This is a genomic window from Desulfobacter sp. (genome assembly GCA_028768545.1).
Lineage (GTDB): Bacteria > Desulfobacterota > Desulfobacteria > Desulfobacterales > Desulfobacteraceae > Desulfobacter.
In genome coordinates, this window is record CP054838.1 from 2,179,289 (window position 1) to 2,236,959 (window position 57,671).

The window sequence follows — 57,671 nt, forward strand, 5'->3', positions numbered from 1 at the left end:
AATGCTGATGGCATCGGGTGTGGTCACGGGATTGTCAATGGTTTTATTGTTGTATCTGATATTTACCGTGCCGATCACCCCGGTATTCAATTGGCAGGTTTTGAAAATGCTTTCCAGAAGCCAGGAGGTGGTGGTTTTACCGTTGGTGCCGGTGATGCCCACCAGAACCATGGTTTGGGAAGGGTGTCCGTAAAATTCAGCGGCAATTGCGGCGGTTGCTTTTCGGCTGTCGTTGACCAGGATGATCCGGGCGGTCTGGTCTGGATTTAAATTTTCAGGGATGCGCTGGGCAATGACAGCAGCCGCTTTGTTTTCAAAGGCCTGGGCAATATAGTCATGCCCGTCTGCAACATTGCCGTCAACGGCAATAAATAGACTATTGGGGGTAACCTTCCTTGAATCGCAGGTCAGTGCATCAATCTCAAGATTGCCAAGTGTGGATTGCAGAGGAACGCTCTTTTCTGCCGGAAGGCATCCTTTGATCAGGTGTAAAAGCTTCATTGGCTGACCTCCGGGTTGACCCCGGCCACCATCACGCTTGTGGTTTCCGGGGGGATATCCAGGTAGCTAAAGGATTTGCTCATAATGGTTTTGAATGCCGGGGCAGCAACAATGCCTCCGTAATGCTCTTTTTGGGGTTCATCCACCACCACCAGTATGGCCAGCTTGGGATCTTGCTGGGGGGCAAATCCCCCAAAGGCGGCAATGTATTTGTTTTTTGCATATCCTTTTTTGTCCTTGGCGGCTTTCTGGGCCGTGCTGGTTTTGCCGCAGACCTTGTATCCGGTCATTGCGGCCCGGGTGCCGGTGCCCTCTTCGCGAACCACCTGGTTCATCATTGTTTTCAACCGGTTTGCAGTGGCAGAAGAGACCACCTGCCGGACCACCTGGGGTTCAAAAATTTCAAGTTCTTTGCCCCTGGGCGAGATGATTTTTTTTACCAGCATGGGCTTCATGAGTTTGCCGTTGTTGGCAATGGCAGCGATCCCGGATATGAGCTGTACTGCGGTAACCGACATTCCCTGGCCAAAGGATATGGCGCTGGCGTCAATCTTGGACCATTTTTTGGCGGATAACAGGGTGCCGCTGCTTTCTCCTGGCGTTTCCACCCTTGTTTTTTTTCCAAACCCAAAGGCGGAAAGATAATGGTGCAGCGCTTTATCTCCAATGGTTTCCGAAATTTTGGCCGCGCCGATGTTTGAAGAAAATTTAATGATCTGTCCAAGGGAGAGCCACTCGTGGGGGTGGGTATCGTGGACCGTATATCTACCGATTTTGTATTTTCCGTTTTCACAAAAAAAGATGGATTTTGGAGAGAGTCCCTTTTCAATGGCCGCGGCAACGGTAAAGATTTTCATTATGGATCCAGGCTCAAAGGCATCGGTCACTGAACGGTTCCTGTACCGGTCCTGGTCAAAATCAGAATAATTATTGGGATTAAACTCAGGATAGTGGGCCACGGCCAGCAATTCCCCGGTGTCAGGCCGCATGACCAAGGCCATGCCGGATTTGGCCTGGTGAGTGAGTACGGCATGCTCAAGGGCCTGTTCAGAGAGAAACTGGATTTTTTTGTCAATGGTCAGCACAATGGCGTTGCCTTTAAGTTCGTCTCTTTTGCCCCTGTCAATGTCCAGGATTCTGCCTGCCCCGTCCCGCCTGACTATTGTTTTTACCCGGCTGCCTTCGAGAACGGCGTTGAATTTAAACTCTAACCCTTCCAGCCCCCTGTCTTCTTTTCCGGTGAATCCAATAACCTGGGCGGCAAGGCTTCGGTTTGGATAAAACCGTTTGGTATCGTTTTTCAGGTAGATGCCGCGCAGGTTTAATCGTTTAATTGCTTTGGCCTGGTCAGGAGATACCCGTCTTGCGAGGATGACAAACCGCCGGTCTTGGGAAAGTTTGGCCTTAAGACCTGTTTTTTTAAGACCCAAAATTTTGGCCAGCTGCCCGGCAACATTGGCCGGATGTTTGATCTGGGCCGGATCGGCTGTGATGTTGGGGGCGTCAATGCTGGTGCCCAGTTTGTTCAGGTCCCGGTCCAGGATTTGTCCCCGGTCTCCTTGAACGGTCATTTGTTTTGAATAGGATTGTTCGGCCTTAAGGGTCAGGTCATCGGATTTGAAAATCTGAATTTCAATGGACTTTGCCCCAAGGAGTATCAGGCTTGACACCAGGACAAACCTGAGGAAAAGAATCCGGTTTCCAAGTTTTTGTCTGGAATCTTTCAGTTAAGTTCTCCTGATAAATAAATGGTGCGGTTGAATATATCCGAGGTCAGCCCCAGGCGGGTCCGGGCGATCATGGTGATTCTGTCGTCTGTTTTGAGGCGTTCCCGCTCCAGCACAAGGGCTTTTCTGTAGGACAGATCTTTTTGAATTTTTGCCTGGCCCTTTGAAATTCTCAACATGGTCTGGGTGGATTCGGTTCTGATCCAGGCATGGGCCAAGAGTTCACAGACCAGGATCAGGATCAGGGCGAACCATCTTAATCCTTTTCTCTGTTGTCCAAAAATCTCTTGTCTCTTTACCATCTTGTCGGATCCTTTCCTAAAGTCTCTGGGCAACTCTGAGTTTGGCGCTTCTGGCCATGGGGTTGGCTGCTGTTTCTTTGGGCGATGCAATCAGAGGCTTTCTGGTAATGGATTTCATGGTCGGCACAAATCCACATACGCATCTGGGCAATTCTTTGGGGCAGGTACATCCGTTTTCAAAAGATTTTAAGCGTTGTTTTACAATTCTATCCTCCAGTGAATGAAAGGAAATGATGCAGATCCGTCCGTCTTTGACCAGCATGGACGGTACCTGGGACATAAAGGCTTCCAGCCTTTCCAGTTCACGGTTGACCGCAATTCTAAGGGCCTGGAAAACCCGGGTTGCCGGATGAATTTTCTGTTTGGCTGCCACCTTGCCAGGAATGGCGCCGGCCACAAGCTTGGCCAGTTCCATGCTGGTTTTGACCGGAGCCGTGGTCCTTGCCCGGGTAATGGCCCTGGCCACTCTGCGGGAAAGCCGTTCTTCCCCATATTTGTAGAAAATATCTGCCAATTGTTTTTCCGTGTATGTGTTGATGATCTCTTCTGCGGTTAAGGCGTTGCGGGTATCCATACGCATGTCCAGGGGTTCGTTTTTCTGAAAGCTGAATCCCCTTTTGCTTTGGGTCAGCTGGTTAAGTGAAAACCCAAGATCAAGCAGTATGGAGTTGACTCCTTTTATTCCGGCCTTGGCCAGGATATCGGGAAGGTCGCTGAAGTTGTTGTGATACAGCTTGATATTGGCTTTATAGGAGTAAAGGCTTTTTTCTGCATGGGCGATGGCATCTTTATCCTGGTCGATGCCGATGAGGGTTCCGCCCGGGATAATTGCACCGACCGTTGCCAGAGCATGGCCTGATCCGCCCAGGGTGCAGTCCACACAAATATCCCCGGGTTTTAAATTTTGGTAGTCATGCACCTCTTGCGGCATGACAGAAGTATGTTCAAATCCCATACTTACAGCCCCAGGGAAGCAATTTCCTCTCGTACTTCCTCTTTTTTAAGTTCTTGCTCCATTTTCAGGTTCTCCTGGTCCCATTTTTCCCTGGACCAGATTTCAAATCGGTCCAGCACACCAACAAGGACAATATCCTTTTCTATGTCTGCATATGTTCTCAAACTTTGGGGAATGAGCACTCTGTCCTGTTTGTCGCATTTCAACGGGCAGGCATTCCCTAAAAAAAAGCGTTTGAACTTCTCCATGGCAGCACTCTTGGCCGCCCGGATCCGTTGTTCAAGGCTTTTCCATTCACTGTGTGCAAAGGCATAGATACAGCCGTCCTTGATCGAGACCACGACCCCGTACTCATCATCGGCCTGCAGGACCTTCCGGAACCTTGCCGGTATAATGATTCTGCCTTTTGGGTCGATTGTATGAAAGGAGCTTGATCGAAACACTTATTGTAGCCTTATGTAAAAGTTACATCCACTTTCCACCACCATACGACACACTTTTACGAAAAATCACAGCTAAGTCAAGAAGAAAATGTCATTTCTTTATAAAATATTTGGTAAAAGTATTGTTAAATAAGCTTTAACGAATGTGTATGTATTGGGGAGCAAAGTGGATTTAAAATCGAATTTTTATGGGAGAAGGGATGTTCTTTTGAGAATAAGACATAAAATCAAGGACTTGGTCTTTGGGCGATAAATAAATTTTGCCCTGTTAAAAAAAATGGATGGGAACCGTGGGGTAAAGTGGACGGTATGGGTGGGGTAAAGTGGAAGACGCCGGCAGGGCATCCCCGAAAAGGAGGGATACCCCGGAGTGAACCTTACCCCCGGTGGGGGGATCAGGAGATTAAGCTGTGGATGGTTTTTTTGAGTGTTGCCAGTCGATAGGGCTTGGCAATAATGCCTTTAAGACCGTAAGATTTATATTCTGCCATGATGGGATCCTCAGAATATCCTGAAGAAACCACGATACAGGCAGACGGATCCATATCCAAAATGAGCTGTGAGGCCTCTTTGCCTCCCATGCCGCCGGGTACGGTCAGATCCATGATGACCAGGTTGTAAGCCCTGTTTTGGTCTAAGGCCTTGCGGTATTCTTCTACGGCGCTTTGACCGTCAGCCGAAAGGGTTACGACATAACCGAATTTTTCAAGCATTTTTTGGGTAACAGTTCTGATTTGCTCCTCATCGTCCATGACCAGGATTCTGGCGTTTGAATCAGAGTTGGAAAGATCTGTTTGCATGGCACCCCCTTGGTAATTTTGTCTGGCTCAGCGGGCAGGTATAGGGTTCGTATGGTCCCGGCACCCAGTTGAGAGGATGCTGAGATATGGCCCTTGTGTTTGTCAATAATGGAATGGCAGATGGACAGTCCCATGCCGCCTCCGTTGGGCTTTGTGGTATAGCAGAGCAAACAATTACTTGAACAAGGATTTATACAACTTATATTTTCCCCATGAGATATTCATCAGATTTACGCAAACGCGTTATAGATTTTGTAGAAAATGGAGGAAGCAAGACGGAAGCTGCCAGTCAGTTTAATGTATCCCGTGGAAGTGTTCACAACTGGACGTCTGCCGAAGATGGTTTGTCATACAAGAAACCCGGTCCAAAAGGACCACGAAGTTTGGATCTGGAAGCTTTGCGCCTCCATGTGGAGACAAATGATGACATGACACAATCGGAAAGGGCGCAGCATTTCGGAGTATCCCGTGCCTGTATCTGGTATAATATGAAACAACTCGGAATCACTCGAAAAAAAAGATGACGGGATACAGGGAGCGAAGCGACAGCAAAAGAAAGGCATATCTTCGTCTTCGTGAACGTTATGTACGTCGTTGCAAAACGTTTGTTTATGTTGATGAAAAGAGGGCGTTCAAAATTCTGTGTCAGTTGAATCAAAGCTGATATACTCAGCTAAATAAGGAGAACTGACATGACCGAAGAAAACACCGAATTTGATTTTCAAAAAGCCCTTAAAGGCATCCAGGAAGGTAAACCCTTCACAGGTAAGGGCGGCGTCCTTACATCATTAATCAAAAATCTTGCTGAAGCTGCTCTTGAAGGAGAGTTGGAGTCCCATCTCGGGCAGGAAGTTTCTGCCAACCGCCGTAATGGAAAAAGCAAAAAGACCATTAAATCCCTGGATGGTAAATTTGAGCTGGAAACCCCGCGTGACAGGGTCGGAACCTTCTCTCCACAGATCGTCAAAAAACATCAGACAACGCTCAGCGATGAAATTGAAAGAAAGATAATAGCCCTTTACGGCCTGGGCATGAGTTATAATGATATGGCTTCCCATTTACAGGAAATCTATGGACTTGAGATTTCAAATGCCACTCTGAGCACCATTACCGATAAAATCATCCATACCGTCAAAGAATGGCAGGCCAGGCCGTTGGAAAATGTGTACCCAATCATATGGCTTGATGCCATACATTATAAAGTACGAGAAAACGGAAAGGTCGGCAGCAAAGCCGTTTACACAATTCTTGGGGTGAATATCGAGGGCCGCAAAGAGGTTCTTGGGCTGTACATATCCGAGAATGAGGGTGCGAACTTCTGGCTGCAGGTGTTAACAGACCTTTCAAACCGAGGGGTAAAAGATATCCTGATTGCCTGTGTTGATGGTCTAAAAGGTTTTCCCGAGGCCATTGAGACCATATTCCCGGACACAGAAGTTCAACTCTGCGTAGTCCACCAGATCCGAAATTCATTGAAATACGTTGGTTCCAAAAATAAAAAGGAATTTATGGCAGATCTAAAACGTGTTTATAAAGCGGTCAATAAGGATCTGGCCGAAGAAGAACTGGATATCTTGGAAAATAAATGGAATGACAAATACCCGATTGTGATAAAATCCTGGCGGAACAACTGGGAACGCCTCAGTCATTTCTTTAAATATCCAGAAGAGATCCGACGGATAATATACACCACAAATACCATTGAGGCTGTGCATCGACAGTTTCGAAAACTGACCAAAACAAAGGGATCGTTTCCTAACCAGGACAGCCTGTTAAAGCTGCTTTACATGGGGATCCAGAACGCCAGTAAGAAATGGACAATGCCGGTTCAAAACTGGTCACTGACAATTTCCCAGTTGGCAATTTTCTTTGAAGGCCGGCTGGATAAAGAGCTGGGAATTTGATAGGGATTTATTTACAGATGGAAAAGATGGTTCCAGGAACTCCGCTCCAGCAAAAGCCAACTCCTCCGACGTGGCAGATTGAAGGCCCATTCTCGGACCTGGCTTTTACTTCCGCTGGCGCCGAGACAGATCCGGGAACCGAAACCGTGACACAGAATTCTGAACATTCCCGATGAAAGCGGCTTTTCGCCTTATACAACCCGTCGCTATGGATATGCTCTCAAAGGGCAGCGTGTTCATGGTTTGATTGCAGGAACAAAGCACCCTCGAACGTCTTTGATTGCTGCCCGCATCGAATATAGTTTTGAAGAACCATTTTTGTTTCAGGGAACATGTAATGCGGATATCTTTAATGCTTGGATCGAACACCAGTTGAGTCCACATCTGAACGATAATCATGTCGTTGTGATGGATAACGCATCCTTCCACAAGGGCGAAGAAACCAAATATTTGATAGAAAGAACTGGTGCAGCTCTTTTGTTTTTGCCCCCGTATTCACCGGATCTCAATCCGATTGAACACGATTTTGCGGCCCTAAAAACCATCCGTGAATACAATGAAAACGAAACGATTGATGAAATTATCAGGATGTATAAATAATTATCGGCATTGCTATAAAGTAGGGATCAAATATACGTGCCAGATTTTTTTCAGGGATCCCTTTGCCCTGGTCCCGGCAGGTGATTTTGATATATGCGCCCTTGGCGATGGTTAAAAGATTGTCTTTGAGCAGGGTAGTGTTTTTCATGCCTAAAAAAAAAGTCCCCCCTGTTGTCATGGCCTGCCGGGCATTTATGGTTATATTGTCAATCACCTGGCCGATCTGATTTTTGTCCGCCCGGATCGGCCAGAGGGTGTGGGGCAGGGCAAGGTTCAGGCGGACATTTGACCCGGACAGGTTAAAAAGAACCGTGTCCCGGATCATGGGGCCCGGGTTGAATTTTTCTTTTACAGGAGAGCCCCCCTTGGCAAAGGTCAGCAGCTGCCGGGTCAGTTTAACCGCCTGGTTCATTGAATTTTCGGCTTTTTCAAGATAGGGGATGGCGTTTGACTTCACGGGGAGTTCCATTCGGGCCAGGGTGATATTTCCATAGAGGGCCGTCATGATATTGTTGAAGTTGTGGGCAATTCCGCCGGCAAGGTCGCCAATGGACCTGAGCCGGTCCATTTTCAGTGTGTCTTCAGTGTTTACATGGGGAAGACAAGGTTCTACCAATGCCTGGAAAACCGGGTCTGCTTTTTGGGAGGCGGCCAGGGGGGAAATGGTTATCCTGACATGACGCTTGTTCTTGTCCTTTGTTTGCATCAGGGTTTTTATGGTGAACAAAGGAGACTCTTGGGTCATCTGCCCCTGGGGTAAAGGGGGGGTATAATCCATCTTCTTTGGGAACAGGGCATTAAAGGGCATTGATATCAGTTCGCAGGCCGGGTATTGGCTCATCCTGGCAAATTCAGGGTTGGCATCTAAAAAGGTCTTTTTACAGGAGAGCAGGGAAAGGGCATGTTCGGAATTGTCAAATGCAAACTTGAACCTGTCGCCCGCCGGAGTGCACCGGATGCATTCTTCCTGGAATATGGTTTGGTGATTGCTCATTTTATCTGTATAGCCCTTGATCGGTTGGCGCTTACGAAAAAAACTTTTTTTAAAGATAAAAAAGCCGATTAAAATGTATACCAGAATATAAAGATAAAAAAAACTTAAAATATCTTTGTTCGGGTGGTGCAGACCGTTGGCACAAGGATAAATCCAGAGGGGGCAGTCTCAGACGGCCCTCTGGCTTAACCCGAATATTTCACGAATCGATTTTGCTTTAGCTGCAAGGCGCCAGGCCGTGAAGCCGTAGTGAGTCTACTGCGAACGGTCTGCAACGCCGCAGATGAGGTAAAATCGGTTCGCCTGAAGGGTGACAATTTGTAGTCTTGGAATTGGTTTGGTAAGTAATTATAACTTGCTGTATTTAAAAAAATTAATATCCAGTTTTCTCAAATTGTCAGTTTCTGACCTTCAGGTTATGAAATATTCGGTCTAACCCGGTCTTGGGGTCAGTCTTTTGCCAGGACGGCATCCCCAATGGTCTTTTGGACCTGGGCCATCAGCTGGTCCAGGTTTTCCTTGTGATAGGGGCTGATATGGACCGGGCGATGGACAATGATCTCCACGGTGCCCGGGGTCAGGTCCATGGTGTCCGGGGGCAAAAGGTCCATGGAATTTTTGATTGTTACCGGCAGGATCGGCACCCCTGTTTCCATGGCAAAAACAAAGGCCCCTTTTTTAAGGGGCATGACCTTGCCGTCCCGGCTTCTTGTGCCTTCGGCGAAAAAGAGGACCGAGGCTTTTTGGGATAATTTTTTTTTGGCGGCTTCAATGGATTGAACAGCGGCATCATGGTTGGACCGGTCAACAAAAATACAGCCCAGCTGATTGCAGGCTGAACCAAAGACCGGGATATTTCTTAATTCCTGTTTCATGACCCATTTGATTTTAAGGCCGAGGAATCCGTGAATGACCGGGATATCCACCATGCTCTGGTGATTGGAGACCACCACGTAGGATTTAAACCGGGTGTAATTTTTTTTCCCGGTGATTTTCACCCTCACAGGTCCGATGGCGCAGGAGAGGCGGGACCAGAATACAGCCAGGATGTCAGCGGCATCCTGGCTGAAAAAAAAACCCACAATGATGCAGATCATCCCCATGATCATGGTATTTAAGATCATAAAGGGGATGACAATGAACCATTTATAGGGCTGGTATACTATTTTGACTAGGGTATTCAATCCGTATCAGGTGTTTTTTCTTTAGGGGGTTCAATTCCAAGAAGTGTATCCACGTATGATACAATATCTTTTGCCTTATAAGGGGCCAGGGAAAATGCATAGGGAGAAAAGGTGGACTTTCCCCCCGCCATGGTTTTTTTATCCGGCAGCTCGAACAGGTTCAGACTTAAGCTCTCCTTGTTTTCAAGAACTATTTTGCACACACGCTCTGTTTTTTCAAGGGCAAGGGCATCTGTGGGGTCTAAAAAGTTGTCGCAGGACAGATGGGACAAAGAGGACAAAAGATCATTGGCTGCGGTATTATCCGCCTGGCTGCCGTCTTCAAGCTGCCAGACCGGTTTTAAATCCTGTTCAGCGGCCTTTGTTGTGTCTTGGGGCTGGTTGAGAACAAAAACCTTTGTGAGCCCCTGTTTTTCTATGGTGATTTTTTGGATCTTTTTGGCCGTAAACTCAAGGACCAGCTTGTTTCTCAGCTCATCAACGGATTTGTCAAATTTATTCCGAAAGTTCTTATCCGCCTGAAATATCTGTTTTTCTTTTTGGATCATCACAAAGGTGTGGTTCAGGCTCGGGGCGGTTTTTCCGATGAAAAAACGGCGTTTAAGACTGCTGCCTTCAAAGGCGCTAACCTCAATGGCATTGGGGGGGTCCAGCTCATACCTGACCCGGTCACCGGCCTCGGAAACCAGGGCCGAAAGCTTCAGGTTTGTGATGGCATCAAGAATCTGCCTTACCCCCTGGGGATCTGCGGGAAAATTGTCCTTGGTCACGGTCCAGGTCTTGTCCTTTTTTAAAAGGAGTTTGGTGTTTTCTGCCCGGGTTATTTTAACCTTGTCTATTGACCCTGGGTCCATGGCTTCCAGGACAGGCAGGCTGTAGTGGACCTGATCGTCCTTTTTAAGGAAAAGATAGGCGGTCAGTGCGATAATCAGTGCAAGAAGGATGTAATATTCTTTTTTCATGTCTATTTTCCTAAGGTATACATCTGGGCAATTTTTTTCTTTCTTAGGTTTCTGCGAACCAGCACCCCAAGTCCGAACAGGACAACCAGAACAGGCAGTCCTGCAATGTTAAAAGCTTTGATGACACCTTTGGTCAACGCACTCGTCTCGGTTAGGGGATTTAAGGTCTGCTGCTTGCTTCTCATCTGGGCGATTTTATCTTCTCCGTTGAGGTGATCCACCACGTTGAGCAGGAATGTGGCATTGGTGGTTCGTCCCTCGGCATCCAGCATATTATCATGGAGCATCTGGGCACAGCCGAGGACAAATATTTTTGCCGGAGCAGAGGATTCAATCACCCGGTTCTGGGTTTTTATTTCCTTTAACGCTGTTGAGCTCTGATTTTTTTCTGGGCTTTTCTCATTATCGTCCTGTTCAGGAAGAATCTCTTTTTCGCCGCTTTCTTTTTCAGGCACAGGCTTTCCCTTGAAATAAGAGGTGAACTTTCCTTCCAAAAGATAGGCCAGGTCATAGGCTGAAAAATCCTCTTTGGCCTCGGGCGGGGTAATAAATATGGGGTTGAGGTTGATATTCTCTTTCATGAGCCATGATTGGTCTGAGGATTGAAGCAGGGAAACAGCCTTTACCCTTTCTTTGTCCGTAAATTCGTCCACAAGTGACAAAGGCGATATCTGCATGGCCACAAGGCCCTTGATGTTTTTCATAAACACAGGGTCATTGTTGATGCCTGCGTCTTTGAGCATGGGCGCAAAGTATATGGGCTGTTCCCCCCCGCCCTGGGATTGGGGTACCTGGTGGGTGTAAGCGCTTTTGTCCATCACATAGGCGGGGTCTATTTTAAGTCCGTAATGGGCCAGAAGTTTTTCAAGTCCCGTATCAATGGGGATAAATCCCGGGGGCATGCCCATACCCCGGGCAGGGGCCTGTTCCTTAAAGGCATCGGAAAAAATGGCCAGATTGGTCCCTTTCATCAAGGCCTGGTCGATCTGGAACAATTCATAGGCGGAAAAGGGCTGGGTGGGTTTGGCAATTACCAGGCAGTTGAGCCCCTCGGGAATCGTGTCTTTTTCAAGGCTGACCTGTTTTACATTGTAACGGGTTTCCAAAAGCTGATTAAATACATTCAAACCGTTTCCCTGTCGCCCCTGCATCATGGCCATGCGGTCCGGCCCGAGGGTGGGGGTGCCATGGTCGGAAAGGTACCCGACATCCTTATTAATGCCGATCATCTTTTCCATGACAGCAAACAATTCTTCTTCCAGGCCTTGGGGGTCTGCCATCTGGTAGGTGGTCCCGATGATGGGAAGTTCCATGGCCGAGATCAGCGGCAGGTCTTTGGCTTCGCCCTTGTATTCAACCACCAGTCCTGCAATGCCGGTGCCGGCTGAAATCGATTTTTCCGGGATGGCTGGCCAGCTCATGGCCATGAGGTCATATTTTTTAGCTGTTTTTTCAAGTTCCTGGCTATCTTTTGGATCCAGACGGGTGAAGTCAAAGATGCCCAGGCTTTTTTTGTTCATCTGCTCTATGGTCCGGGTCACGGCACTGCCAAGCCCGGGAAGCTCGGGCAGACCGATCAGGGGGGCAATGGGATTCAGGTCCGAGGAAAGATACATGGTAACCTTGATCTTTTCAGTCTGGCGGACCAGGGCGGAAACCTTATTGTTGAGTTTTTGAATGGCTGTGGTGAGCTGGTATTCCAGTCCGTTGCTCGAGGTAATGGCCGGGATCTTTTCAATGAGGTCACCGTGGAGGATGACAAGGCCCATGTAAGCATTTTTGAATTTAAGCTCATCATTTTCCATGACCCTGATCTGGACGGGCTGGATCCCGTAATCTCGAGCCATGTCCCGGTTCTGGTCAGCCTTGTGGGCGATATCCCCTTCCTGGGATACATTGTAAAAGGTAAAGTTGAAAAAACGACCGGCCTGGGCAGCGTACTCCGAGAGCAGGTCTTTGAGATACCGTTCGGTGTTATTGTGGGGGGCAGGCAGGTTTTTGGAGAAAAAAACCTTGATATTCAGTGGTTCGGACAGGGTGGATACGGCCTGAATGCTTGCATCGGACAGGGAGTACATTCTGTTCTGGGTCAGGTCGGCCCTGAAAAACAGGGTCAGGCCTGCCAGATTGACCAGAACGATCACTGCCAGGTATAAGATAAATTTAATATAATAGTCTTTAAGGAAAGGCTTACCCATGGTTACTCCTTAGTTCTTTTTTTTCATGGCAATATAGGTTGAGAAAATAAAAACAAAGCTCACACTGGCAAAGTAGAGGATATCCCTTGAGTCGATAATCCCCTTGGAAATATTGGCAAAGTGGGTATTGGCCCCGAGATATTCCAGAACCGGCACCAGTCTTTCGGGAACAAAAAAGAGGATCCGGTCAAAAATGCTGATCGTAAAGCAGAGGGCGCAGCCAATGATAAAGGCGATGATCTGGTTCCGGGTCAAGGCTGAGGCAAACAGCCCCATGCTGCAATAGGCGGCGGCCAGAAGAATGGCCCCAAGATATCCGCCCAGGACCGGGCCTGGATCCACATTGCCGATGCTTGAAATAAACAAGGGGTAAAACAGGGTGGGAACCAGCATGGCCGCGGTAAATGCCGTGGCTGCCAGGAATTTGCCCAAAGCGATCTGGGTAAAGGATACCGGCATGGTCAACAGGGTCTCATAGGATCCTACATTTTTTTCCTCGGCAAAAAGCCGCATGGTGATGGCAGGGATAAAAAAGGAAAAAATCATGGGCAAAAGGGCGAAAAAGTCCCGGAGATCGGCCCGGCCGTATATAAAAAAGGTGGAAAAGAAAAACCACCCGCTGACAATTAAAAAGAGGGCAATCACAATATAGGCAATGGGAGAGATAAAATAATCCTTAAACTCTTTGACGGCAATGGTGTTGATCTGTTTCATGCTGAGGCGCCCTCCTGTGTCAGTTCCTGAAAGATTTGTTCAAGGGCCTGGGTATTTTGGAAAAGTTCGGTGATGATCCAGTCGGTCTCTTTGATATTCAGGTATAACGCGGACCGGATATCCTCGTTGTCAGAACTTAAAATTTCAAAGGAGACATCTTCATTGTTTTGGTCTGCCAGGAATTTGATATTCCAGTTTTTGTCCATGGACACCAACCGTTCCATGGCCTGGGTTTTATCCGTGCCTTTAAGACTCAGCCTGACACATCCGGCTTTCCGGGCATTGTGTTTGAGGTTTTCAGTACTGTCATCTGCAACTTTTCGGCCTTTGTTGATAATGGCAATCCTGTTGCAGGTGGCCTCTGCTTCGGAAAGGATATGGGTGGAAAAGATAATGGTCTTTTCCTTGCCGATGCCCCGGATGATATCCCGGATTTCGGCAATCTGGTTGGGGTCCAGGCCGGAGGTGGGTTCATCCAGAATAAGAATTTCAGGATTCGTCATCATGGCATGGGCAATTCCCACCCGCTGTTTCAGTCCCTTGGACAGGGTTGCAATGGGCTTGTGCATGATGGATGAAAGCCCGCAGATACGGGCCAGTTGCCTGAACCGTTCCTGTTTTTGGCTCTGGTCTGTCAGCCCTTTGAGCTTTGCCACATAGTTGAGATAGTCATAGACCAGCATATTATGATACAGCGGGGCTGATTCGGGCAGATACCCGATCAGGGATTTGATTTTTAAGGTATCTTTGGGCATTTGCAGCCCCTTGATTCGGATGCTGCCTGAACTTGGGGGGTAATAGCCTGTGAGCATTCTCAATGTTGTGGTTTTACCTGCACCATTGGGGCCAAGCAGGCCAAGTATTTCTCCGGGCTGGATGGTCAGGCTGATTCCGTCAACAGCACAAAAGTCATTATAATACTTGGTCAGATTTTGAACATCAATCAATGTCTCCTCCTAAAAATCTTCGAGTACTTTGCTTTTTTCCAGGAAATCTTGGACTTCCTGCTGGGTTTTTTCCATGGTTTCCACCACTTTTTCAAGGCGCCGGCAAAAGGGGTCGTCTGCACCCAGAATCTTTACAGATTCCAAATAAAGGGCTGCAGATTCTTTAAACCGGCTGCCCATGAGGCGGGCCAGGGTTTTTCTTTCTTTGTGTCTGATTTTTTCGGACTGGATAACGGATTCCAGCTTTTTAATGGAGTACTCCACCAGAGCATCCCGGGGCATATTATAGGTTTCCGAGATGGCCGTCAACGCCTCAATGGTTTTACGGCTCAGCACAAAGGTTTTTTGTCTTCTGGGTATTTTTTTAAACTGCCTTACATGGATGGTCCGGGCCAGCTGGTCCAGGGCTGAATAGTCCTCAATAATATGATCGAACAAAGATTTTTGTTTGATCCCCATGTGGATGGCCACAAGTCCGATGGCGTCAATGGCTTTTTGGGAGAGCTTAAAGGTTGCCCTGACCGACTGCTTTCCCCGAAGGTCGAACATGGACGGTCCTGACATGGGATCGTTTTGTTTTGGCATGTCTCCTCCTTTGCGGGGTGGCTGTATTATTGGCAACATTATGGTGCAATTTAGTAATGAAAATATATTATGTTCAAAATTTTACCCCAAAACATAGGCAGGATCAACCTCAAATTTAAGGATGACCAAAATATAATTTTAACGGCGTTGTAAAACGTCTCCACCGACTGCGTTATGGCGCTTGACCAGACACTTGGCATACTTGGTGTATGTCTTCTTCCCCGGCCAGGCAACATGCCTTGCCCGCGAAGATTTTTACCTGTCCATCGGTTGAATTTTTTACGAGTTCATCAATTTTTAAGGGGCTAAAAGAATAAAAGCAGGAGGAAAAATCCTGATCCCAGTAATAGGGCTAAGGGTTCGTCTCCTGAGGGACAAAACTCAGGATCGGTTCGGTTCTCAGTATAGCTGCGGGCTTCCATGGCCATGGCCAGGCCGTCTGCGGATTTAAAGGTTTTTCCCAGCAGGGCCAGGCAAAAGACCTGGATCCGCTTGAGCGGATTTTTTTGTTTTTTGCCGCACCTGGCCTGGATGGTCTGGCCTGTCTCTTGGGCCTGGGCAAGGATCAGCGGGAAAAATCTCAAGGCCAGGCTGATGATCATGCCGGCCTGCTTTTCCGGGACCATGGGGACAGGCTTAAGAACCCATTGCACTGCCGCCTTAAGCTCTGAAGGTCGGGTGGTGGATGAAAATATAATTCCGATTTCCATGATCAAAAAAAAGCGCGTGGCCACAAGTCCGCCCTGGTTCAGCCCCTGGCGGGTAATGGGATGGCCCCATACCCAAAAAAGGGCCTGGCCCGGGACAATGGTTCCCCTGACAAGGATGATGATGGCCAGCAGAAGAAAAAAATATTTTAATTGTCCAAACTGCGGACCCATGGGAATTCGGGCATGGAGAATAAAACAAAAGACCAGAGCCAGGGTGATCAGGCAGCCGGCCCATTGGGCAGAGATGATTCCCATGCTCATATAGGCAAGCACAAAAAGCTTGGATCTTGGATCCAGGGTGTGGAAAAGGCTCGTCCCTGATTTGAATTCAAAAAGGTGCGGCATCTCTTATTTGCCTTTTGCAGGTACATTGGGGCTTTAGCCCGAAACGGCCAAGGTCGGCGGCCAAGGTCTGTGCCGGACCCTGGGCTGAAATTTGCCCTTTTTCCATGATCAGCATTTGGTCGGCATGGTCAATGACCAGGTCCAGGTCATGGGTGGCCATGAGAATGGTTTTTCCCGACTGGTGAAGCGTGGTGATCCTTTGGACAAGATCACAGGTCCCAGGATAGTCCAGGTTGGCAAAGGGCTCGTCAAATAGAATGATTTGAGGATCCATGACCAGGATACCGGCAATGGTCAGCCGTTTTTTTTCCCCCCCGGACAGGGTGGCAGGATGCCTGTGACTGAAGTCCAAAAGGTTGAAGGTTTCAAGCGCCCGGTTTACTTTCTGGGTGATGGCCTTTCGGTCCAGCCCTAAATTTTCAGGTCCAAATGCCACCTCATCAAACACAGTCTCCCCTACAATCTGGGTCTCTGCATCCTGAAAGACCATGCCGATGGTCTTCCGGGTGAATTCAATGTCTTTGTAAATGTTTTTTCCATGGAGCAAAACCTTTCCCCTGTCCGGTTTTAAAAGGCCGTTAAGATGCCGTATCAAGGTGGTTTTTCCCGAACCATTGCCCCCTGCCAGAAGCATAAACTCTCCTTTGGCAATGGAAAAGGAGATATCTTTTATCCCCTGTTTTTCCGGTCCGTAAAGATGGGTCAGCCCCTGTATTTCAAGAAGAGGAGCGGACATGATGTTCCTCACGGATCAAGGGTCTGATTTTTCGGGCAATCAAGGCTGCGGCAACCACCTTGAGGCCGTCTCCGATAAGAAAGGGGAACATGCCTGCGGCCAGGGCTTTGGACCAGGATATGGCAAAGACCAGTTTCAGCCAGGGCACGCCTGTGGCGTAAATGATCAAAGAGCCTGCGGCCAAGGCAAACATATCTTTTGCCAATGTTTTGTTCCCTTTTGCAGACAACAGTCCTGTGACACAGACCGCCGGGAGATACCCCAGAAGATACCCGCATGTGGGGCCGAACAATTTACCCATGCCGGCCGTGGCCCCGGCAAACACGGGAAGGCCTGCAAGACCGATGACAAGATAGATTCCCACACAGCCCACTCCCCATTTAGGACCGAGGATCAATCCAGCCAAAAGTACGAACATATTCTGGAGCACAATGGGGACAGGTCCGATGGGGACGGATATAAATGCGCCGCAGGCAATCAGAGCGACAAAAAGGGCCGTGTAAACGATGAGGCGGATTTGGGTCATATGGTGGTATCCTTTGCTGTGTGGAAACAGTCTCCGTAGATGATGGTTTCACGTTTTTTACCTTTGCTCTTTTCATCCAGGCTCCCTTTGTCCTGGGTCTCAATGGTCAGTCCGCCCTGGTCATCCACACCAACGGCTTTTCCCTCAAGGGTCTGGTTTAAGGTTTCCACCCTGACCCTTGTGCCTATGGTGGAGGTCCTTTCCCGCCAGAGGGCCATGATCTTAGGGACGTCTACATTTTGGGTCAGCGCTTTAAAATCAATCAGGAATTGGGAGAGGATCAGCCGTCTTGAAACAGGTCTTCCCATGGCCTGTTTCAAGGATGTGGCCTCAAAATTTTCTTTGGAGACATCGTTGTTGACATTGATGCCCATGCCAATGACCAGAAATTGGATCATGTCTGCCTGGGTTTCCATTTCAGACAAAATTCCTGTCAGTTTCTTTCCTTCAAGCAAAAGGTCATTGGGCCATTTTACCGTGGTGTTAAGACCTGATAATCGGTTGATGGTTCTGGACAGGCTTAAAGAGGCGGCAAAATTATAAATATAGGCCATGGGCGGGGGCAGGTCAGGTTTGAGAATCAGGGTAAACCATAATCCCCCTTTGGCCGAGACCCATTCCCGGTTGAGCCGTCCCCGTCCCCGGGTCTGAATCTCTGCCACGCAGCAGCTGTGATGGGCTGCACCTTGTCTGGCAAGTGTTTTAGCCGTGTCCATGGTGGATTTGACTTCTGGGTAATAAAAGAGGGTCTTGCGCAGATCCGGTTCAAAACAAAAAGGGGCAAGCAGATCCTCGGGGGTGGTGAGAACATATCCATTGAAATGACTCTCTATGGGAATGCCAGATAATTTCATGGCCTTGATATGTTTCCAAACCCCGACCCGGGAGATGCCTGTTTTTTCTGAAATCCTGACGCCTGAAAGGGTCTTGCCTTTTGCCCTGAACAAGAGTTCAAGGATTTTTGACTGGGTATTGTTTTTTTGGTTAACCTTCATAGGAGGATATGGTTAACAAAAAATCAGCCCCGGGTCAAGTGCGCCTAAAAAGATTCTTTGGGGGGAGGCTGACCCTAAATTTGTATTGAACCTTGATCCTGGCTGATTTATAAAAGGGATATTAACCTTGAAAAAAAGAGAGGCCCATGACCTGCATTCGAAAGATTTTACCCAACCTCAAGGACTTTAAAGCCTTTTGGAAAAAAGAGGGCCCGTTTAAATTCGCTCTCACCGCCAATGAATACCCCCCGGTTCTCCTGGAACCTGAAGAATGGATTTTCAGCAATGACAAGATCGCGCTTTTAAAAGAACTGATGCAGTTTTCCAAGTCAAAAATGGCCTTTGTCAAAGCCCCTTTTAACCCTGCCAATAAAGCCATTTTGCGTCCCTCAAAAATTTGTGAATGGAAAATAAACCATTTTCCCCAAGAGTGGAATTCAATGGTCTGTGACGCCTTTGTTCCTGAGGGTCATCTGACCCATGCCGTGATGGAAGAACTTGGGGCACAGGGCGGGAAAGAAGACAAGGCAGGGGTTGAGGCGGCTTTTTTTGCCCGGCTTGAACATCAGTTGGAAACCATGGGCTATCTCTGGCTTTGCCCGGGCGAAAATTCAAAATTTGCCGCAGTAAATGCCTATCTTAAGGAATGGGAACAAGATGAAACAGAGGCCGGGCTTTTTTGATTAGATTTCTTTTTCCAGGATGAGCCGGGCGAGCAGTTCCTTGTAGTCAATCCCGGCTTTCCGGAATCCCTTGGTGCCGTATTTCATATTGCCTTCCAGAACGTAGAGGCGGGTTCCGACCTGTGCAATATCAAGGCCCACATCATCCCATCCGCATTTTAGGGCCGTGGACAGAGCAAGGTCATTCACCCCCTGGGGCAGGGCGTCAAAACAGATATCAGCCCCCTGGGAAAGGTTGGTTTTAAATTCTTTGCCTGATGCAACTCGCCAGAAGGCCAGTCTGATTTTTTTCCCGATAATCACAATTCTCATGTCACGGTCAATGGGCAGGTACTCCTGGATATAGGCCGGCCCCTTGATTTGAAGATAGGCCTTTAATTCGTCTGGGGTTTGAATGAGAAACACCCCGTTTCCCCTGGCAGATCCCCTGGGGATTTTGGCCACAAAGGGGTATTGGAAGTATTCAAGGATGGTTTGTTTTTGTCCGGCACCGTAAAAGACACGGGTTTTGGGGTGGGGAATCTTTTGCAGCCTGAACATTGCCGTTTGTTTTATTTTATCCTGGGCAAATTTATAGGTATGAAAGCTGGGAAAGGTTTTTTTTCCCATGGCATTGAACAGGTCGGCATAAAAGGCGGTCGGGTAATAGATTGTTTTGGCCCTGGCAATTTTTTCCTGGTCTTTGGGACTGTAGTCATTGAAATTGGGTTTAAATCCCAGGGTCTGGATTTGGGGGCATTGTTTCAGCCGGGCGCCAATGGCAATGGGCGGTGCTGCCTGGTTTTTTTTCACCTTTACCTGGCCCCTGCCCAGGATTTGATTTGACCCAAGGAGGGCGGAAATTCGTGGTATTGGTTTATGCCTGCTGTTTTAAATTCTTGGGACAAATGGTTTTGGTCCAGGTGTTTTTGCAGGGAGGAGACAATCACAGGGACCTGGTCCTGGGTGTAGAGTTCCCTGATTTCCTTTGCCAGGTCCATGACGGTCATCTGCCGTACAAAAAAATCGCAGATCACGGCAATTGGTTTTTCAAACACGATGGACTCAAAGGCTTTTTGGGGGCCTGTAAATGTGTGCGTATTAAATCCGCACCTGTGGATGAGGGCGGCGTAAACATCCAAAAAAGTGGTGCAGGGATGGATGATCACAAAAAAGGGTTTTTCAGTTTCAGTCCGTTTCAGCCTGAGCTGACGGTATTTTTTGATTGTAGAGGTGAGGTTTCGTTTCTCAAGAACACTGATATAAGCGTCAATGACCTGGGCCGGGGCACTTCGTTCCAGATAGTTTGATGTGATATAGGAAAAGGTGTCTGAATCCATGAGGCCATTGATGAGCTTGACAGCCTTTGCATCCAGTATTGTTATTCCCAGCCGTTCTCCTGATTTGGTGCCGGATTCGATTTCTTTTTTGACCTCAGCAATGGCAAAATCTGAACAATGCCGGTCTAACGCTTTTACCGCAGCCATCCGGAGGTGCATGGCAGGATCTGTGATCCCCTTTATAATCGGTGCCACAGATTCGAGTTCCGGGTATTGGGCAAGGGCGGTATAGATGGAGAATTTAACCGGAGCTTCAATGCCCTGGCGGTCGGCCAGGGTTAAAAGATCAGCAATGGATTGTTTGGGAATGGTTCTGGCAACAAGCCTGAGCAGGTTGATCATCAAATCCGGTTCCTGGCTTTCCATGTTGGCATGGAGGGCCTCTGCCACAAGACAGCCATTCTCTGAAAAATAAAGATAGGCCTTGAATCTTTCTTCAATCCGGTCTGAGGTCAAACGCCGGGTCTTTGAGATCAGATCGGTCTCCTGGGACACAGCAGAAGGCTTTGGAAAATGGGGGGCAGACCCGGTCAATCGGGGGGATTCTTTTTGGGCCAAAGTCGGGGAGGACAAAGAATCTGACCCGAGTTTTTTCTTTAAAAACGCAAGGGAGTCCAAGATATCCTTGTCGCATTTGCCTGTGTTGGCAATTTGTTCAAGCCGGTTCAGGGCGGTTATGCTTCCCATCTGTTCAAGGGCTTTGACAGCCCCATGGCGAAGATTTGGGTCATCGTAGAAGATAAATTCGGCCACATCATCAACCAGAACCTCAAGCTTGAGTTGGCCAATGGTTTTAATAATCTGGTCGAGCAGATCGCCCTTGGTTTCCCTGGTCAGAATATGTTTGAGCAAAGGAATGATCTGGTTGATCTGGTCACAATCGGCATGATTCATGAGGAGAAGAACAAATTTATAGTTAAGATGGGCCCTGTCCATGGCCAATTGAAACAGGCGTGAATGCAAGGGGTGTTTGGGATCAAGGGTATCCAAAAAAGAGGCCAAAAGGTCCAGGGCAGGTTGGTCAGGGGCAGGTTGGTCAGGGGCAAGGGCCAGGGTTTCAACAATGACCTGCTGGTTGTCTTCTTGTTCTATATCAATGCCGTTCAAAAGCGATTTTATTTTTTCGACCTGTCCGGTTTTTATTAGAGGTTTCAGGACCCGGATAAATTCAGCCATTTCACATCTCCTGTTGTTCATTGATCACCATTGGGAGGGACCGGGAGGGCAGGTACCTGTCCTCATTTTATCCATGGCCATCAAATGTCCTTATAGGGTCAAGGGTAACGGGTTTTTCGTAACTTGTTTTTTCGAATAGTTTTTTGCATATCTTACATGGTCTGCAATCTTTTGTACAGGTGGTAAGCGTATTATAAAAAGAGGGGCCAAGGCGGGTATTGTCGATATGGAACCTGTGGGACAGAAAATTGGCCGTATCCATGAGGTCCAGCAGGTTTCCCCCATAGGCCTGGTCTATATAGGCCTGGATGCATTGTTTTAAAAATTGGCTGCCCAAGGTTCTGCCGCATAACTTGAGTGAGTCGGCTTTTTTATGGTAGTGAACCATGTCTTCGGGGCGAATAAACGGGGATTTTAAAAATTTTTGGGGATGGGCATTAAAATAGGCGTGGCAGCCAAGGGAATGGTTTGTTTTCCATGTGGATTCTTTGACCAGACCGGTGTTGGACAGGGAGATATGGGCATCATGGGCCGGTTTGAATGGACAAAGAAAAATACAGCCCTCATTGGCCAGAAGTTCAACATTGATCTTGGGAAAAAGGGATTTCACCCTTTGGTAGATGGATGATAATTTTTGGGGATCCCGGTTCAAGGACCGATCCAGCAAGAGTCTGCCCGGCGGCTTAAACCGGGTTGCTCCGAGGATGTCCAGAACGGATGAGACCTTTTCCATGCTGTCAATCATGGTGTTGACCCCGGCAACGGCCTCTAATTCCCCGATAATATCATGACGGGTATGGTCAAGGCCATTGATCAGGTAGAAATCAGAGATTACCAGGCCCTGGATGCCCACGGCCTTGTGAAGGGTCTCCACCCTGTCCAGAAAGTCGGTCAAGACCCTGGTATCCGTGTAAAGGGAAGGAGGTGAAAACCGGGTGTTGACCAGAATATATTTTTTTATATCTTTTAAGAGGGCTAGGGTTTTGATCAATCCGGACAGGCTTGGGGACGTTTTGCCCGGGGCAATCACCCTGACCCTTGAATCCAGCACAGGGCCTTTGGGCATGGGAAAATAAATGGATGACAAAGACGATGTATGGCCGGACAAGAATTGAGCATACTCTGGATCCGGGAGAAAAGGGATTGTAAGTTTCATATTCATTTGTTCATAATACCCCACTGAAATTTTAACAATGCATTAGGATAAATTTGTTATAATTTTTATAAAAATGCAATACTTGAATATTGACAGTCCTTAATGCATGGTTAAAATTAGGCTATTCAGGCATGTGTCCTGAAAATCAAACAAACGAATAAGGAGAGTGTCACAATGATTGAATTAACAGATCCTGCGAAAACGCAGATCGAAGATTATTTCCAGGGGAAAGAACCCACCCCCATAAGAATTTTTCTCAACTCAGGCGGCTGAGGCGGCCCTTCTCTTGCTATGGCTCTGGATGAGCCTAAAGATACAGACGATTCTTTTGATGTTAAAGGACTTAAGTTTGTTGTTGACAAAGAATTCATGGAAAAAGCAGAAACCATCAAGATTGATTTTACCGGAATGGGGTTCCATCTTGATTCAAATGCAGATTTGGGCCAGGGCGGCGGCTGCGGCGGCTGCAGCTCCGGAGGCTCCTGCGGCGACTAACCAAAGGATTTAAGTCCTTTAACAAAAAGGTGTCTGTGCACAGGGGTGCGCAGACACCTTTTTTTATTGGAAACCCTATAGAGGGGTTAAAAAAATAACAAGGACTTTAATTTGTCCACTAGGGCTTTGTCCGGCGAAAAGGGATTGGCCAGGCCGGAAGGTTCGGGCATGGGCGCTGTAAATGCCAGATTTTTTACCTTCAGGTTGTAGGCTTTGACCATGAGGGTTTCCAGGTTGAGCACATCTTCTATATTATAGGCCAGAAGGGTTTCAAGCGCTTTGGGGTTTTGGGTCTTTTGAAATTCATCCCAGAGAACCACGGCGAAACTGCCGTCAACCCCTTCAAGGTCGCCCCTGTCAATTCCCATGGCTTTTTCGCATTTTTTTAATCCCCCCTTAAACCCCAGGCTTGCCAGCACATAGCGCAGGTCGATATGGGCCTGGTCCAGGGTGCAGTTGAGCCGGGAGCGAAGAAAGGGAAGATCAAAGGTTTTTCCGTTGAATGTGATGATCAGTGCGTAATGCTTGATGTCATTTGCAAAGGCATCTAGATTTTCTCCCTGAACATAATGGTTAATCTGTTTACCGTCATACATGGCAATGGTGGTGATTTTATCCCAGGGGGAAAGGCCTGTGGTTTCAATATCCAGGTAAACGGCATCATTCACAAAGGGTTTGAACAGCCGGTACTGCTGTCCCGGGGGTAGCAGGCCGCTAAAATAGGCTGCATCCCTTTGGGCAAACTTTTCCATGGACGCCACGATTCCAGGCAAAGGACCTGCCTGGGGGGAAGAGGACGGGTCAAATTCAGCAAGGGCCTTTTCCCAGGTGGTTATGCCTTTGTCCCAAAGGTGTTGTTCTTTTACCGGCCCGATTCCGGGCAAATGGCAGAATGTATGTTTGAGCATATTTGTTTAGAATCCAATTAAAGTTTAAGACCATATCCCCCGAATTGAAAAAAAGGGGGCAAAGGGGACATTCAATTATGGTATCCCCGGCTTGACCCGTTCAATGGGCCATGATAGCCTGTTTAACCAAAAGATCAAACTTCAAATTTTCAGGATAATGCCATGACCAAACATATCAATGAAACCCCTTGGGAAAAGTTAAGAACAATCTGCTTGATTTTACTCGTTGTTTTTATGGGAATCGGGATTCTGGGCTGTGGTGAAAGAGAAAAAAAGGCTGAAGAACTGGTCTTGGGCAATTGGACTCAATACCGGAACCGGGCCTATATTCTTTTAATCATCAATCCCAAGGGAACCTGGCAGTCTTCGGTGCGCATTGCAGATGCCACCTCTAAAATTGTCAGTGCCAAGGGTGCGGCCAAAGGCTCCTGGCACATGGAGGAAGACCAGTTGATCTTTACGGTGGTTGAGTCTGATATCCAGGAAATATGGGAAAAAAACGATACCAGTTTTTTTGAGATTGTTGAGCTTGGCGAACGGCTGATGCTGCTCAAAGAAGAAAACGGGCGTGTGGCAGAATGGAAAAAAACAGGTACCACCCAGAGCAAGGCAAACCAGGAGGATGTTGCAAAAGAGATCCTCATGGCCCCTTATACGGTTAATCTCAACAGAAACAGTTCCAATGAGCAGAACCGTTATCTCTGCCTGAACATGACCCTGGTGCTCAAGGAATTGATGCCTGACCAAAAAATTCCTAAATTTCATCCCAGGGCCAGGGATGCGGCCAATTTGTTTTTAAGCTCTCTGGTATACGAGGACGTGGAAGATTTTGAAAAGATTAAGATTCAAAAGGAAAAATTAAAGGATGTTCTCAATCCATATATGGAAGGCTTTATCAAAGAGATTGAGGTCAGGCATGTGATTATTGCAACCTCTGTGGCCAAGGTAGAAGAATTTGTTATCGAACACACCATGGGCAAGGCAAGTCAAAAAGACCAAAACGGAGAAGATCAGGAAAAAACAGAGACCAACTAGTCTTTAATCCTTTGAATGCCTATTCTTGGGATCTTGTGACCAGGACAGCCCCGGAATCTATATGGACGCTTGCCTTTGTGCCGGTAAACCAATTGCTCACCCCAAGGGCCGTACCCATATAAAGGGTCTTGTCTGTGAGAGGGTATTCCAGGCCTGAAAGGGTCATTCCTGTGACCTTGTCAGAGATCGGTATGATGGAAAACAGGTCCTGGGGGGATCCATAAAGGGTGAGGTCCGAAAGGACCAGGTAGATTTCATTATGGGCATCCATGATTCTTGCGGGTATGCCTAAATCCGCCATTTTTCGAAGCAGAAAAATATTGGCCAGGGTATGATCAAGTCGATGGCCGACAACCCCTAAAAAGACGATTTCGTCACTTTTTTTTTCAAGGGCATAGTCAATGCACAATTCTGTGTCGGTCTGATCTTTGCGGGGGGGATGGGTGATGATGGGAATCTTTTTTTTTCTGTAAAAATCAAGGGTGGCAGGATCAATGGAGTCTAAATCACCGATAATCACATGGGGAAGGATTTTCATCTGATTCAAATGACCGGCTCCTCCGTCGGCTGCAATGATCAGGTCAGCCTGTTTGAGCTCGGATAAGATTTTCCGGCAGGGTGTCAGGGTGCCGTTTGCTATGATAATAGATTTCATGGGATTTAAAATATCAGAAAAAAAAAGGATTGAAAACAAGAGTATTTGTCCTTTATTCCCATATCCTTCCTTGACACTTGGACGTTGAGTTTATATTTTCCCATTCTAATGATGGTTTTTAAACGAATACATACCTATATATTTTTAGAACTGGTTTCTCCCTTTGTCATCAGCCTGTTTTTCTTAACCTTTGTTTTTTTGATGACTCGGATTCCTGATATCACGAATATGGTGGTGAATTACAACACCGATATTGCGGATATCTTGATGATGGTGGGCTTTACCCTGCCGCGGTTCATGGAATTTACCATTCCCATGTCCGCCATGATTTCCATTCTTTTAACCTTTATGCGCATGTCCGGGGAAAATGAAATTGTGGCCCTTAAAGGGGCAGGGGTTTCCCTTTATAAACTATTGTCCCCGGTGATTGTTTTTTCGGTGATCACCACGGTATTGACCATGTGGGTGACGGTCTTCGGCGTCTCCTGGGGAAAACTTTCCTTAAAGGAAAAAACCCTTGAACTTGCCCGGTCCAGCATTGATGCCGCCCTTCAGGAAAGGCAGTTTAATTCCCAGCTCAACGATATCATGATCTATGTCTCCCACGTGGACATGAAAACAAGAGGGCTTAAGGATGTCTTTATTGAGGACAGAAGGACAAAGGGCGTAGTGTCCATATCGGTTGCCCCCAAAGGTAAACTCATCCGCCAGGGCAATGATGAGGTGTATACCATAAGGCTTTACGAGGGAATGATCAATCAGGTGAATTCAGAGGATAATTCAGTCACCAACATCAATTTTGGGCATTATGATATCAATATCGATATTGCCTCCATGCAAAAAGGGGGGAAAAGAACGCTTCATAAAGATCTGGACGAGCTCTCCCTTCAAGAGCTGGTTTTGCGCATCCGGTCCGGGATAAAGGATCCTGCCCGGAGAAGCGAGGCCCTGATGGTGCTTCATGAAAAATTTTCCATTCCCTTTGCCTGCCTTTCCCTGGGGCTTTTAGCCTTTCCTTTGGGGGTTCAGTCCATGAGCCTGAGGCGGTCTTCCGGCTTTGGCATGGGCATCTTTTTTTTCCTGCTCTATTACTTTTTGCTGGCTGCGGGCTGGTCTGCCGGAGAAACAGGCCATTATCCGCCCTTTATCGGCATGTGGCTGCCCAATGTAGTCATGGGAGCAGCAGGGATCTTTTTGCTGGTGAGAAATGCCCGGGAAAAGCCCGTGAGACTTCCCAGGGGGATACAAAGAACGATCAATGGACTGGTTAACCGTTTTAGAAAGAGAAGAAATTCATGAAGTGCCTCCACCGCTACTGGCTTGCGGAATTTGTAAAATACTTTTGTATTATTCAGATGATGATTCTGGTGCTGTTTGTTTTTATTGATTATCTTTCCCGGATGGATAATTTTATCCAGTCCGATATCACCATGGCCCGGGGCATGTGGTATGTGCTTTTGAAACTGCCCTTTATGTTTGTCCAGTTGACCCCGGCCAGCCTGCTTTTAGCCGTGATTGCAGCCTTTGGCATCATGAACCGGAACGGAGAACTGACCGCCTTGAAATCGTCGGGTATCTCGGTTTATTTTCTGGTCACCCCCGCCTTGTTGAGTGGCCTGGTTTTGGCCTGCCTAATGTTTATCATGGGAGAGACCCTGATTCCGGTTTCCATGGCCAAGGCCAATCATATCCGGTACCAGGAGATGGCCAGCGGCCCAAAAATTTCCCAGGAGCGCAAGGATATATGGATCAAATCCGGAAAAGACCTGGTTCATATTAATTTTTTTGATCCCGTAAGACAGGAGGTTGCCGGAATCACTGCAACCAAAATGGGAAAGGATTTTAAGATCGCCTCCCGCATGGATGCACGTTCAGGGCGGTTTGAAAACGGTCTTTGGGTATTTGAGGGGGTGATTGAACAGGTATATGATCTTAAAACCGACGATTATATTGTCACCACCCTGCCTAGAAAACTTGTGGAGCTGAAAATTGAACCCAAGGACCTGGGCCGCATGGCCCAAAAATCAAATGAGATGAGTTTTTCCGAATTAAAGCTATATGTTAAAAAGGTGGTGGCCGAAGGCTATGACGCCACAACCTACAAGGTGGATATGAACGGCAAGCTTGCCTTTCCCTTTATCTGTGTGATCATGGCGCTCACCGGTGCGGCCACGGGCATGCGTTCGTTTGTCAAGACCAATTTGCCCATTGCCATAGCTGTTGGGGTGGTGATTTGTTTTTTTTACTGGTTTGTCTACGGGTTTTCCATGTCCCTGGGCTATGCTAAGATCCTGCCGCCCATAGTGGCAGCTTGGGTGGGGAATCTGATTTTTTTCTGTCTTGGGCTCATCTACCTGATCAATACGGAATGATCTTTAGGATGATTCTTTTCTATCATATTGTTATTTCCTTTCTTTTTTTGCTGGTGCTTCCTGTGCTGCCCCTGGTTTGGATATTGTCCCCAAAACGTCGAGCCAACCTTGTTCAGCGTCTGGGAATCTTTACAAGTATTTCCCAAAAAAAGAAATCCCAGTATCGCGTCTGGGTACATGCCCTGTCCGTGGGCGAGGTAACCTCTTCTGTCCCCTTTGTCAGGGCCTTGAAAAAGAAAATGCCAGAGGCCGAGATTGTGTTTACGGCATCCACCCGAACCGGGTTTGAGACTGCAAAAAAACAGCTGGGCCTGGAAAGCGGTCAGGGCCTGGTCTCTGTTCTTGGGTATTTTCCCTTTGATCTCTGGCTCTCTGTCATACGGGTGGCCTCAAGGATAGAGCCGGATCTTATCTGTCTTGTTGAGACAGATCTCTGGCCCGGTTTTTTGTCCATCATGAAGCATCGGGGTGTGCCTGTGGTGCTGATCAATGCCAGGCTTTCCCCAAGATCTTTGAAGGGGTATCAAAAACTAGGCAGATTTTCTTCCCTGTTTTTTTCAGGCCTTTCCCATGTCATGGCCCAGACAGCCAAGGACGCCCAGGGGTTTGAACAGCTTGGGGTCCGGGCCCAAAATTTGTCCGTAACCGGGAACATCAAGTTTGACCAGCCCTGTATACCCATGGACAGACAAGAGAGAATACGGCTTAATCAGCGTTTGGGCATAGGGGTGTCCCAGCGGGTATGGCTGGCAGGCTCCACCCACAAAGGAGAAGAAAAGATGGTGGTTGAAGCCTTTGTGCGGGCCAGGGAGATCTGTCCTGACCTTTTTTTGATCATTGCCCCCAGAAATCCTGACCGGTGCCAGAAACTCATGGCAGATCTGCCTGCTGCCGGGGGGAAGCCGGCCTTATTTTCCGACGACAAAGACAAAAAACAAACCGCTGATATTCTGTTTATCGATACCCTGGGCGAACTTTCCAGGGCATATGCTGTCTGTGAATTTGCCTTTATTGGAGGATCTTTGGTGGCAAAAGGCGGGCACAACCCCTTGGAGCCTGCCATGTTTGGAAAACCCATATTGTTCGGCCCGCATATGACGGATTTTCAAGAGGTTGAATCTTTGCTTGTGGCCGCCGGTGGCGGTGCCAGGGTGAACCAGTCCAACGATCTGGCCCGAAAAGTGATGGCCCTTTTGGAGGACCCGGCCCTTGCCAATGCCATGGCGGAGGCCTCTCAACGGGTGTTCGCAGAGAACTCAGGCGCCCTGGACAGGATAATTGAAATATTAAAAGGTGAGTATCTTTGATGAATCATCGGCTGGCAGCACTGGAAAAAAAGATTACCCGGATTTCAGGTCAGGACTACGAGCCCAAGTGGTTCTCCTTTGAACAGATGCTGGTTTTTTTTTCAAAACTCTATGAGGTGGGCACCCGGCTGAGGCTCAACCTATACAAAACCGGGAGACTTCAGCAGAAAAGATTGCCCTGCACGGTAATTTCCGTGGGCAATATCATGGCCGGGGGGGCCGGCAAAACGCCCATGGCGGTTTGTCTGGCAGATATTTTGACAAAAATGGGCAGAAAACCCGTGGTGGTGAGCCGGGGCTATGGGGGAGGTCTTAAAAAGGCGGCCGGCATTGTGGGAGACGGGCAAAGGGTATTCATGGACGCCCGGACTGCGGGTGACGAACCTTATATGATGGCCCAAATGAAAGCCTTTCCTGTTGTGGTGGGAAAAGACCGGTATGACGCCGGCTGCCTGGCACTTGCCCAGTTGGACGTGGACATCGTGATCCTGGATGACGGGTTTGGGCATCTGGGCCTGGCAAGGGATTTGAACCTGGTGCTTTTTGATCATGACCGCCCCCTTGGCAACAACCGGATACTTCCGGCAGGAAGACTTCGGGAGACCCCTGCCATGTCTAAACAAAGGATTCACGGCCTGATATTGACAAGGTGTCCTGAGCAGGGGGGTGATACTTCAATCCCGGATGTTCTGGAAGAACTCCTGGGTAAGATTCCTTTTTTTTGCACCTGCCACAGCCCATATTTATCCATGTTTTATCCCCGAAAAAAGGCGAAAATCTCCGGGCCGTGTTCTTTACCAGAGGATATCACCGCGTTGAAAGGGAAAAAGGCATTTTTGTTTTCAGGTATTGCCCGGAATGATTCTTTTAGAAAGACCGTGGCGCAATTGGGGGTAAAGGTGGTTGACCACCTTGAATTTAAAGATCATTACAGGTATAAAAGAGCTGATTTTGAAACCATAGGCGACAGGGCAAAAACCGCAGGCGCTGATCTTATTCTGACCACGGAAAAGGACTGGGCCAAGGTGGATCCATCATTTGTCTGGAAAAAGGATCTGGCAGTGATCAATATCCGGATTCAGTTTGAACAGGCCCGGGCCTTTAAAGCATTTTTAGAGTCAAGATTAAGTAAAGATGAGTGACGCGCATATTTTCAGGCTTTTCAAATTATTTTTGTGGGGGCTGGGAAGGCTGCCCGTGGGGGTGGCTGATTTTCTGGCGGACCTTTTGGGCTTGCTCTGGTTTAAAATAGACAAACGGCACCAAAGGGTGGCCCTGGAAAATATCACCCATGCCTTTGGCAATGATATGACCCCTTTCCAGATTGAGGCCATGGCCAAGCGGGTGTTTAAAAATATTGCCTCCATTCTTTTTGAAGTGGCCTGGGCCCAGAAATTTGATAAAGAGACCTTTCTTTCTTTTTTTACCATCAAGGGGCTGGACCATGTGAAAAAAGCCCATGCTAAGGGCCGGGGGGTGATTGTGGTCACCTGCCACATGGGAAATTTTGAAATGCTCATCCCGGCCATTGACGAGACCGGATTCAAGGGGTATGCCATTTACCGGGCAATGGATTTTAAGCCTTTGGAGCGTTTGATTAAACATATCCGCCAGCGCTTCGGGGTGACCATGATTCCCATTATAGGTGCCTCGAAAAAAATTGATAAAGTCCTGGGCCAGGGCGGGGTAGTGGGCACCCTTTTAGATCAGAATGTGGACTGGTACAAGGGCGCGTTTGTGGATTATTTTGGACGGCCCGCCTGCACCAAAAAAGGACTTGCCATTCTGGCCCTGAGAACGAAAGCCCCTGTTATTCCCATGTATACGGTGAGGAAAAACCGGAAATATCTTATAGAATTTTTAGAGGAAGTTCCCCTGAAGGAACCCCATGACCCCATCAAGAACCTTGAGATCAATACCGCAAATTACAATAACGCCATTGAATCCATGGTCAGGCGGCAGCCGGACCAGTACTTCTGGGTCCATAACCGCTGGAAAACCAAAAATTTTTGTCCCTGGCCAAAATCCCAATAATCAGGAATCAAACCATGCAAATTGATCTTCAAGACAGCCCGGGTTCTAGGGTGATGATCCGGGCTGCCAACTGGGTGGGGGATGCCATCATGACCACCCCGGTAATCAGGGCGGTGCGCAAAAACTATCCCACGTCTCATATCACGGTACTGGCAAAACCCTGGGTGGTGCCGGTGTACCAGAACAGTCCTTACGTGGATGAGGTCATGGTGTATGAAAATTCAGGCCGCCATAAAATGGGCATGGGCACATTGAGGCTGGCCAGAGATATTCGCCAAAGGCAGTTTGATCTGGCCATTCTCATGCAGAATGCCTTTGAAGCGGCTTTGATCGCTTTTCTGGGCCGTGTGCCAGAAAGGCTCGGATATAACACCGATGCCAGATCTCTTTTACTCAACCGGTGCATTAAGATGGATCCTGAGTTGAAAAAAGGGCATTTGATCGACTATTATATTGCCATTCTTACCCTTGCGGGGCTTCGGTCAGACGGCAGGCATCTGGATCTTTATCTGGATCCTCGGGACCTTTCCTGGGCAAAAAACTGGCTGGCCGAGGCAGGGCTTGGGGCTAAGGGTAAAAAAGTGTTGGGCATCAATCCGGGTGCCACCGGAGGCACGGCCAAACGCTGGTTTCCAGAACGATACGCCCAGCTTGCCATACGCTTGTCCAAAGGGTTTGATACAAAGGTGATTCTGTTCGGGGGACCGGCAGACCATGAACTGGGAGAAAAAATTGTGACCATGTCCAAAGGGGCCTGCATCAATATGGCGGGAAAGACCAGCCTGTCTTCTGCCTTTGCCCTGATCAAATTTTTGGATCTGTTTGTGACCAATGATTCCGGGCTCATGCATGCCGCAGCCGCCCTGGATGTCAACCAGGTGGCGGTGATCGGGTCAACCGATTATATTGCCACGGCACCTTCAAACAAAAACAGTATCATGGTCCGGGAACCTGTGTCATGCAGCCCCTGCCTCAAGGATGAATGCCCCATTGACCACAGGTGCATGGACCGGGTCAGTGTGGACATGGTGGCCCATGCCTGCGACTCTCTTTTAAAAGGAGAACTTATCAATGCCTGAGTCCCGGGGATCAAACCTGAAAGCGTCCTTTGGCCGGATCAACCGGATATTGATCGTAAAGCCGAGCGCCCTTGGAGATATTGTCCATTCCCTGCCCCTGTTATGGACCCTTAAACAACAATTTCCCCTTGCCCGGATTGACTGGGTGGTGGCCCATGGCCTTCATCGGTTTTTAGAGGGCCATTCCATGATTGATAAATTATGGGTGATCAAAAAAGATGAGTGGAAAAAACTGTTCAGGGTCCGGCAGACCATCGGTGAGATCAATGAGCTTCGAAAGAATCTCGGGTCACAGGATTACGATGTGTGCATTGATCTTTCCGGCCTGTTCAGGTCCGGCCTGATCACCGGCTTTTCAAAGGCCCGGGTGAGGCTGGGATTCAAAGAATCAGATGAGGGAAGCCCTTTTTTTTATACCCATAAGATCCACGGTTCCATGAAAATCCATGCCATTGACCGGTATTTGAAATTTGCCCAGTTTTTGGGCTGTAGCACGGGGAAGATCCATTATCCCTTTGCCCCCTATGAGGTCAATCCGCCTATTTGCCGCACCCTGCCTGAACAATACGCAATCATGAGCCCCTCGGCAGGCAAGCCTGCAAACAGGTGGCATGCCCAAAAGTACGGTCAACTGGCAGCAAGACTGGATCTGCCCGTGGTGGTCATTGCTTCGGCCGCAGAGGCCGGGATTGCCGATGAGGTGGTGGCCAATTCAAAGGGAAATGCCCTGTCCATTGCAGGCAAAACAGGGCTCAAAGACCTTTTGGCCGTGATTCAAAAGGCGAAGTTTTTTATCTGTAACGACACAGGGCCCATGCATATGGCAGCGGCATTGAAGGTGCCGGTATTTGCCATTTTCGGCCCTGCCAACCCTGTGAGGACCGGTCCCTACGGCAAGATCCATACGGTGATCCAAAAAAAGCTTGACTGCGCCCCTTGTTATGCCAAGCACCCCTGCACAGCCCACGGGTTTGAATGTATGGAAGGGCTGGACGTGGATGAGGTCTTTCAAGTAATCCAGGACAAAAGACAATGAAGGTCTCGGTGATTCTCACCACCTATAATCGGCCGGATGCCTTGAAAAAGGTGCTCGACGGGCTTTTGTTCCAGACCTGTCTGCCCCATGAAATTATGGTGGCTGATGACGGCTCCGGTCCTGAAACAAGGTCCATGCTCGCTCTATTTTTGGAAAACACGGATGTGAAAATTAATCATATCTGGCAAAGTGACAAGGGATTCAGGGCAGCCCGAATCAGAAACAAGGCCATTGCCGCCTCCACCGGAGATTATCTTCTGCTCTTGGACGGGGACTGCATCCCTGAAAAGCATTTTATCCAAGATCATATGGCGTTGGCAGAGCCCGGTTTTTTTTTCCAGGGCAAACGGGTGCTGGTCAATGAAAGACAGGCCGTGACATTTGACCATATGGATACCCTCTCTTTTTTCAGGCTGGCTCGCTCAGCTTTTTTGGGAGGGATTTCAAACGCCCATCACATTGTCAGGATCCCGATTTTTCCAAGTGTTCAGATGAAAAAACTTTCCGGGGTGAGAAGCTGCAACATGGGCCTTTTCAGAGAAGATGTCATTGCTGTGAACGGGTTCAACCATGAGTTTAAAGGCTGGGGACGGGAAGATACTGAGTTTGTCATCCGGTTATTCCGTTACGGGGTAAAACGAAGGGAAAATCCGTTCAGGGCCATCTGCTACCATTTATGGCACAATGAAAATCCCCGGGACAATCTGGCAAGAAACGATGAACTATTAGAAGCTGCAGCCAGAGAGAAAGGGTATTATTGCAAATCAGGACTGGACAGCATAAATGATTCTGATTTAGGAGCCGGCTAAAGAACGGCAGGAAAGGCAAAAAAAATGGGAAAAATTTCAGTTTATATTATTGCATTTAACGAGGCGGACAAGATCAAGGATGCACTGAAAAGTGTTACCTGGGCTGACGAAATTATTGTGGCAGATTCCCACAGCACGGACAGCACCGCTGCAATTGCCAAAGAATACGGGGCCAGAGTGGTTCAGATTGATTTTAAGGGGTTTGGCAGCCTGAGAAATGAGGCCATTGCCGCCTGCTCCCATGAATGGATTTTCAGCCTGGACTCAGATGAGCGATGCACCAAAGAGGCAAAAGAGGAAATCTTGTCCACAATCAATGATCCCCAAAGCCTGGATGCCTATTATGTCCCTAGAAAAAATTATTTTATGGGCAGATGGATCCGTTATTCAGGGTTTTATCCTGATTATCGTCAGCCCCAGCTGTTCAGAAAAGGGGCCCTGGTGTTCAAGCCGGACATGGTTCATGAACGGTATGAGGTGATCAGCGATAAGGCCTGCGGTTATTTTAAGTCGCCCATCCATCAGATTCCCTATAAAAATCTTGACGAACTGATCCACAAGGCCAATCGCTACTCCACCCTGGGGGCTGAAAAACTGGTGGACTCAGGCAAAACACCCGGGATGTTCAAGTCCCTCACACATGGACTCTGGGCTGCCTTCACCCTTTATATCCTCAAGCTGGGCTGCCTTGACGGCTGGCCCGGATTCATCATTGCCCTGGGAAACTTTGAGGGCACCTTTTACAAGTATGCCAAGTTTTATCTCAAGGAAAAAAATATGGATTCCTTTCTAAAGTCAGCTCCCCGGCCAGACTAAACCGGCTCTTTTTTTCAGGCGCCAGGGGCCCCTGTCAGAAATGAGATCAGGTTGAAACAGGGCTTTTTTGAAGGGGAGAGGCCAGCATGATTCCGCACCAGACAAGGAGAAACCGGCCGTCGTGAAAGGTGGTGAAATGGCCGGAACACATGGAGGTGGCGCACCATGCCAGCAAGGTGCCGATGCCAAGGTAATAAAAGGTTTTGTCCGGGGTTTGCCTGAAAAAAGAGCCAATGAATCCCAGGAAAATGGCCAGTCCCACAATTCCGTGCTCCACCCATATTTTTAAGAACTGGTGGTGGGTTTTCCCTGCCACCCGGTCTGACCCTTTACATGGGCGGCATAGGCATGTTCAAACCCGCTGGTGCCGTACCCGAAAACGGGTTGTTCTGCTTTTTTCAATATGGCCAGGGTGTTTTTCCACCAGATCACCCTCAGCCCCATGGAGGTCACTGTTTTATCCTGTTTATAGGTCTGCATCTCTGAGAATCCAAGTTTGATCCTGTCCCTTGCCACCGGGGATGCAATGAGCATCATGATAATCACCACAGGCGCCAGGGCCATGAGGAGCACCCGTTTTATTCCCCGGACCGACCAGAAAAGAAACACTGTAATATAGACCATGAAGGCAAGATACCCGCTTCTTCCCGGGGTGGCCAAAAAGATGCTCAGGGTTATGAGAATTATTGCCGTGATCAGGGTCCAGGAGGGCGTTTTAAATTCTTTTGGGGGAAATCTGAGCAGAATCAGACAGGCAAATACAGCCGCTGAAAAGAACATGCCCTGGGTGGCATGGTTGTCCACCACAATACCCACGGGGAATCGATAATAAATGGTAAAGTCAAAGAGAACGCCTGCCAGTGAAATAAAGGCTGCAAGACTCATGAGACCAATAAATACCAGGGCAAACCGTTCTTTCCATTTGGGATCGTCATACAGGGCCACCACAAAGGGAACCATAAGGTATTTGCGCCAGCTTGCCCACATGTCCATCCCTTCTGAAAAAGGGGCGATGCTATAGAAAATACCCAGGCCGACCATGGCCAAAAGCACCATGGACATGATCACCATGGGCTGCCTCAGCGAGGTCAGCAGCCTCATCCTGAGATCTTTGAAGCCCAGGACCGTGATAAAAATAAGGATTTCCACCACCACGGTTGCGGCGGTGGAAACCGCCAGTGCAATGATTTCAAGGAGGATCAGCATTCGGGCCAAAAATAGGGGATTCAGTCTCATTTTATTCTACCGGTGTGTCTTATTTTTTTGTTAAGTCTTTTCCCATGAGGGGGTAAAGGTATTTTCGTTTAAAAATTTTAATTTTCCATCCCAGCCGGTCCCATATTTTACCCCGCTCAAGGTCCTGGATGCTTGAGGTAAAGAGGCCTGTGTGGGATCCCTGGTCTGCTATTGTCGGTTCAAGCCAGAGAATGGGGATTTGCAGCTGTTCACAGATATGATCGATTAAATGATCTGCCGGAAGGGTAAACCCCTTGTCCTGGATCCAATTCACCATTTTCCGGGCGGTTTGCCGGCTGATCCAGTAAGAGTCTGCTGCCCTTGCATATTCGGCCTTGTACAAATATTGGGTTTTATTTTTTTTGTCCAGGGCACGTAAAGGGCGCAGCCGCTGCCCAAACTGATATAGGAACTGGCAGGCCAGTTTTTTTGGTATTCCAAAAAGGCCTGGTGAAAGATGTTTTTAAATTTTTCAGTGTTGATGAGCACGTCGTCTTCAAAGACAAACCCGCCGCTCTCATCACTTTGGGCAATTTTTTCCCAGGCCCGGATATGCTTTAAAGCACAGGAAACCGCCTCAATGTTCATGTTTCCCTTGTATTGATACGCATCCATCACCTTTTGAGTGATTTCATTTTTGTCATGGTCAAGTATCCACTCAAAGGGCTGGTTCAGCCGGTCAAATTGATCTTTGATGCTTTTTTCTCTGTCCTGGTATCCCTGTTTTACATGGAGGACATATGTCTGAAATTTCGGGAATGTTCAGAATTCTGTGTCACGGTTTCGGTTCTCGGATCTGCCTCAGCGCCAGCGGAAGTAAAAGTCAGGTCCGAGAATGGGCCTTCAATCAGCCACGTCGGAGGAGTTGACTTTTGCTGGAGTGGAGTTCCTGGAACCATCTTTTCCATCTGTAAATAAATCCCTATCAAATTCCCAGCTCTTTATCCAGCCGGCCTTCAAAGAAAATTGCCAACTGGGAAATTGTCAGTGACCAATTTTGAATCGGCATTGTCCATTTTTTACTGGCGTTCTGGATCCCCATGTAAAGCAGCTTTAACAGGCTGTCCTGGTTCGGGAATGATCCCTTTGTTTTGGTCAGTTTTCGAAACTGTCGATGCACAGCCTCAATGGTATTTGTGGTGTATATTATCCGTCGAATCTCTTCTGGATATTTAAAGAAATGACTGAGGCGTTCCCAGTTGTTCCGCCAGGATTTTATCACAATCGGGTATTTGTCATTCCATTTATTTTCCAAGATATCCAGTTCTTCTTCGGCCAGATCCTTATTGACCGCTTTATAAACACGTTTTAGATCTGCCATAAATTCCTTTTTATTTTTGGAACCAACGTATTTCAATGAATTTCGGATCTGGTGGACTACGCAGAGTTGAACTTCTGTGTCCGGGAATATGGTCTCAATGGCCTCGGGAAAACCTTTTAGACCATCAACACAGGCAATCAGGATATCTTTTACCCCTCGGTTTGAAAGGTCTGTTAACACCTGCAGCCAGAAGTTCGCACCCTCATTCTCGGATATGTACAGCCCAAGAACCTCTTTGCGGCCCTCGATATTCACCCCAAGAATTGTGTAAACGGCTTTGCTGTCGACCTTTCCGTTTTCTCGTACTTTATAATGTATGGCATCAAGCCATACGATTGGGTACACATTTTCCAACGGCCTGGCCTGCCATTCTTTGACGGTATGGATGATTTTATCGGTAATGGTGCTCAGAGTGGCATTTGAAATCTCAAGTCCATAGATTTCCTGTAAATGGGAAGCCATATCATTATAACTCATGCCCAGGCCGTAAAGGGCTATTATCTTTCTTTCAATTTCATCGCTGAGCGTTGTCTGATGTTTTTTGACGATCTGTGGAGAGAAGGTTCCGGCCCTGTCACGCGGGGTTTCCAGCTCAAATTTACCATCCAGGGATTTAATGGTCTTTTTGCTTTTTCCATTACGGCGGTTGGCAGAAACTTCCTGCCCGAGATGGGACTCCAACTCTCCTTCAAGAGCAGCTTCAGCAAGATTTTTGATTAATGATGTAAGGACGCCGCCCTTACCTGTGAAGGGTTTACCTTCCTGGATGCCTTTAAGGGCTTTTTGAAAATCAAATTCGGTGTTGTCTTCGGTCATGTCAGTTCTCCTTATTTAGCTGAGTATATCAGCTTTGATTCAACTGACACAGAATTTTGAACGCCCTCGAAATTTCATTGGATCTCTTAACATTAATAGGGGTAAAGGGGATTTGCCGGGCATTCCCTTAAAATTTAGGGTGTCACTGGATTGGCTTTGGCAAAATCAGCCAAACTAAATCCCATGATGCCCGCAAAAATACCAAAGACAGGGTAAAATTGCAATTGAAATCAGTAGTGTCCGGTTAGGTTGTTGCATATAAAAAGCATCTAAAATCATTGAAAAAACAGTCTGTTTTGTGTTGACAAATGTGCGTAAAAATTTTTGTGCGCCTTGAAAACTTAACTCAAGGAGCTCAAATGACGCATATCTCAGTCCCTAAAAAACAACTACGGTCCCTGAACTTTGACAATTTCAGGTGCCCTCTGATAAAGTCACTTTCAAAAGCACCGGAATTACAATCTCGAGGAGACCGCCCTTTAAAAATGACATTCGAAGACCAGATAAATGCTTTGGTTTATTTCCATCTTCAGGAGCACAAGTCTGCCCGACATTTAATTCAGGATCTCAAGGAGAATGTTTTTGCTAAAGAAAATATTGCGCCAGACGGTGGTATCAGCCGTAGTAGTTTCTGTGAAGCCATCAATCACAGGGGACTCGAACAACTGCAATTTATCTTTGAGGATCTTTATAAACAGGCTCTTGAGTGTCATCCGGGTGAACACGCCGAGTTAGGAGAGTTGGTTTCCATTGACGGTAGTCTCATAAATGCAGTCCTTTCAATGCACTGGGCGAACTACAGAAAAGGAAGTAAAAAAGCCAAAGTACATTGCGGATTTGACATTAATCACGGAATCCCAAACAAAATCTTTTTGACTGAAGGCAACGGCGCTGAACGCACCTTTGTTCCCAAAATACTTTCCAAGGGGCAAACAGGTGTTATGGATCGTGGATATCAATCCCATAAAGAATTTGACCTGCTTCAGGAGCAAGGCAAACATTTTGTCTGCCGTATAAAAACCAGGACAACAAGAACAATTATTGATAACCACGAGACCCCTTCCGACAGCTACATTTTTTATGATGCACTGGTTAAACTTGGTACTCCGAATCAAAACCAGACGAAAAGGCCTGTTCGGGTTGTTGGCTATAAAATTGCTGGCGTCAAATACTATGTGGCAACTGACAGGCATGATTTAACAGCGGAACAAATAGCAACAATTTATAAACTCCGGTGGACCATTGAGGATTTTTTCAAATGGTGGAAAGAACATCTGAAGGTATATCATCTCATTGCCCGCAGTGAATACGGCCTTATGGTTCAGATTCTTGGCGGCCTTATCACTTACCTGTTACTGGCAATCCATTGCCAAAAACAGTTTAATGAAAAGGTCACGATCAAAAGAGTTCGGCAGCTGCGAACCGCCATTCTAAATGACCTGTTTGGCTGCGAGGAGCAGGGCTCTCATAGTTCAAACAGGGACAATATTGTCAAAGATCAAAAAATTATTGAGCAAGCAAAAACCTAACCGGACATCACTGAATTGAAATAGATAAATCCCCGGGTCTATGTTAGAGGTGAATTTAAATTTTTTTTGTATATCCTTTGAAAAAGGGGTATATAGGCCCAGACGCTGAAAAAGCTGGCAACATTTGCCTGAAATTTGAATACAGGACCGGAACATGACCCAAAACCCGACATCTCCCCGGAAGCCGTCACCCAGACCCCTTAAAATTGCCTTTGTGATCAAGAATTTTGTGGCCACTGGCGGAGCGGAACGGTATGCGGTGGAAACAGCCCAAAGACTCCTTGAAAAAGGGCATAAGATCGATATTTATGCAAGGCAGATTGATTTTGACCTGACAAAGGGTATGGGGGTGTTTAAAATTGTTGACAAGATGCGTTTTTCCAGTGTGCTTTCCTTGTATTCTTTTTCAAAAGAGGTCAAAAAACGGCTGGCAGGCAGGCATTATGATGTGATCCATTCCCACGACAAAGGCTGTTACGGCCATGTGTCCACCGTCCATACCTTTTCCTTTAAACGGGGAAAGGAGAAGATGTCCCTGTTACAAAAGATGAACGAATTTTGGATTTCTCCCCGGGCTTGGCTGTACATTCATATGGAAAATATCCAGGCGGCCTCCCAAAGGCTTGCCGCAGTCTCAGAGGTGATCAAAGAGGATATAAAAAAAAGCCATCACAGGGACAAGGGCATTGCCATCATTCCTCCGGGGGTGGATGTTGAAAAATTTTGTCCTGAAAAGGTCAGTGCCCTGAGGGCAAAGGCAAGAAAGGATCACGGGCTTGGGCCGGATGAGACGGTGGTACTCTTTGTGGGATCTGAGTTCCGGCGTAAGGGCCTGGATGATTTGATACCGGCCCTGGACAAAAAAATGAGGCTTTTTGTGGTGGGGCGCCAGGAGAAGACAGACTATTACAAGGGGCTTGCAAAAGAGTTGGGAGTATCCCAAAACCTGGTGTTCACAGGTCTGGTAGAGGATGTGATCCCCTATTACGCCCTGGCAGATATCCTGGTGCTGCCCTCTGTGTCAGAGGCCTTTGGCATGACTGTGCTTGAGGGCATGGCCTGCGGCCTTCCCGTGGTCACTTCTGCAGCTGCGGGGTGCTCGTGCATTATCACTTCGGGGAAAAACGGATTTGTATTTGAAAAACCAGAGCAGATAAGCGCCATGCTCCTAGCCCTTGAAGATAAAGCCCTTCAAAAGAGCATGGGCTGTCTGGCCAGAAAAAAAGCCCAGTCCTGCACCTGGGACCAAACGGCCCTGGCCTATGAAAAACTCTACCATGAGGCTGTTAATCGTTAATCCATAGGCGGATGCCCAAAGTCAAGGCGTTTGGATCAAATCAGGGGGATTGGATGAAACTGCCTGTCCATCTTAACCTGGTGAAGCCGGTAAATTCTTATGATATCCCGTCCCATGGCATCCATGGTGTAATGTTTTTTCACCATATTTCTGGCTGCATATGTTCTTTCTAGGGCGGCAGCTTCTTGGTCCAGGGTTTTTTGGATCATCTTTGAAAGGGTATGAGGGGCGTCAGGATCAAAACACAGCCCTGTTTTTTCGTGGATGAGAAGATCTTTTATCCCCGGGGTGCCAGGGCCGATAATCGGGCAGCTGGCGTACATGGCTTTTATCATTTCCAGGGGCACCCCTTCAAGGGCATGGGGACCGGGCATGAGGATACAGGCGTCTATGCCTCTGTATACATCCCAGTTGCGGCCTGGTTTTGGGGGATGAAAATGGATTTGGCCGCTGATGTCCAGGTCTTTGCCTGCCGTTATGATCATTTCCCTGGTATGTTCAAGGGTTTTGTCTGTAAAGATCAGATGCCGGGACTTTGGGAGTGATCCAAGTTTAAATGCCCTGAGAATGGATTTTAGTTTTTTGGGGTTGGCCGGGGGCCTTAAAAACCCTAAAAACTGGGTTGACGGATCAAGTTCCAGGCCAAGGGCCAGATCTTTTCTGGCCGCTTCTTTTGGTGCCAGGGCCAGGGGTTCAACCATGCTGCCGGGGATTGAAAATATTTCCATATCCGAGAGATGGAACAAGGTTTTGAGATGGTCACAGGTATCCGTGGATGTGGTGAACACGTAATGGCTTAATTTCTTGTAAAGATTTTTATTGGACAGGGTCTTTTTCAGCCGCTTCCCTGTATGGCGGGAGATGATCCTGCAGGCCACCCCTGATTTTTTTGCAGCCTTTAAGGCCATGCCTGCATCTGTCCTGCCATGGGCATTGATAACGTTGGGCTGTTCATTGTAAAGGATCTGCAAAAGCTTTGAATACTCATTGATCCGGGCCAGTCCCCTGAAGGAAAATTCATAGGCGGTCAGGCCCTGCTCCCTTGCCTTGAGAATAAGGGGACTGTTTCCCGGGGCCATGACGATAACCTGGTGACCCTGGCCTTTCATCCATATGGATTCTTCAAGAATCCGTTTTTCTGTATTTCCCCAGACCGTCCGGGCCGAGGTATGCACGATCTTATAAAAGGATCTCATGGAAAATCAGGAAAGTCTGTCCTCTATCCTTTTAACGTCTTCGGGCAGATCAATCTCAGGGGAGTCATAGGGGCTGACCACCACTTTGATGGGAAAACCAGACTCGAGAACTCTGAGCTGTTCAAGTTTCTCCACATCCTCGCAGGTCCCTGTGGGCAGGGTCATGATTTGATCTAAAAATCTTTTTTTATAGGCGTAGAACCCCAGGTGTTTGTAATAATTGACATTGGTCTGCCCGTCCCTTGGAAAAGGGATCTGGGCCCTGGAAAAGTAAAGGGCAAATCCATTTTGGTCAAAGGTGACTTTTACGTCTTTGGGATCTGTAATTTCCCGTTTATCCTGGATTTTAAATGCCAGGGTAGACATTAAAAGGGTAGAGTCCGATTCAAAGGGCTGAATCATCAGGTCCAGGCACCTGGGATCAAACACGGGCTGGTCCCCCTGGATGTTGACCAGGATTTCATCAGGACCAAGGCCCAGGACATCTGCGGTCTCTGCCACCCGGTCCGTACCTGACCGGCAGGTTTCCGAGGTCATCAGGGCTTTGCCCCCAAAGGATTCCACCGCTGTTATGATCCTTTTATCATCCGTGGCCACAATGGTGCGGCTGATGACCGTTGATTTTTGGGCCTGTTCATAGACCCTTTGGATCATGGGTTTGCCGGCGATTTTTACCAAGGGCTTGCCTTCAAGTCTGGAGGACCCGAACCTTGCGGGTATGACTGCAACCGTCATGGGTTACATCTTCAGGAACAAGGCGCGTGCCTTGTCCCGGGTCATGATGGTTTTCCAGTCTCGGCCCAGACAATTTTCCCATAGCGGATCAAGGCCTAACGCCACGGTGATCATGGTTTCCATCTGGTCATCGCTCAAGCCTTGGGTCAGTCCCCGGGGAATATCCACCCCGGTTTTGTCCATCATGGTCCGGAATTCCTTTACTCCCTGGGCATAATATTCGTCCAGGGCATCAAAGGTGATGCAGCATCCCACACCATGGTGGGTGCCCAATACATAGGAAAGACCGTAGGACAGGGCATGGCAGGCGCCGACCTGGGAATAGGCAATACTCATCCCCCCGAAAAAAGAGGCCATCATCAGTTTGTCGTCGGAATCCGGGTGATTGTCCAAAAAGACCTGGCGGCAGAGTTCAAGTGACTTTTCTCCGTAGGACTTGGAAAATTCGTTGAAAAAGGTGCCTTCCAGGGATTCAATGCAATGGATATAACAGTCCATGCCCGTGTAAAAATGCTGGTCTTTGGGTACATCCTTGATCAATTCCGGATCCATGACCACCTGGTCAAACACCGTATAATCTGAATTTAGCCCCAGTTTTTTTTCAGGTCCTGTGAGAACGGCGGTTCTGGAAACTTCAGCCCCGGTTCCGGAGAGGGTGGGTACGGCCGCATGGTAAACCGCAGGGTTTTTGATTAAATCCCACCCCTGGTAAAGGGTGGAGGACCCTTCATTGGTCAGCATCAGGGAAACGGCTTTGGACAGGTCCATGGCAGACCCGCCCCCGATGCCGATGATGGCGCAGGGAAGGGATGATTTAAGCTTTTTCACCTCAAGGGTGAGCCGATCCACATATTGGGTTTTTGGCTCGTCATCCACATTCACCCAGAGGATGTGGTCGTTATCCAGGGTTGGGATGCGTTGTTCCAGGGCTTTGCCCTTGAATACATCATCCACGACAAATACGGCCCAGTCATCTGCTGATTTTCTTTGACTGGCAATGATTTCACCCAGCTGGGCAAAGCAGCCCCTGCCGAAAATGACATTGGGGACCAGTTTGAAATTTCTAAACATAAATTTATCCTTAATTTTTAAATGCGTTGAGAACGGCCTGGATCCGTTTTTCAATATCTTCGGCGGTCCAGGAAAGCATGATCTGCATGGAAATGGCCCGTTTCATAATATTCTCAGTCTCTTCTAAGACAAGGGTGCTGTAGTCCGGCAGGTTCTGGGTCAGTTCAAAGGCCAGGGGGGCAGATTTTTTTAATCCTTTGAGGTGGTGCCATTTTTTCAGATAATGCCAGTTATTGTCATACCAATACGGGCAGGGAACATTATTTTGGGCCAATTGTTTGGCCACTTGTCTGGCCCGGTTTTCAGTGGGCAGGAAAAAGCTTAAAAATGTAGCAGAATCCCCAAACGGATCAGGCAGGTACCTGAAGGTGACCTCGCCGATATCGGTCATGGCGTCCTTGATGGCGGCCTTGTTTTTTCTCTGGGTTTCCAGGATTTGGTCGAGTTTGTTCAGCTGGGCCACACCCACGGCAGCATTGAGTTCTGAAATTCTAAAATTGGTGCCGATGATGGGATGATCATCCGCGCCCCGGGCCGCTCCGCCCAAGTGGTCATGGCCGTGGTCGGAAAATTGGTCACACCGGTCATAAACCCCTCTGTCACTGGTGACGATGCCCCCACCCTCCCCGCAGGTCACGGTTTTGACCGAATCAAAGGAAAAGCATCCGGCCATGCCGAAACTGCCCAGGTGTTTGCCGTTAAATGTGGCGCCCAGGGATTGGCAGGCATCTTCTATGAGGATCAGTCCTTTTTGGTCACAAAAGGCTTTGATTTCATCAATTCTTGCCATGGCTCCGCACATGTGAACAGGCACAACAGCCTTGGTTTTCGGGGTGATATATTTTTCCAGGGCATCCGGGTTGAGGCAGAGGGTTTCATCAATGTCTGCAAACACGGGGATGGCGCCGGCATGGATTACAGATTCAAAGGTGGCCACAAAGGTAAACGGCGGGATGATCACCTCGTCCCCGGCCCCGATGCCGCAGGCGGCAAAGGCGGTTGACAGGGCAGCAGTGCCCGAAGAGCACAGATGGCTAAACCCGGTTCCCGTGATGTCAGCCAGTTTTTTTTCAAATTCAAGGGCTTTGAAATGGCCGTTTCTGGCCCCTTCAAACCCGTACCTGAACAATACACCGGTTTCAAGAACATCATTGACCTGTTTACGTTCCTCATCACCGAATATTTCAAAGCCAGGCATCTTGCCTCCTTAATTTAACAATTATCTATATAATGATTTTAAGTGTCTTTAAAATTAAAATAGATATCATACTCTCGGTTTGGTTTTCAAGCATGATCCAAATAAATTGACATTCATTTTCCCTGTGTTTATAACCGTAGGCACAGGTGAAATACAATGGGGCATGCAAGAGTCAACCAAGGGTCAACTAAATTTATGGCAGCAAACAAAAAAGAGGATAAATACACAGGGTTTGAGCTCGGGCCGATCCGTCCGCCCAGCGAAGCGGATAGTCTTCTTTTAAGGCTGACACGCAACTGCCCATGGAACCGCTGTTCCTTTTGCCGGGTGTACGAAAACAAGGTGTTTTCCTTGCGTTCCGTTGAAAATGTGATTCAGGATATTGACCTGATCCACACCTATATCTCCCGGATAAAAGAAAAGGCAATGCCTGGTATTTCCATGGACCAGGAAGAGATAAACCAATTGTATCTGGGATTTGAAACCAGGGACCGGGTGGCATTTAACGCGGCCATGAGCTGGTATGGTTCGGGCATGGAGTCTATTTTTTTTCAGGATGGTAATGCCCTGATCATGAGACCCGGGGATCTTGTTTTTATTCTGGACCATATACGGGCCTGCTTTCCTGAAGTGAAACGGATCACCTCCTATGCCAGGAGCCATACCCTGTTGAGGATAAAGGCCAAAGACCTGGAAAAAATGCGAAAATCAGGCCTGAACCGGATTCACGTGGGCATGGAGAGCGGATCTGATCTGGTGTTAAAGCGGATCAACAAGGGGATTACCAAGGCCGGACACATCAAGGCCGGGCTCAAGGTAAAGGCTGCGGGCATTGAATTATCCGAATATGTGATGCCGGGCCTTGGAGGCATTGACCTTTCCATTGAGCATGCCTTGGAAACCGCGTCTGCATTGAATTCCATCAATCCTGAATTTATCAGAATCAGGACCTTGGCCGTGACGTCGGGGACCCGGCTTTTTGAGCAAGAAACTAAGGGGTTGTTTGAAAAACCCAGTGACGTGATGGTGGCAAAGGAACTTCGGCTTTTTCTGGAAAGCCTGGACAATATTCAGTCCCAGATTAAAAGTGATCATATCCTCAATCTTTTTGAGACCCTGAACGGGACATTGCCCCGGGACAAGGAAAAACTTGTCGGCATTATCGATTATTTTTTCGATCTGCCTGAAGAGCAGCGGATCATCTACCAGCTGGGCAGGCGCATGGGGTTTTTCACAGGCCCCCGGGACCTGGAAGACAGCCCTCATATGGAACAGGTCCGCCAGGTCTGCATCCACTATGGGGTGACCCTTGACAACGTGGACAAAATTATTGATGAATTAATGAACCGTTTTGTTTGAACACCTCTATATCCACGTCCCGTTCTGCATTAAAAAATGCAGGTATTGTGATTTTTATTCCCAGACAAATCTCTCCTGGATTCCCGCCTATGTCTCAGCCCTTTGCCGGGAGATCAGCCTTGGGGCTGCGGCTGTTTTAAACGAAACTGCTGTTCCCAACCTGGTTGATCCGGGGTCTTTGGTGAAAACCATTTACTTTGGGGGGGGAACCCCGTCTGTTCTGCCGCTGGGCGCCCTTGAAACCATTTTAAAAACCCTTTATCGCTGCCATAGGATTGATCCCCATGCTGAAATCACCCTTGAGGCCAACCCCGGAACTTTGGACCCTGATTATTTAAAGGGACTTAAAAGTCTGGGGATCAACCGTCTAAGCCTTGGTGTCCAGTCTTTTGACAATAAAAAGCTTGGGCTTTTGGGACGGATCCACATTGCCGCCCAGTCTGTTAACGCCATTGAGGCTGCCAGGGCTGCCGGGTTTGACAATTTGGGTCTGGATCTGATCTTTGGGGTGCCCAAGGAGTCAAATTCTTTTTGGAAAAGGGAGATGGATACCGCACTCGGGTTTTGTCCGGAGCATCTTTCCTGCTATATGCTGACCCTGGAAAAGGACACTCCCCTCTACATTTGGTATGAAAAGGGCCGGTTTATCCCCATGGCCCCGGATGCCAGGGCGGATCTGTTTGCCTTTACCGATGTATATCTTGAAAATCATGGATTTTCGCACTATGAAATTTCCAATTTCGCAGGCAAGAAAAAAAACCGTTCCCAGCATAATTCCAGCTATTGGGACATGGTGCCGTACAAGGGATTTGGCCCCTCTGCCCATTCCTATGCTGTCCTGCCAGGATCTGGAAAAAATTTACGCCACCAACGCTCCTGGAATTGTTCGGACCTGAACGCCTATGTGGATTGCCTTGCCCAAGACCGGCTGCCTGTGGATGATTATGAAATCCTGGGCGTGGAAGAGCAGATGCTTGAAAGGATCATGGTCGGACTTCGGACTGACAAAGGGGTGGACATCAAAGGGTTTAACGGGGTGTCTGGTTCCTCTTTTCAGACGATGTTCAAGGACCTGGTTGAACAGCTTGAGTCCCAGAGGATGGGAAAGTATATCGGGCAAACGGATCGCTTTGGACTGACCCGGGCCGGCTGGGCCTGTTTGGACAGCATTGTGGAAGCGTTTGCCCGAAAAATAAAAATTTAATATGGCCGGACAAGTCTCGAAATTGCCTGTCTGACGCAATTTTGCGACCCTTGGGCTTTCTTTTTGTTGTCTTTATTTTCCCTTAATTTATTTTAAGTGCCTGAAAACAGGTGTAGTTTATCTTTTTTTTTAGGATGGTACAAAGATTGCTGAATGTAATGCAATAGAGCCAAAGCAATAATGGCAAAACAAAGTTTGGAGTGACCTAAAAAGGAGGGGCTATGAAGATTGCAGTAAGCGCCTATGGTGAGAAGTTAGATTCCAAGATCAATCCCCGGTTTGGCCGGTGCGATTATCTTTTGATTGTGGATACTGAAAATGACTCTGTTGAGGCATTTTCCAATGAAAATATAAACAGAAGCGGTGGTGCCGGGATCCAGTCTGCCGGTTTTGTCATTGACAAAGGGATAGAGGCCGTGCTGACCGGAGACTGCGGCCCCAAAGCCATGGGGGTGTTTAATTCATCCAATATTGCCGTGTACACAGGACAGACAGGCACGGTAAAAGAGGCGGTTGAACGGTTTAAACAAGGAAGAATGACCGCCACAACCACAGCCACGGCCCCGGAAAAAGCCGGGATGGGCTCTTCATCAGGCGTTTCGGACCAAAACAGCCAGGCCGGCCCGGGAATGACGGGCGGGCGCGGCATGGGCGGCGGCGGTGGTCAGGGCATGGGCGGCGGCCAGCGAAGACGATAATACATAATGCAGATTTTTTCCAATATTGGAGGTGCCCTTTGGGTTCAGGAGTAAAACTTATGACAAAAGTGGCAATCATCAGATGTGAAAAAAATGAGAACAGATGTCCGTTGACCGGTTGTTTTAAAACCATGGTTGAAACCACCCAGGGATTTTCCATGTATGATTCTTGCGTCCCTGCCGGTGTGTTTACCTGTCGATGCCCGGGAGATAACGCTGTGGACAATGCAAAGATTTTAAAGGCCAAGGGTGCCCAAGCCATCCATTTTTGCACCTGCGGTTTTGCCAAGAAAACTGAAAACGGGTGGGATAAATCCCAGGGCGGATTTTGCGATCACCTGGAAACCATTGCCGAAAAAGTTGCCAAGGAGACCGGGCTGCCCATTGTTCTGGGTACGGCCCATCTTCCTGAGGGGTACTCTCCCAAAGTGATCGACCATAAGTGATCAAAGGGAGGGGAAAGAACAGGGGCCGGCCATGGGTTTTGCCTGCCCCTGTTCTTTTAATCTAAAACCGGCTAAATCTGTCGTCTCAACTGCCTGTGGTCTTCCACCCGTATGGTCAGGCGGATGGCGTCAAAATATTCGATCAAAGGGATGACAAATTTTCTGGATATACCTGTCATCTCCTTGAACTGGGGCGTGGTTATGGTTTCATTGGCCCTGAGAAATTCAATAAGCTGGGTTTCAAGGGCCAAAATAGCCTTGGCATCAAAGAAAAGATCATCCTTTGTTTTGACCACCTCTTTTTCATCAATGAGCATCTGTAACACATCTTTGGCTGTTTTTTGATCCAGGTCAAGGTCCTGGCAGATGGTCCTGAAAAAGGGCGGAGTCAGCCCTGATTTTTTATAAATGCCCATGATTTTTTCCTTGACCTCATGCTGGTCCACCTGAAGGGCCACTTTAAAACCGGCCAGCTTGATCAGGTTTTTATCCTGGCTGATGGCCTTGTCCTTTTCCAGCCGGTTGAACAGGATGTTGAAAAAGCGCGGATCATCCACATACTGGAATTTTGATTTGAGTTCCTGGGTGGGCATCCCTTCTTTAAGGGGGTTGGCGTCGTGGTAATCCTTTAACTTTTCAAGGGTTTGTGACTTGAAATGGTCAAAGGTTTGCCCGTGAACGTAGACCTGCCTGTCCTTGTCCGTCTGGATGATTTCCTGTTTGGCCAGCATTTTTTGCAGGCAGGCCCCAAGTTTTTTATCCGGGATATTGGTCATGACCCTCAGTTCGGTCAGGGAGAGCCCTGCAAATCCTTTGAGGGAAAGGAAAAATGAGATGGTTTTTTCATTTTCATCCAGGAGAAGCTCATTGAGTCCCTGGACAACGGCCGTATCCTTGAGCTTATGTTTCTGGGAGGCCGGGTTGAGAATCGTGCCGCCTCCGATTGTCTTTACCGGAGAATAACTTCTGATCACGTAACGGTCATCTTTGATACAGCAGACCGGGGCTTCCAGCCGGAACTGAACCACGGCCTTGTCTCCGGGCAATAGCTCATCCCTGTCCAAAAGCACCATATATCCTAAAATTTCACTGGTCCCGGAATGAAACCGGACCCGGGTTCTGGCTTTGGCCGGTTTGGGATTGGAGCCCAGGTATTGGAAATCCGCATCCACCATATAGCTTTCGATCAGGGTGTCCGGGGTGGAAAGCACATCCCCCCGGAGTACGGATTCCTTGTCCAGACCCTGGAAGTTGATGGCGGTCCGGGTTCCGGCCGCAGCTGTTTGAACCCCACTTGAATGGACCTGGATGCCCCTGACCTTGGAGGTGATCCGCTTGGGATAGACCATGATGTCATCCCCTAAATTGATATGTCCCGAGATCAGGGTGCCTGTGATCACCGTGCCAAATCCCTTCATGGAAAAGACCCGGTCCACGGGAAGGCGGAAAATGGACGAGTATTTGCGCTGGGGCAAATGGTCGCAAATATCTTCTAGTGTCCGGGTAAAGTCCTCAAGCCCCTGGCCTGTGGCAGAGGAAACAGGGATAATGGGTTTGCCTTCTAAAAAGGTTTCCTGGACAAATTCGTTGATATCATCCATGGCCAGTTCCATGAGGTCCTCATCCACAAGATCAGTCTTGGTCAGGGCGATCATTCCGTCACGGATTCCCATGAGATTGCAGATTTCCATATGCTCCCGGGTCTGGGGCATCACCCCTTCATCTGCAGCAATCACCATGACCACCACATCAATGCCGGAAGATCCTGCCACCATGTTTTTTACAAATTTTTCATGGCCGGGCATATCCACAATGCCGATGTGCTGGCCATTGGGAAGATCAAGGGAGGCAAACCCGAGCTCTATGGTGATTCCCCTTTCCTTTTCCTCTTTGAGGCGGTCTGTTTCAATGCCGGTAAGGGCCTTGACCAGGCTGGTCTTTCCATGATCAATATGCCCTGCAGTCCCTAAAATTATATTTTCCACCACAGTTTTCCGTTATTCTTTTTTTGATTTATTGATAAAGCCCATCCCATATGCCAGGGCCACCAGGATGATACCGGTGCCGATCCCGTGATAAATTCCCCATTCCGGCCGGAACAGCCGGATTAAAATAATGCCGAAAGCCAGGCCCAGCATCAGGCGCACCGTGAAAATAGTCAATGCATTCATATACAATTGTCCTTAAAATTATACGTCTCTTTATCCCATGGATAATAGTCAAACACAGGTGCCAGGTCAATCTTAAATATATTGGAACTTTGGGTAAAAAAAATCAGAAAAAGGTTGAAAAAGGGGGTGGGTTCTGATAGTTAGGGAGAGTTTTGTTGCGGTGGGTGTAGCTCAGTCGGTAGAGCACTAGGTTGTGGCCCTGGTTGTCGCCGGTTCAATCCCGGTCACTCACCCCATACAATACTAATGAAAGCAGCTAATTAGCTGCTTTTTTTGTTTTCAGCCCCCTTGGCTGAAAATCGGCCATTTCCCGGCCAACGTTTTTTGAACCGCCTCAGCCCCCTGAACCGCCCGATCTTGATCATAAGGTATATACCGTTTAAATGTATCCCATGCCTGGCCGAATGATGCTCTCTTTGGCTCCTAATATGCTTTTTGCTATCCTTAACCTTGCGATTCTTAGTTTTGGGTCCATGCCCGTGATTAGGGATTGGATTGCGGGTGGTTTATTCTTTGAGCCTAAGCTTGTCCGGAACTGGCGCTGGGCAAGATCCTTCCTGGAATTGATCGTCATGATATTGTGGGAAAAGAATAAGCCAAAAACCCAGCGGCTACATCGTTGGGTGGCTACGTATAAACACAGGAGAAACTAAAATGAAATTTAAGTCACCCCCGATTAGGGCAATAAAAAGAAAACCGGGTGTGGCATTGGTGCTGAACCTATTCATGGGGAGTGCCGGGGTAGTTCTCTGGTGGCTTCTTTACAAACAATTGCCCGGGCTGTCAAAATGGCTGACATATGATCTGCTGCCGATCCAGCAAGGCTCCCACCTGGGGGATTCCATAGAATTTTTCCTTTATGACACCCCTAAGGTCATGATGCTGCTCTTTTTAGAGGGCGTTCAAAATTCTGTGTCAGTTGAATGAAAGCTGATATACTCAGCTAAATAAGGAGAACTGACATGACCGAAGAAAACACCGAATTTGATTTTCAAAAAGCCCTTAAAGGCATCCAGGAAGGTAAACCCTTCACAGGTAAGGGCGGCGTCCTTACATCATTAATCAAAAATCTTGCTGAAGCTGCTCTTGAAGGAGAGTTGGAGTCCCATCTCGGGCAGGAAGTTTCTGCCAACCGCCGTAATGGAAAAAGCAAAAAGACCATTAAATCCCTGGATGGTAAATTTGAGCTGGAAACCCCGCGTGACAGGGCCGGAACCTTCTCTCCACAGATCGTCAAAAAACATCAGACAACGCTCAGCGATGAAATTGAAAGAAAGATAATAGCCCTTTACGGCCTGGGCATGAGCTATAATGATATGGCTTCCCATTTACAGGAAATCTATGGACTTGAGATTTCAAATGCCACTCTGAGCACCATTACCGATAAAATCATCCATACCGTCAAAGAATGGCAGGCCAGGCCGTTGGAAAATGTGTACCCAATCGTATGGCTTGATGCCATACATTATAAAGTACGAGAAAACGGAAAGGTCGGCAGCAAAGCCGTTTACACAATTCTTGGGGTGAATATCGAGGGCCGCAAAGAGGTTCTTGGGCTGTACATATCCGAGAATGAGGGTGCGAACTTCTGGCTGCAGGTGTTAACAGACCTTTCAAACCGAGGGGTAAAATATATCCTGATTGCCTGTGTTGATGGTCTAAAAGGTTTTCCCGAGGCCATTGAGACCATATTCCCGGACACAGAAGTTCAACTCTGCGTAGTCCACCAGATCCGAAATTCATTGAAATACGTTGGTTTCAAAAATAAAAAGGAATTTATGGCAGATCTAAAACGTGTTTATAAAGCGGTCAATAAGGATCTGGCCGAAGAAGAACTGGATATCTTGGAAAATAAATGGAATGACAAATACCCGATTGTGATAAAATCCTGGCGGAACAACTGAGAACGCCTCAGTCATTTCTTTAAATATCCAGAAGAGATTCGACGGATAATATACACCACAAATACCATTGAGGCTGTGCATCGACAGTTTCGAAAACTGACCAAAACAAAGGGATCATTCCCGAACCAGGACAGCCTGTTAAAGCTGCTTTACATGGGGATCCAGAACGCCAGTAAAAAATGGACAATGCCGATTCAAAATTGGTCACTGACAATTTCCCAGTTGGCAATTTTCTTTGAAGGCCGGCTGGATAAAGAGCTGGGAATTTGATAGGGATTTATTTACAGATGGAAAAGATGGTTCCAGGAACTCCACTCCAGCAAAAGTCAACTCCTCCGACGTGGCTGATTGAAGGCCCATTCTCGGACCTGACTTTTACTTCCGCTGGCGCTGAGGCAGATCCGGGAACCGAAACGAGGGCGTTCAAAATTCTGTGTCAGTTGAATGAAAGCTGATATACTCAGCTAAATAAGGAGAACTGACATGACCGAAGAAAACACCGAATTTGATTTTCAAAAAGCCCTTAAAGGCATCCAGGAAGGTAAACCCTTCACAGGTAAGGGCGGCGTCCTTACATCATTAATCAAAAATCTTGCTGAAGCTGCTCTTGAAGGAGAGTTGGAGTCCCATCTCGGGCAGGAAGTTTCTGCCAACCGCCGTAATGGAAAAAGCAAAAAGACCATTAAATCCCTGGATGGTAAATTTGAGCTAAAAACCCCGCGTGACAGGGCCGGAACCTTCTCTCCACAGATCGTCAAAAAACATCAGACAACGCTCAGCGATGAAATTGAAAGAAAGATAATAGCCCTTTACGGCCTGGGCATGAGTTATAATGATATGGCTTCCCATTTACAGGAAATCTATGGACTTGAGATTTCAAATGCCACTCTGAGCACCATTACCGATAAAATCATCCATACCGTCAAAGAATGGCAGGCCAGGCCGTTGGAAAATGTGTACCCAATCGTATGGCTTGATGCCATACATTATAAAGTACGAGAAAACGGAAAGGTCGGCAGCAAGGCCGTTTACACAATTCTTGGGGTGAATATCGAGGGCCGCAAAGAGGTTCTTGGGCTGTACATATCCGAGAATGAGGGTGCGAACTTCTGGCTGCAGGTGTTAACAGACCTTTCAAACCGAGGGGTAAAAGATATCCTGATTGCCTGTGTTGATGGTCTAAAAGGTTTTCCCGAGGCCATTGAGACCATATTCCCGGACACAGAAGTTCAACTCTGCGTAGTCCACCAGATCCGAAATTCATTGAAATACGTTGGTTCCAAAAATAAAAAGGAATTTATGGCAGATCTAAAACGTGTTTATAAAGCGGTCAATAAGGATCTGGCCGAAGAAGAACTGGATATCTTGGAAAATAAATGGAATGACAAATACCCGATTGTGATAAAATCCTGGCGGAACAACTGGGAACGCCTCAGTCATTTCTTTAAATATCCAGAAGAGATTCGACGGATAATATACACCACAAATACCATTGAGGCTGTGCATCGACAGTTTCGAAAACTGACCAAAACAAAGGGATCATTCCCGAACCAGGACAGCCTGTTAAAGCTGCTTTACATGGGGATCCAGAACGCCAGTAAAAAATGGACAATACCGATTCAAAATTGGTCACTGACAATTTCCCAGTTGGCAATTTTCTTTGAAGGCCGGCTGGATAAAGAGCTGGGAATTTGATAGGGATTTATTTACAGATGGAAAAGATGGTTCCAGGAACTCCACTCCAGCAAAAGTCAACTCCTCCGACGTGGCTGATTGAAGGCTCATTCTCGGACCTGACTTTTACTTCCGCTGGCGCTGAGGCAGATCCGGGAACCGAAACCGTGACACAGAATTCTGAACATTCCCTCTTTTTGGTTGTTTTTGGGGTCGGCGGAATTATCCGAAGCTTTTTTACACCTGAAAAACCCGGGCTTTTTTGTCCGGCAAGAGTGAATTGGCCGGCAATGTCCTGGCGGCTCTGCTCGGCATTGTCACCCCTTTTTGTTCCTGTTCCGCCGTGCCGCTTTTTATCGGGTTTGTAACGGCAGGGGTGCCTTTGGGCGTGACCTTTTCCTTTCTCATTGCCGCCCCCATGGTCAATGAAATTGCCCTGGGTCTTTTATATGGGCTGCTCGGCTGGGATGCGGTAAAAGAGATTATCGGCCGGGTCTGGATCTATGTCCTTTTGGGGATCGGGGTGGGTGAGGGGATTCACGGCTTTGTCCCTGAAGGCGTTATGGCCTCCATCATGGGCAAGGGATCCTGGTGGTCGGTTCCCTTATCTGTTCTCATCGGTGTGCCCATGTATTCCAATGCCGCAGGCGTGATTCCCGTTGTCGAAGCCCTTTTGGGAAAAGGCGCAGCCCTGGGCTCTGTTCTGGCTTTTATGATGAGTGTTATTGCGCTGTCTTTGCCTGAGATGGTGATATTAAGAAAAGTGTTAAAACCCCGCTTGATTGCCGTATTTGTAGTTGTTGTGGCCTGCGGGATTCTCTTTGCCGGCTATTTGTTTAACCTGATTTTATAATTAAGAATGTATTGAATTAAAGGAGATAAAAAAAATGGAAATTAAAGTGCTGGGTCCCGGATGTGCCAAATGCAGCAAGACTGAAAAGCGGGTCCAAGAAGCGGTTAAAGAGGCCGGGGTGGATGCCTCGGTGGAAAAAATTACCGATATGATGCAAATTGCTTCCTAGGGGTGTTTGGTACCCCTTCTGTGATTGTGGACGGTGAGGTGAAATGCTCGGGAAAAGTCCCTAAAAAAGCAGATATTTTATCCTGGCTGGAAACATAATTTTTGTAAACCACAAATGAGGAATTCATTATGCCAATCCCTTTGAATAGGTTTGTTTTTCTGGCACTTGTTTCAATTTGTCTGCTTGCTTCGCCGGGATGGGCACAGGACCTTTCCAAAATACCGGAAAAAGGAAAGATCACCCTGGTAGACCTGGGTGCCAAAAACTGCATTCCCTGTAACACTGATGGCATCGATACTTACCAGGCTTAAACTGGCCTATGAGGGAAGGGCCGACATTGTCTTTATTGATGTATGGGAAAATCGGCAGCAGGCCCCCGGTTTAAAATCAGGGCCATCTCAACCCAGATATTATTTAATGAAAAAGGCGAAGAGGTCTTTCGCCATGTTGGGTTTTTGGATGAAGCACCCATTGTTGAACAATTGACAAAAATGGGCGTGGAAAAGCCGGATTTGAAAAATAAAGGATAATCCAATGCTGGACACTATATTTTTAACCATCAACCAATGGATGACCGGGGCCATTGGCATTGCCGTTTTAGGCGGCTATTTTATGCCCACCCGCACCTTGCTTTTTGTCTTTATTGGGTTTTTGTTTTTTTCCGGTTCCATGATGATTTTTTTCAAAGGTTCAAAATATTCACACCAATACCGGGAAGACCGCCCTTTTGCAGGCCCCATGGGGGTTGGCGTTCTGGCTGGTTTTGTTTCGGGGCTTCTGGGGGTTGGCGGGGGTGGTATCATTTCCCCGCTGATGGTGGTTCAGGGATTTAACCCCAAGAAAGTGGCCATGGTGACGGCCTTTTCCGTGCCGTTTTCATCTTTTTCGGCCTTTGTAACCTATGCGGCCATGGGATCGGTCTCCCTTAAAATTTTTGTCTACGCAGGTCTGGCCGCCTGGCTCGGGGGGTATCTGGGGACCTGAACCATGCAGAAGAAAATGAAGCCCCAGAGCGTGAAACGATTGCTGGGCGCTGTTTTGATTCTTATCGGGATTAAATTTTTATGGTCCATGGCCTAATCCTTCGGTTAAATCAGTTTATGTTTCAAAAAAAAAATGGTAGTATCCGTGCCGATGTTGAGCGATTGAGAGTCGCCTGATTTTAATTAGTTGATATTAAAAGAAAAAATGGTGGTGTTTCAGGATGTTAACTTCTTTTACTCACCCCAATATTTCATTAGGAATGATTATGAAACATGCTATGAACAAATCTTTTTGGGCAGGGGCAAATGCCCTTTTTATGGGGCTGGTGCCTGGGCTGTGCCGGCTTTTTTTTGTTTGGATCTGCCTGTTTACCCTCATGGTTTCCCCGCTAAACGCCCTGGCCCAGAAACCGGAGTCTGCTGACCTTGAAGATGGCCTTTATGCAGACATCAACACCAGCAGGGGACAGATTGTCCTGGAGTTGTTTTATCAAAAAGTTCCCATGACCGTGGCCAATTTTGCAGGCCTTGCCCAGGGCCGGATGATGACAAAGGTGAAAAAGGGTGAAAAATTTTATGATGGCCTGAAGTTTCACCGGGTGATCCCGGATTTTATGATCCAGGGAGGAGATCCTTTGGGAAACGGGACCGGCGGTCCGGGATATCAGTTTGCCGATGAATTTCATCCAGAACTCAAGCATGACGGCCCCGGTATTTTGTCCATGGCCAACTCAGGCCCCGGAACCAATGGGAGCCAGTTTTTTATCACCCACAAGGCCACACCCTGGCTGGATTTTAAACAC

General features: G+C 47.8%; 55 protein-coding genes, 1 tRNA gene and 7 pseudogenes (2 of these 63 running past the window's edge). 30 read left to right on the plus strand and 33 right to left on the minus strand.

Annotation, left to right across the window (positions count from 1 at the left end; translation table 11 throughout):
- The 6 genes from HUN05_10380 to HUN05_10405 form a co-directional block, all read right to left on the minus strand.
- On the minus strand, positions 1-501 hold the 5' portion of the coding sequence (locus tag HUN05_10380) for a UDP-N-acetylmuramoyl-L-alanyl-D-glutamate--2,6-diaminopimelate ligase (GenBank protein WDP85489.1). The gene continues 2,517 nt to the left of window position 1, outside the view; 501 of the gene's 3,018 nt are visible here — the first part of the coding sequence; the start codon lies at positions 499-501; the stop codon falls past the left edge of the window.
- The gene (locus HUN05_10385; GenBank protein WDP88020.1) at positions 498-2,228 is read right to left on the minus strand and encodes a penicillin-binding protein 2; all 1,731 of its coding nucleotides are present in this window, start codon (positions 2,226-2,228) and stop codon (positions 498-500) included. The genes HUN05_10380 and HUN05_10385 overlap by 4 nt, the downstream gene beginning before the upstream one ends.
- The gene (locus HUN05_10390; protein ID WDP85490.1) at positions 2,225-2,530 is read right to left on the minus strand and encodes a cell division protein FtsL; all 306 of its coding nucleotides are present in this window, start codon (positions 2,528-2,530) and stop codon (positions 2,225-2,227) included. The genes HUN05_10385 and HUN05_10390 overlap by 4 nt, the downstream gene beginning before the upstream one ends.
- A 16-nt stretch (positions 2,531-2,546) precedes the next feature.
- Positions 2,547-3,485, minus strand: a complete 939-nt coding sequence (gene rsmH / locus HUN05_10395; GenBank protein WDP85491.1) for a 16S rRNA (cytosine(1402)-N(4))-methyltransferase RsmH — start codon at positions 3,483-3,485, stop codon at positions 2,547-2,549.
- A 2-nt stretch (positions 3,486-3,487) separates the two neighbouring features.
- Complete coding sequence (gene mraZ / locus HUN05_10400) at positions 3,488-3,928, minus strand: division/cell wall cluster transcriptional repressor MraZ (GenBank protein ID WDP85492.1); 441 nt, start codon at positions 3,926-3,928, stop codon at positions 3,488-3,490.
- Between the two features lie 395 nt (positions 3,929-4,323).
- On the minus strand, positions 4,324-4,728 hold the full coding sequence (locus HUN05_10405; GenBank protein ID WDP85493.1) for a response regulator: 405 nt from the start codon (positions 4,726-4,728) through the stop codon (positions 4,324-4,326).
- 212 nt (positions 4,729-4,940) lie between these two features.
- On the opposite strand from HUN05_10405, the gene HUN05_10410 reads away from it, so the two are divergent.
- The 3 genes from HUN05_10410 to HUN05_10420 all read left to right on the plus strand — a co-directional run bounded on the left by HUN05_10410 (position 4,941) and on the right by HUN05_10420 (position 7,232).
- On the plus strand, positions 4,941-5,252 hold the full coding sequence (locus HUN05_10410) for a hypothetical protein (GenBank protein ID WDP85494.1): 312 nt from the start codon (positions 4,941-4,943) through the stop codon (positions 5,250-5,252).
- Between the two features lie 168 nt (positions 5,253-5,420).
- Entirely contained in the window at positions 5,421-6,632 is a 1,212-nt protein-coding gene (locus tag HUN05_10415; protein WDP85495.1) for an IS256 family transposase, read from the plus strand.
- A 156-nt stretch (positions 6,633-6,788) separates the two neighbouring features.
- On the plus strand, positions 6,789-7,232 hold the full coding sequence (locus HUN05_10420; GenBank protein ID WDP88021.1) for an IS630 family transposase: 444 nt from the start codon (positions 6,789-6,791) through the stop codon (positions 7,230-7,232).
- Here the strand turns inward: HUN05_10420 and HUN05_10425 are convergent.
- The 11 genes from HUN05_10425 to HUN05_10475 all read right to left on the minus strand — a co-directional run bounded on the left by HUN05_10425 (position 7,216) and on the right by HUN05_10475 (position 18,128).
- The gene (locus tag HUN05_10425) at positions 7,216-8,226 is read right to left on the minus strand and encodes a hypothetical protein (protein ID WDP85496.1); all 1,011 of its coding nucleotides are present in this window, start codon (positions 8,224-8,226) and stop codon (positions 7,216-7,218) included. The two genes, HUN05_10420 and HUN05_10425, sit on opposite strands and share 17 nt — an antisense overlap.
- A 449-nt stretch (positions 8,227-8,675) precedes the next feature.
- Complete coding sequence (locus HUN05_10430) at positions 8,676-9,410, minus strand: 1-acyl-sn-glycerol-3-phosphate acyltransferase (protein ID WDP85497.1); 735 nt, start codon at positions 9,408-9,410, stop codon at positions 8,676-8,678.
- A complete protein-coding gene (locus HUN05_10435) occupies positions 9,407-10,372 on the minus strand; it encodes a DUF4340 domain-containing protein (protein WDP85498.1) in 966 nt (321 codons plus the stop codon). Before HUN05_10435 ends, HUN05_10430 begins: the two co-directional genes overlap by 4 nt.
- 2 nt (positions 10,373-10,374) lie before the next feature.
- Positions 10,375-12,570: a Gldg family protein gene (locus tag HUN05_10440; protein ID WDP85499.1), complete on the minus strand. Its 2,196-nt coding sequence runs from the start codon at positions 12,568-12,570 to the stop codon at positions 10,375-10,377.
- 9 nt (positions 12,571-12,579) lie between these two features.
- Positions 12,580-13,284, minus strand: coding sequence for an ABC transporter permease (locus tag HUN05_10445; GenBank protein ID WDP85500.1), 705 nt, complete (start codon positions 13,282-13,284; stop codon positions 12,580-12,582).
- Positions 13,281-14,231, minus strand: a complete 951-nt coding sequence (locus tag HUN05_10450; protein WDP85501.1) for an ATP-binding cassette domain-containing protein — start codon at positions 14,229-14,231, stop codon at positions 13,281-13,283. The genes HUN05_10445 and HUN05_10450 overlap by 4 nt, the downstream gene beginning before the upstream one ends.
- Positions 14,232-14,240: 9 nt before the next feature.
- Complete coding sequence (locus tag HUN05_10455; GenBank protein WDP85502.1) at positions 14,241-14,816, minus strand: hypothetical protein; 576 nt, start codon at positions 14,814-14,816, stop codon at positions 14,241-14,243.
- A gap of 305 nt (positions 14,817-15,121) precedes the next feature.
- Positions 15,122-15,871 carry an energy-coupling factor transporter transmembrane protein EcfT gene (locus HUN05_10460; protein WDP85503.1) on the minus strand — a complete coding sequence of 250 codons (750 nt, stop codon included), beginning with the start codon at positions 15,869-15,871 and terminating at the stop codon, positions 15,122-15,124.
- Positions 15,855-16,607 (minus strand): ABC transporter ATP-binding protein, encoded by a 753-nt coding sequence (locus tag HUN05_10465; protein ID WDP85504.1) that lies wholly within the window; start codon positions 16,605-16,607, stop codon positions 15,855-15,857. Before HUN05_10465 ends, HUN05_10460 begins: the two co-directional genes overlap by 17 nt.
- Positions 16,588-17,133, minus strand: coding sequence for a biotin transporter BioY (locus HUN05_10470; protein WDP85505.1), 546 nt, complete (start codon positions 17,131-17,133; stop codon positions 16,588-16,590). Before HUN05_10470 ends, HUN05_10465 begins: the two co-directional genes overlap by 20 nt.
- A complete protein-coding gene (locus HUN05_10475) occupies positions 17,130-18,128 on the minus strand; it encodes a biotin--[acetyl-CoA-carboxylase] ligase (protein WDP85506.1) in 999 nt (332 codons plus the stop codon). The genes HUN05_10470 and HUN05_10475 overlap by 4 nt, the downstream gene beginning before the upstream one ends.
- A gap of 146 nt (positions 18,129-18,274) precedes the next feature.
- Here HUN05_10475 and HUN05_10480 point away from each other — a divergent pair, with 146 nt between their 5' ends.
- Positions 18,275-18,811 carry a hypothetical protein gene (locus HUN05_10480; GenBank protein WDP85507.1) on the plus strand — a complete coding sequence of 179 codons (537 nt, stop codon included), beginning with the start codon at positions 18,275-18,277 and terminating at the stop codon, positions 18,809-18,811.
- On the opposite strand, the gene HUN05_10485 is transcribed toward HUN05_10480, so the two are convergent.
- The 3 genes from HUN05_10485 to HUN05_10495 all read right to left on the minus strand — a co-directional run bounded on the left by HUN05_10485 (position 18,812) and on the right by HUN05_10495 (position 22,462).
- Positions 18,812-19,603, minus strand: coding sequence for a RimK family alpha-L-glutamate ligase (locus tag HUN05_10485; GenBank protein WDP85508.1), 792 nt, complete (start codon positions 19,601-19,603; stop codon positions 18,812-18,814).
- A gap of 2 nt (positions 19,604-19,605) precedes the next feature.
- Complete coding sequence (locus HUN05_10490; GenBank protein ID WDP85509.1) at positions 19,606-21,306, minus strand: hypothetical protein; 1,701 nt, start codon at positions 21,304-21,306, stop codon at positions 19,606-19,608.
- A gap of 67 nt (positions 21,307-21,373) precedes the next feature.
- Positions 21,374-22,462 carry a hypothetical protein gene (locus HUN05_10495; protein ID WDP85510.1) on the minus strand — a complete coding sequence of 363 codons (1,089 nt, stop codon included), beginning with the start codon at positions 22,460-22,462 and terminating at the stop codon, positions 21,374-21,376.
- A gap of 291 nt (positions 22,463-22,753) precedes the next feature.
- On the opposite strand from HUN05_10495, the gene HUN05_10500 reads away from it, so the two are divergent.
- Positions 22,754-22,957: a hypothetical protein gene (locus HUN05_10500; GenBank protein ID WDP85511.1), complete on the plus strand. Its 204-nt coding sequence runs from the start codon at positions 22,754-22,756 to the stop codon at positions 22,955-22,957.
- Positions 22,958-23,043: 86 nt separating this feature from the next.
- Here the strand turns inward: HUN05_10500 and HUN05_10505 are convergent, their stop codons facing one another.
- Complete coding sequence (locus tag HUN05_10505; protein ID WDP85512.1) at positions 23,044-23,865, minus strand: ribonuclease H-like domain-containing protein; 822 nt, start codon at positions 23,863-23,865, stop codon at positions 23,044-23,046.
- A gap of 162 nt (positions 23,866-24,027) precedes the next feature.
- On the opposite strand from HUN05_10505, the gene HUN05_10510 reads away from it, so the two are divergent.
- Complete coding sequence (locus tag HUN05_10510; protein ID WDP85513.1) at positions 24,028-24,900, plus strand: flagellar basal body-associated FliL family protein; 873 nt, start codon at positions 24,028-24,030, stop codon at positions 24,898-24,900.
- A gap of 19 nt (positions 24,901-24,919) precedes the next feature.
- Here HUN05_10510 and HUN05_10515 read toward each other — a convergent pair whose 3' ends face one another.
- Complete coding sequence (locus tag HUN05_10515) at positions 24,920-25,555, minus strand: thiamine diphosphokinase (protein WDP85514.1); 636 nt, start codon at positions 25,553-25,555, stop codon at positions 24,920-24,922.
- A gap of 108 nt (positions 25,556-25,663) precedes the next feature.
- On the opposite strand from HUN05_10515, the gene lptF reads away from it, so the two are divergent.
- The 9 genes from lptF to HUN05_10560 are packed head-to-tail and all read left to right on the plus strand — an operon-like array spanning position 25,664 to position 35,008.
- Positions 25,664-26,854 carry an LPS export ABC transporter permease LptF gene (gene lptF, locus HUN05_10520; GenBank protein WDP88022.1) on the plus strand — a complete coding sequence of 397 codons (1,191 nt, stop codon included), beginning with the start codon at positions 25,664-25,666 and terminating at the stop codon, positions 26,852-26,854.
- On the plus strand, positions 26,851-27,927 hold the full coding sequence (gene lptG, locus HUN05_10525) for an LPS export ABC transporter permease LptG (protein WDP85515.1): 1,077 nt from the start codon (positions 26,851-26,853) through the stop codon (positions 27,925-27,927). The genes lptF and lptG overlap by 4 nt, the downstream gene beginning before the upstream one ends.
- Before the next feature lie 8 nt (positions 27,928-27,935).
- Positions 27,936-29,234, plus strand: a complete 1,299-nt coding sequence (locus tag HUN05_10530) for a 3-deoxy-D-manno-octulosonic acid transferase (protein WDP85516.1) — start codon at positions 27,936-27,938, stop codon at positions 29,232-29,234.
- Positions 29,231-30,376: a tetraacyldisaccharide 4'-kinase gene (gene lpxK, locus HUN05_10535; GenBank protein ID WDP85517.1), complete on the plus strand. Its 1,146-nt coding sequence runs from the start codon at positions 29,231-29,233 to the stop codon at positions 30,374-30,376. Before HUN05_10530 ends, lpxK begins: the two co-directional genes overlap by 4 nt.
- Positions 30,369-31,268 (plus strand): lysophospholipid acyltransferase family protein, encoded by a 900-nt coding sequence (locus HUN05_10540; protein WDP85518.1) that lies wholly within the window; start codon positions 30,369-30,371, stop codon positions 31,266-31,268. Before lpxK ends, HUN05_10540 begins: the two co-directional genes overlap by 8 nt.
- A gap of 14 nt (positions 31,269-31,282) precedes the next feature.
- Positions 31,283-32,347, plus strand: a complete 1,065-nt coding sequence (gene waaF / locus HUN05_10545) for a lipopolysaccharide heptosyltransferase II (protein WDP85519.1) — start codon at positions 31,283-31,285, stop codon at positions 32,345-32,347.
- On the plus strand, positions 32,340-33,383 hold the full coding sequence (locus HUN05_10550) for a glycosyltransferase family 9 protein (protein ID WDP85520.1): 1,044 nt from the start codon (positions 32,340-32,342) through the stop codon (positions 33,381-33,383). Before waaF ends, HUN05_10550 begins: the two co-directional genes overlap by 8 nt.
- A complete protein-coding gene (locus tag HUN05_10555) occupies positions 33,380-34,192 on the plus strand; it encodes a glycosyltransferase family 2 protein (protein WDP85521.1) in 813 nt (270 codons plus the stop codon). The genes HUN05_10550 and HUN05_10555 overlap by 4 nt, the downstream gene beginning before the upstream one ends.
- Before the next feature lie 24 nt (positions 34,193-34,216).
- Entirely contained in the window at positions 34,217-35,008 is a 792-nt protein-coding gene (locus tag HUN05_10560) for a glycosyltransferase family 2 protein (protein WDP85522.1), read from the plus strand.
- Between the two features lie 46 nt (positions 35,009-35,054).
- On the opposite strand, the gene HUN05_10565 is transcribed toward HUN05_10560, so the two are convergent.
- From HUN05_10565 to HUN05_10585, 5 genes are all read right to left on the minus strand, one after another.
- Positions 35,055-35,324, minus strand: a complete 270-nt coding sequence (locus HUN05_10565; GenBank protein ID WDP85523.1) for a hypothetical protein — start codon at positions 35,322-35,324, stop codon at positions 35,055-35,057.
- A complete protein-coding gene (locus HUN05_10570) occupies positions 35,294-36,244 on the minus strand; it encodes an O-antigen ligase family protein (GenBank protein ID WDP85524.1) in 951 nt (316 codons plus the stop codon). Before HUN05_10570 ends, HUN05_10565 begins: the two co-directional genes overlap by 31 nt.
- Positions 36,245-36,263: 19 nt before the next feature.
- Positions 36,264-36,521, minus strand: a complete 258-nt coding sequence (locus tag HUN05_10575) for a hypothetical protein (GenBank protein ID WDP85525.1) — start codon at positions 36,519-36,521, stop codon at positions 36,264-36,266.
- Positions 36,515-36,940 (minus strand): glycosyltransferase family 25 protein, encoded by a 426-nt coding sequence (locus HUN05_10580; GenBank protein WDP88023.1) that lies wholly within the window; start codon positions 36,938-36,940, stop codon positions 36,515-36,517. Before HUN05_10580 ends, HUN05_10575 begins: the two co-directional genes overlap by 7 nt.
- A 229-nt stretch (positions 36,941-37,169) precedes the next feature.
- A complete protein-coding gene (locus HUN05_10585) occupies positions 37,170-38,381 on the minus strand; it encodes an IS256 family transposase (protein ID WDP85526.1) in 1,212 nt (403 codons plus the stop codon).
- Positions 38,382-38,740: 359 nt separating this feature from the next.
- Between HUN05_10585 and HUN05_10590 the strand changes: the two genes are divergently transcribed.
- Complete coding sequence (locus HUN05_10590; GenBank protein WDP88024.1) at positions 38,741-39,910, plus strand: IS4 family transposase; 1,170 nt, start codon at positions 38,741-38,743, stop codon at positions 39,908-39,910.
- 154 nt (positions 39,911-40,064) lie between these two features.
- Entirely contained in the window at positions 40,065-41,207 is a 1,143-nt protein-coding gene (locus HUN05_10595) for a glycosyltransferase family 4 protein (GenBank protein WDP85527.1), read from the plus strand.
- A gap of 35 nt (positions 41,208-41,242) precedes the next feature.
- Here HUN05_10595 and HUN05_10600 read toward each other — a convergent pair whose 3' ends face one another.
- From HUN05_10600 to HUN05_10615, 4 genes are read right to left on the minus strand one after another with little or no spacing between them, the layout of a single operon-like run.
- Entirely contained in the window at positions 41,243-42,403 is a 1,161-nt protein-coding gene (locus HUN05_10600; protein WDP85528.1) for a glycosyltransferase family 4 protein, read from the minus strand.
- 6 nt (positions 42,404-42,409) lie between these two features.
- A complete protein-coding gene (gene kdsB, locus HUN05_10605) occupies positions 42,410-43,138 on the minus strand; it encodes a 3-deoxy-manno-octulosonate cytidylyltransferase (GenBank protein WDP85529.1) in 729 nt (242 codons plus the stop codon).
- A gap of 3 nt (positions 43,139-43,141) precedes the next feature.
- Positions 43,142-44,209 (minus strand): iron-containing alcohol dehydrogenase, encoded by a 1,068-nt coding sequence (locus HUN05_10610; protein ID WDP85530.1) that lies wholly within the window; start codon positions 44,207-44,209, stop codon positions 43,142-43,144.
- A gap of 10 nt (positions 44,210-44,219) precedes the next feature.
- Positions 44,220-45,407: a DegT/DnrJ/EryC1/StrS family aminotransferase gene (locus HUN05_10615; GenBank protein WDP85531.1), complete on the minus strand. Its 1,188-nt coding sequence runs from the start codon at positions 45,405-45,407 to the stop codon at positions 44,220-44,222.
- Between the two features lie 195 nt (positions 45,408-45,602).
- On the opposite strand from HUN05_10615, the gene HUN05_10620 reads away from it, so the two are divergent.
- The 4 genes from HUN05_10620 to HUN05_10635 all read left to right on the plus strand — a co-directional run bounded on the left by HUN05_10620 (position 45,603) and on the right by HUN05_10635 (position 49,114).
- The gene (locus HUN05_10620; protein ID WDP85532.1) at positions 45,603-46,766 is read left to right on the plus strand and encodes a radical SAM protein; all 1,164 of its coding nucleotides are present in this window, start codon (positions 45,603-45,605) and stop codon (positions 46,764-46,766) included.
- A complete protein-coding gene (hemW, locus tag HUN05_10625; GenBank protein WDP85533.1) occupies positions 46,759-47,970 on the plus strand; it encodes a radical SAM family heme chaperone HemW in 1,212 nt (403 codons plus the stop codon). The genes HUN05_10620 and hemW overlap by 8 nt, the downstream gene beginning before the upstream one ends.
- Positions 47,971-48,191: 221 nt before the next feature.
- The gene (locus HUN05_10630) at positions 48,192-48,668 is read left to right on the plus strand and encodes a NifB/NifX family molybdenum-iron cluster-binding protein (GenBank protein ID WDP85534.1); all 477 of its coding nucleotides are present in this window, start codon (positions 48,192-48,194) and stop codon (positions 48,666-48,668) included.
- 59 nt (positions 48,669-48,727) lie between these two features.
- Complete coding sequence (locus tag HUN05_10635) at positions 48,728-49,114, plus strand: CGGC domain-containing protein (GenBank protein WDP85535.1); 387 nt, start codon at positions 48,728-48,730, stop codon at positions 49,112-49,114.
- Between the two features lie 71 nt (positions 49,115-49,185).
- Here the strand turns inward: HUN05_10635 and selB are convergent, their stop codons facing one another.
- Both selB and HUN05_10645 read right to left on the minus strand, forming a co-directional pair.
- Positions 49,186-51,099: a selenocysteine-specific translation elongation factor gene (selB, locus tag HUN05_10640; GenBank protein WDP85536.1), complete on the minus strand. Its 1,914-nt coding sequence runs from the start codon at positions 51,097-51,099 to the stop codon at positions 49,186-49,188.
- A gap of 12 nt (positions 51,100-51,111) precedes the next feature.
- Entirely contained in the window at positions 51,112-51,291 is a 180-nt protein-coding gene (locus tag HUN05_10645) for a hypothetical protein (protein WDP85537.1), read from the minus strand.
- A 154-nt stretch (positions 51,292-51,445) separates the two neighbouring features.
- On the opposite strand from HUN05_10645, the gene HUN05_10650 reads away from it, so the two are divergent.
- The 9 genes and pseudogenes from HUN05_10650 to HUN05_10690 all read left to right on the plus strand — a co-directional run.
- Positions 51,446-51,521: transfer RNA gene (locus tag HUN05_10650), tRNA-His, on the plus strand.
- A 418-nt stretch (positions 51,522-51,939) separates the two neighbouring features.
- Positions 51,940-52,179: pseudogene (locus HUN05_10655) on the plus strand (hypothetical protein).
- 68 nt (positions 52,180-52,247) lie between these two features.
- Positions 52,248-53,459 (plus strand): annotated as a pseudogene (locus HUN05_10660) (IS256 family transposase).
- 213 nt (positions 53,460-53,672) lie between these two features.
- A complete protein-coding gene (locus HUN05_10665) occupies positions 53,673-54,884 on the plus strand; it encodes an IS256 family transposase (GenBank protein WDP85538.1) in 1,212 nt (403 codons plus the stop codon).
- Between the two features lie 170 nt (positions 54,885-55,054).
- Positions 55,055-55,716: pseudogene (locus HUN05_10670) on the plus strand (permease).
- Positions 55,717-55,750: 34 nt separating this feature from the next.
- Positions 55,751-55,983: pseudogene (locus HUN05_10675) on the plus strand (TM0996/MTH895 family glutaredoxin-like protein).
- Between the two features lie 30 nt (positions 55,984-56,013).
- A pseudogene (locus HUN05_10680) lies at positions 56,014-56,415 on the plus strand (thioredoxin family protein).
- A 73-nt stretch (positions 56,416-56,488) separates the two neighbouring features.
- A pseudogene (locus HUN05_10685) lies at positions 56,489-56,965 on the plus strand (sulfite exporter TauE/SafE family protein).
- Between the two features lie 280 nt (positions 56,966-57,245).
- Positions 57,246-57,671: pseudogene (locus HUN05_10690) on the plus strand (peptidylprolyl isomerase); it runs 513 nt beyond the window's last position.

Coding starts and splice junctions, on each gene's coding strand:
- HUN05_10465 (WDP85504.1), bottom strand. CDS start 16,607: ATGTCCGCTCCTCTTCTTGAAATACAGGGGCTGACCCATCTTTACGGA.
- HUN05_10480 (WDP85507.1), top strand. CDS start 18,275: ATGACCTGCATTCGAAAGATTTTACCCAACCTCAAGGACTTTAAAGCC.
- HUN05_10415 (WDP85495.1), top strand. CDS start 5,421: ATGACCGAAGAAAACACCGAATTTGATTTTCAAAAAGCCCTTAAAGGC.
- HUN05_10425 (WDP85496.1), bottom strand. CDS start 8,226: ATGAGCAATCACCAAACCATATTCCAGGAAGAATGCATCCGGTGCACT.
- HUN05_10530 (WDP85516.1), top strand. CDS start 27,936: ATGATTCTTTTCTATCATATTGTTATTTCCTTTCTTTTTTTGCTGGTG.
- HUN05_10595 (WDP85527.1), top strand. CDS start 40,065: ATGACCCAAAACCCGACATCTCCCCGGAAGCCGTCACCCAGACCCCTT.
- HUN05_10490 (WDP85509.1), bottom strand. CDS start 21,306: ATGGCTGAATTTATCCGGGTCCTGAAACCTCTAATAAAAACCGGACAG.
- HUN05_10510 (WDP85513.1), top strand. CDS start 24,028: ATGACCAAACATATCAATGAAACCCCTTGGGAAAAGTTAAGAACAATC.
- HUN05_10590 (WDP88024.1), top strand. CDS start 38,741: ATGACGCATATCTCAGTCCCTAAAAAACAACTACGGTCCCTGAACTTT.
- HUN05_10585 (WDP85526.1), bottom strand. CDS start 38,381: ATGACCGAAGACAACACCGAATTTGATTTTCAAAAAGCCCTTAAAGGC.
- HUN05_10410 (WDP85494.1), top strand. CDS start 4,941: ATGAGATATTCATCAGATTTACGCAAACGCGTTATAGATTTTGTAGAA.
- HUN05_10505 (WDP85512.1), bottom strand. CDS start 23,865: ATGCTCAAACATACATTCTGCCATTTGCCCGGAATCGGGCCGGTAAAA.
- HUN05_10390 (WDP85490.1), bottom strand. CDS start 2,530: ATGGTAAAGAGACAAGAGATTTTTGGACAACAGAGAAAAGGATTAAGA.
- HUN05_10665 (WDP85538.1), top strand. CDS start 53,673: ATGACCGAAGAAAACACCGAATTTGATTTTCAAAAAGCCCTTAAAGGC.
- HUN05_10560 (WDP85522.1), top strand. CDS start 34,217: ATGGGAAAAATTTCAGTTTATATTATTGCATTTAACGAGGCGGACAAG.
- kdsB (WDP85529.1), bottom strand. CDS start 43,138: ATGACGGTTGCAGTCATACCCGCAAGGTTCGGGTCCTCCAGACTTGAA.
- HUN05_10575 (WDP85525.1), bottom strand. CDS start 36,521: ATGGTGAATTGGATCCAGGACAAGGGGTTTACCCTTCCGGCAGATCAT.
- HUN05_10615 (WDP85531.1), bottom strand. CDS start 45,407: ATGCCTGGCTTTGAAATATTCGGTGATGAGGAACGTAAACAGGTCAAT.
- HUN05_10540 (WDP85518.1), top strand. CDS start 30,369: ATGAGTGACGCGCATATTTTCAGGCTTTTCAAATTATTTTTGTGGGGG.
- lptG (WDP85515.1), top strand. CDS start 26,851: ATGAAGTGCCTCCACCGCTACTGGCTTGCGGAATTTGTAAAATACTTT.
- HUN05_10475 (WDP85506.1), bottom strand. CDS start 18,128: ATGAAGGTTAACCAAAAAAACAATACCCAGTCAAAAATCCTTGAACTC.
- HUN05_10570 (WDP85524.1), bottom strand. CDS start 36,244: ATGAGACTGAATCCCCTATTTTTGGCCCGAATGCTGATCCTCCTTGAA.
- lptF (WDP88022.1), top strand. CDS start 25,664: ATGATGGTTTTTAAACGAATACATACCTATATATTTTTAGAACTGGTT.
- HUN05_10600 (WDP85528.1), bottom strand. CDS start 42,403: ATGAGATCCTTTTATAAGATCGTGCATACCTCGGCCCGGACGGTCTGG.
- HUN05_10630 (WDP85534.1), top strand. CDS start 48,192: ATGAAGATTGCAGTAAGCGCCTATGGTGAGAAGTTAGATTCCAAGATC.
- HUN05_10555 (WDP85521.1), top strand. CDS start 33,380: ATGAAGGTCTCGGTGATTCTCACCACCTATAATCGGCCGGATGCCTTG.
- HUN05_10500 (WDP85511.1), top strand. CDS start 22,754: ATGGCTCTGGATGAGCCTAAAGATACAGACGATTCTTTTGATGTTAAA.
- HUN05_10435 (WDP85498.1), bottom strand. CDS start 10,372: ATGAAAAAAGAATATTACATCCTTCTTGCACTGATTATCGCACTGACC.
- HUN05_10550 (WDP85520.1), top strand. CDS start 32,340: ATGCCTGAGTCCCGGGGATCAAACCTGAAAGCGTCCTTTGGCCGGATC.
- HUN05_10405 (WDP85493.1), bottom strand. CDS start 4,728: ATGCAAACAGATCTTTCCAACTCTGATTCAAACGCCAGAATCCTGGTC.
- waaF (WDP85519.1), top strand. CDS start 31,283: ATGCAAATTGATCTTCAAGACAGCCCGGGTTCTAGGGTGATGATCCGG.
- HUN05_10515 (WDP85514.1), bottom strand. CDS start 25,555: ATGAAATCTATTATCATAGCAAACGGCACCCTGACACCCTGCCGGAAA.
- HUN05_10445 (WDP85500.1), bottom strand. CDS start 13,284: ATGAAACAGATCAACACCATTGCCGTCAAAGAGTTTAAGGATTATTTT.
- HUN05_10455 (WDP85502.1), bottom strand. CDS start 14,816: ATGCCAAAACAAAACGATCCCATGTCAGGACCGTCCATGTTCGACCTT.
- HUN05_10620 (WDP85532.1), top strand. CDS start 45,603: ATGGCAGCAAACAAAAAAGAGGATAAATACACAGGGTTTGAGCTCGGG.
- HUN05_10440 (WDP85499.1), bottom strand. CDS start 12,570: ATGGGTAAGCCTTTCCTTAAAGACTATTATATTAAATTTATCTTATAC.
- HUN05_10635 (WDP85535.1), top strand. CDS start 48,728: ATGACAAAAGTGGCAATCATCAGATGTGAAAAAAATGAGAACAGATGT.
- HUN05_10610 (WDP85530.1), bottom strand. CDS start 44,209: ATGTTTAGAAATTTCAAACTGGTCCCCAATGTCATTTTCGGCAGGGGC.
- rsmH (WDP85491.1), bottom strand. CDS start 3,485: ATGGGATTTGAACATACTTCTGTCATGCCGCAAGAGGTGCATGACTAC.
- HUN05_10495 (WDP85510.1), bottom strand. CDS start 22,462: ATGAAACTTACAATCCCTTTTCTCCCGGATCCAGAGTATGCTCAATTC.
- HUN05_10470 (WDP85505.1), bottom strand. CDS start 17,133: ATGACCCAAATCCGCCTCATCGTTTACACGGCCCTTTTTGTCGCTCTG.
- HUN05_10460 (WDP85503.1), bottom strand. CDS start 15,871: ATGCCGCACCTTTTTGAATTCAAATCAGGGACGAGCCTTTTCCACACC.